General features: G+C 62.7%; 58 protein-coding genes, 1 tRNA gene and 2 pseudogenes (1 of these 61 cut by a window edge). 32 read left to right on the forward strand and 29 right to left on the reverse strand.

Annotated features, from left to right (window positions below):
- Positions 1 to 369 precede the first annotated feature (369 nt).
- Positions 370 to 1257, forward strand: a complete 888-nt coding sequence (gene htpX / locus ACIPZC_RS24685; protein ID WP_012313391.1) for a protease HtpX — start codon at positions 370 to 372, stop codon at positions 1255 to 1257.
- 144 nt (positions 1258 to 1401) lie between these two features.
- Here htpX and ACIPZC_RS24690 read toward each other — a convergent pair whose 3' ends face one another.
- Positions 1402 to 2049, reverse strand: a complete 648-nt coding sequence (locus tag ACIPZC_RS24690) for a thiopurine S-methyltransferase (protein WP_400630109.1) — start codon at positions 2047 to 2049, stop codon at positions 1402 to 1404.
- 101 nt (positions 2050 to 2150) lie between these two features.
- On the opposite strand from ACIPZC_RS24690, the gene ACIPZC_RS24695 reads away from it, so the two are divergent.
- Positions 2151 to 2918, forward strand: coding sequence for a DODA-type extradiol aromatic ring-opening family dioxygenase (locus tag ACIPZC_RS24695; protein WP_400630111.1), 768 nt, complete (start codon positions 2151 to 2153; stop codon positions 2916 to 2918).
- Positions 2919 to 3026: 108 nt separating this feature from the next.
- Here the strand turns inward: ACIPZC_RS24695 and ACIPZC_RS24700 are convergent.
- A pseudogene (locus ACIPZC_RS24700) lies at positions 3027 to 4740 on the reverse strand (DEAD/DEAH box helicase).
- A 297-nt stretch (positions 4741 to 5037) separates the two neighbouring features.
- A complete protein-coding gene (locus tag ACIPZC_RS24705; RefSeq protein ID WP_267821989.1) occupies positions 5038 to 5793 on the reverse strand; it encodes a spermidine synthase in 756 nt (251 codons plus the stop codon).
- A 118-nt stretch (positions 5794 to 5911) separates the two neighbouring features.
- On the opposite strand from ACIPZC_RS24705, the gene ACIPZC_RS24710 reads away from it, so the two are divergent.
- On the forward strand, positions 5912 to 7258 hold the full coding sequence (locus ACIPZC_RS24710) for a class II 3-deoxy-7-phosphoheptulonate synthase (RefSeq protein ID WP_267821987.1): 1347 nt from the start codon (positions 5912 to 5914) through the stop codon (positions 7256 to 7258).
- Positions 7259 to 7327: 69 nt separating this feature from the next.
- Here ACIPZC_RS24710 and ACIPZC_RS24715 read toward each other — a convergent pair whose 3' ends face one another.
- Positions 7328 to 7546: a DUF1127 domain-containing protein gene (locus ACIPZC_RS24715; RefSeq protein ID WP_241802986.1), complete on the reverse strand. Its 219-nt coding sequence runs from the start codon at positions 7544 to 7546 to the stop codon at positions 7328 to 7330.
- Between the two features lie 96 nt (positions 7547 to 7642).
- Between ACIPZC_RS24715 and ACIPZC_RS24720 the strand changes: the two genes are divergently transcribed.
- Complete coding sequence (locus ACIPZC_RS24720) at positions 7643 to 8494, forward strand: LysR substrate-binding domain-containing protein (protein ID WP_400630114.1); 852 nt, start codon at positions 7643 to 7645, stop codon at positions 8492 to 8494.
- Positions 8495 to 8516: 22 nt separating this feature from the next.
- On the opposite strand, the gene ACIPZC_RS24725 is transcribed toward ACIPZC_RS24720, so the two are convergent.
- Positions 8517 to 9266, reverse strand: a complete 750-nt coding sequence (locus ACIPZC_RS24725) for a sulfite exporter TauE/SafE family protein (RefSeq protein ID WP_241802984.1) — start codon at positions 9264 to 9266, stop codon at positions 8517 to 8519.
- Positions 9267 to 9379: 113 nt separating this feature from the next.
- On the opposite strand from ACIPZC_RS24725, the gene ACIPZC_RS24730 reads away from it, so the two are divergent.
- The 3 genes from ACIPZC_RS24730 to ACIPZC_RS24740 all read left to right on the forward strand — a co-directional run bounded on the left by ACIPZC_RS24730 (position 9380) and on the right by ACIPZC_RS24740 (position 11416).
- Positions 9380 to 10336, forward strand: a complete 957-nt coding sequence (locus ACIPZC_RS24730; protein WP_267821981.1) for a LysR family transcriptional regulator — start codon at positions 9380 to 9382, stop codon at positions 10334 to 10336.
- 55 nt (positions 10337 to 10391) lie between these two features.
- Positions 10392 to 10847: a MarR family winged helix-turn-helix transcriptional regulator gene (locus tag ACIPZC_RS24735; protein ID WP_012313381.1), complete on the forward strand. Its 456-nt coding sequence runs from the start codon at positions 10392 to 10394 to the stop codon at positions 10845 to 10847.
- Between the two features lie 140 nt (positions 10848 to 10987).
- Positions 10988 to 11416: an organic hydroperoxide resistance protein gene (locus tag ACIPZC_RS24740; protein WP_349976104.1), complete on the forward strand. Its 429-nt coding sequence runs from the start codon at positions 10988 to 10990 to the stop codon at positions 11414 to 11416.
- 58 nt (positions 11417 to 11474) lie between these two features.
- Here ACIPZC_RS24740 and efp read toward each other — a convergent pair whose 3' ends face one another.
- Both efp and earP read right to left on the reverse strand, forming a co-directional pair.
- The gene (gene efp, locus ACIPZC_RS24745; RefSeq protein ID WP_012271109.1) at positions 11475 to 12044 is read right to left on the reverse strand and encodes an elongation factor P; all 570 of its coding nucleotides are present in this window, start codon (positions 12042 to 12044) and stop codon (positions 11475 to 11477) included.
- 48 nt (positions 12045 to 12092) lie between these two features.
- On the reverse strand, positions 12093 to 13226 hold the full coding sequence (earP, locus tag ACIPZC_RS24750) for an elongation factor P maturation arginine rhamnosyltransferase EarP (protein ID WP_400630117.1): 1134 nt from the start codon (positions 13224 to 13226) through the stop codon (positions 12093 to 12095).
- Between the two features lie 130 nt (positions 13227 to 13356).
- Here earP and ACIPZC_RS24755 point away from each other — a divergent pair, with 130 nt between their 5' ends.
- Positions 13357 to 13749, forward strand: coding sequence for a hypothetical protein (locus ACIPZC_RS24755; protein WP_241802979.1), 393 nt, complete (start codon positions 13357 to 13359; stop codon positions 13747 to 13749).
- Positions 13750 to 13751: 2 nt separating this feature from the next.
- Entirely contained in the window at positions 13752 to 14222 is a 471-nt protein-coding gene (locus ACIPZC_RS24760) for a GreA/GreB family elongation factor (RefSeq protein WP_400630120.1), read from the forward strand.
- 163 nt (positions 14223 to 14385) lie between these two features.
- Here ACIPZC_RS24760 and ACIPZC_RS24765 read toward each other — a convergent pair whose 3' ends face one another.
- Positions 14386 to 15321 (reverse strand): LysR family transcriptional regulator, encoded by a 936-nt coding sequence (locus ACIPZC_RS24765; RefSeq protein WP_400630122.1) that lies wholly within the window; start codon positions 15319 to 15321, stop codon positions 14386 to 14388.
- Between the two features lie 117 nt (positions 15322 to 15438).
- Here ACIPZC_RS24765 and ACIPZC_RS24770 point away from each other — a divergent pair, with 117 nt between their 5' ends.
- From ACIPZC_RS24770 to ACIPZC_RS24785, 4 genes are all read left to right on the forward strand, one after another.
- A complete protein-coding gene (locus tag ACIPZC_RS24770) occupies positions 15439 to 16188 on the forward strand; it encodes a 3-oxoacyl-ACP reductase family protein (protein ID WP_241802976.1) in 750 nt (249 codons plus the stop codon).
- Positions 16189 to 16269: 81 nt separating this feature from the next.
- Positions 16270 to 17463, forward strand: coding sequence for an MFS transporter (locus tag ACIPZC_RS24775; RefSeq protein ID WP_400630124.1), 1194 nt, complete (start codon positions 16270 to 16272; stop codon positions 17461 to 17463).
- Between the two features lie 96 nt (positions 17464 to 17559).
- A complete protein-coding gene (locus tag ACIPZC_RS24780; RefSeq protein WP_241802974.1) occupies positions 17560 to 17940 on the forward strand; it encodes a hypothetical protein in 381 nt (126 codons plus the stop codon).
- Positions 17941 to 18062: 122 nt separating this feature from the next.
- Complete coding sequence (locus tag ACIPZC_RS24785; RefSeq protein ID WP_400630126.1) at positions 18063 to 20201, forward strand: TonB-dependent siderophore receptor; 2139 nt, start codon at positions 18063 to 18065, stop codon at positions 20199 to 20201.
- A 122-nt stretch (positions 20202 to 20323) separates the two neighbouring features.
- Here ACIPZC_RS24785 and ACIPZC_RS24790 read toward each other — a convergent pair.
- A tRNA-Ser gene (locus ACIPZC_RS24790) sits at positions 20324 to 20413 on the reverse strand.
- A 290-nt stretch (positions 20414 to 20703) separates the two neighbouring features.
- On the opposite strand from ACIPZC_RS24790, the gene ACIPZC_RS24795 reads away from it, so the two are divergent.
- The 3 genes from ACIPZC_RS24795 to ACIPZC_RS24805 all read left to right on the forward strand — a co-directional run bounded on the left by ACIPZC_RS24795 (position 20704) and on the right by ACIPZC_RS24805 (position 23264).
- Positions 20704 to 21393, forward strand: coding sequence for a crotonase/enoyl-CoA hydratase family protein (locus ACIPZC_RS24795; RefSeq protein ID WP_349976097.1), 690 nt, complete (start codon positions 20704 to 20706; stop codon positions 21391 to 21393).
- Positions 21394 to 21509: 116 nt separating this feature from the next.
- Positions 21510 to 22229 carry a 1-acyl-sn-glycerol-3-phosphate acyltransferase gene (locus tag ACIPZC_RS24800; protein ID WP_267821961.1) on the forward strand — a complete coding sequence of 240 codons (720 nt, stop codon included), beginning with the start codon at positions 21510 to 21512 and terminating at the stop codon, positions 22227 to 22229.
- A gap of 63 nt (positions 22230 to 22292) precedes the next feature.
- Positions 22293 to 23264 (forward strand): magnesium and cobalt transport protein CorA, encoded by a 972-nt coding sequence (locus tag ACIPZC_RS24805; RefSeq protein WP_241802970.1) that lies wholly within the window; start codon positions 22293 to 22295, stop codon positions 23262 to 23264.
- 32 nt (positions 23265 to 23296) lie between these two features.
- Here ACIPZC_RS24805 and ACIPZC_RS24810 read toward each other — a convergent pair whose 3' ends face one another.
- The gene (locus tag ACIPZC_RS24810) at positions 23297 to 24031 is read right to left on the reverse strand and encodes an amidotransferase (RefSeq protein ID WP_400630129.1); all 735 of its coding nucleotides are present in this window, start codon (positions 24029 to 24031) and stop codon (positions 23297 to 23299) included.
- Positions 24032 to 24557: 526 nt separating this feature from the next.
- Between ACIPZC_RS24810 and ACIPZC_RS24815 the strand changes: the two genes are divergently transcribed.
- Positions 24558 to 25358 carry a c-type cytochrome gene (locus tag ACIPZC_RS24815; protein WP_400630131.1) on the forward strand — a complete coding sequence of 267 codons (801 nt, stop codon included), beginning with the start codon at positions 24558 to 24560 and terminating at the stop codon, positions 25356 to 25358.
- A 58-nt stretch (positions 25359 to 25416) separates the two neighbouring features.
- Here the strand turns inward: ACIPZC_RS24815 and ACIPZC_RS24820 are convergent, their stop codons facing one another.
- The 4 genes from ACIPZC_RS24820 to ACIPZC_RS24835 all read right to left on the reverse strand — a co-directional run bounded on the left by ACIPZC_RS24820 (position 25417) and on the right by ACIPZC_RS24835 (position 28761).
- Complete coding sequence (locus ACIPZC_RS24820; protein WP_241802967.1) at positions 25417 to 25749, reverse strand: ribonuclease E inhibitor RraB; 333 nt, start codon at positions 25747 to 25749, stop codon at positions 25417 to 25419.
- A 175-nt stretch (positions 25750 to 25924) separates the two neighbouring features.
- Positions 25925 to 26161 (reverse strand): hypothetical protein, encoded by a 237-nt coding sequence (locus tag ACIPZC_RS24825; protein ID WP_241802966.1) that lies wholly within the window; start codon positions 26159 to 26161, stop codon positions 25925 to 25927.
- Positions 26162 to 26345: 184 nt separating this feature from the next.
- Positions 26346 to 28418 carry an LTA synthase family protein gene (locus ACIPZC_RS24830; protein ID WP_400630134.1) on the reverse strand — a complete coding sequence of 691 codons (2073 nt, stop codon included), beginning with the start codon at positions 28416 to 28418 and terminating at the stop codon, positions 26346 to 26348.
- Between the two features lie 148 nt (positions 28419 to 28566).
- Entirely contained in the window at positions 28567 to 28761 is a 195-nt protein-coding gene (locus tag ACIPZC_RS24835) for a PLDc N-terminal domain-containing protein (protein ID WP_400630136.1), read from the reverse strand.
- A gap of 127 nt (positions 28762 to 28888) precedes the next feature.
- Between ACIPZC_RS24835 and ACIPZC_RS24840 the strand changes: the two genes are divergently transcribed.
- Positions 28889 to 29827 carry a ZIP family metal transporter gene (locus tag ACIPZC_RS24840; protein ID WP_400630138.1) on the forward strand — a complete coding sequence of 313 codons (939 nt, stop codon included), beginning with the start codon at positions 28889 to 28891 and terminating at the stop codon, positions 29825 to 29827.
- A 58-nt stretch (positions 29828 to 29885) separates the two neighbouring features.
- Here the strand turns inward: ACIPZC_RS24840 and ACIPZC_RS24845 are convergent, their stop codons facing one another.
- Positions 29886 to 30416, reverse strand: a complete 531-nt coding sequence (locus ACIPZC_RS24845; protein WP_349976094.1) for a hypothetical protein — start codon at positions 30414 to 30416, stop codon at positions 29886 to 29888.
- Positions 30417 to 30475: 59 nt separating this feature from the next.
- Entirely contained in the window at positions 30476 to 31000 is a 525-nt protein-coding gene (locus ACIPZC_RS24850; RefSeq protein WP_400630140.1) for an ankyrin repeat domain-containing protein, read from the reverse strand.
- 268 nt (positions 31001 to 31268) lie between these two features.
- Between ACIPZC_RS24850 and ACIPZC_RS24855 the strand changes: the two genes are divergently transcribed.
- Positions 31269 to 31541: a DUF3509 domain-containing protein gene (locus ACIPZC_RS24855; RefSeq protein ID WP_012313353.1), complete on the forward strand. Its 273-nt coding sequence runs from the start codon at positions 31269 to 31271 to the stop codon at positions 31539 to 31541.
- 116 nt (positions 31542 to 31657) lie between these two features.
- On the opposite strand, the gene ACIPZC_RS24860 is transcribed toward ACIPZC_RS24855, so the two are convergent.
- The 3 genes from ACIPZC_RS24860 to aroC form a co-directional block, all read right to left on the reverse strand.
- Positions 31658 to 32194 (reverse strand): oxidase, encoded by a 537-nt coding sequence (locus ACIPZC_RS24860; RefSeq protein ID WP_400630142.1) that lies wholly within the window; start codon positions 32192 to 32194, stop codon positions 31658 to 31660.
- A 5-nt stretch (positions 32195 to 32199) separates the two neighbouring features.
- Positions 32200 to 33351, reverse strand: a complete 1152-nt coding sequence (locus ACIPZC_RS24865; protein ID WP_241803395.1) for an MFS transporter — start codon at positions 33349 to 33351, stop codon at positions 32200 to 32202.
- Positions 33352 to 33642: 291 nt separating this feature from the next.
- Positions 33643 to 34734 (reverse strand): chorismate synthase, encoded by a 1092-nt coding sequence (aroC, locus tag ACIPZC_RS24870; protein WP_400630144.1) that lies wholly within the window; start codon positions 34732 to 34734, stop codon positions 33643 to 33645.
- 173 nt (positions 34735 to 34907) lie between these two features.
- Between aroC and ACIPZC_RS24875 the strand changes: the two genes are divergently transcribed.
- Both ACIPZC_RS24875 and ACIPZC_RS24880 read left to right on the forward strand, forming a co-directional pair.
- Positions 34908 to 35870, forward strand: coding sequence for an alpha/beta hydrolase (locus tag ACIPZC_RS24875; protein WP_241802958.1), 963 nt, complete (start codon positions 34908 to 34910; stop codon positions 35868 to 35870).
- An 81-nt stretch (positions 35871 to 35951) separates the two neighbouring features.
- The gene (locus ACIPZC_RS24880; protein ID WP_400630146.1) at positions 35952 to 36740 is read left to right on the forward strand and encodes a hypothetical protein; all 789 of its coding nucleotides are present in this window, start codon (positions 35952 to 35954) and stop codon (positions 36738 to 36740) included.
- 80 nt (positions 36741 to 36820) lie between these two features.
- Here ACIPZC_RS24880 and prmB read toward each other — a convergent pair whose 3' ends face one another.
- Entirely contained in the window at positions 36821 to 37729 is a 909-nt protein-coding gene (gene prmB / locus ACIPZC_RS24885; protein ID WP_241802956.1) for a 50S ribosomal protein L3 N(5)-glutamine methyltransferase, read from the reverse strand.
- Between the two features lie 179 nt (positions 37730 to 37908).
- Between prmB and ACIPZC_RS24890 the strand changes: the two genes are divergently transcribed.
- The 5 genes from ACIPZC_RS24890 to ACIPZC_RS24910 all read left to right on the forward strand — a co-directional run bounded on the left by ACIPZC_RS24890 (position 37909) and on the right by ACIPZC_RS24910 (position 40611).
- On the forward strand, positions 37909 to 38499 hold the full coding sequence (locus ACIPZC_RS24890; protein ID WP_012313346.1) for a cysteine hydrolase family protein: 591 nt from the start codon (positions 37909 to 37911) through the stop codon (positions 38497 to 38499).
- Positions 38500 to 38588: 89 nt separating this feature from the next.
- A complete protein-coding gene (locus ACIPZC_RS24895) occupies positions 38589 to 38909 on the forward strand; it encodes a hypothetical protein (protein ID WP_400630148.1) in 321 nt (106 codons plus the stop codon).
- A 96-nt stretch (positions 38910 to 39005) separates the two neighbouring features.
- Positions 39006 to 39566 (forward strand): Smr/MutS family protein, encoded by a 561-nt coding sequence (locus ACIPZC_RS24900; protein WP_241802954.1) that lies wholly within the window; start codon positions 39006 to 39008, stop codon positions 39564 to 39566.
- Positions 39567 to 39636: 70 nt separating this feature from the next.
- The gene (gene folE, locus ACIPZC_RS24905; RefSeq protein WP_241802953.1) at positions 39637 to 40182 is read left to right on the forward strand and encodes a GTP cyclohydrolase I FolE; all 546 of its coding nucleotides are present in this window, start codon (positions 39637 to 39639) and stop codon (positions 40180 to 40182) included.
- Positions 40183 to 40239: 57 nt separating this feature from the next.
- Positions 40240 to 40611 carry a glutaredoxin gene (locus tag ACIPZC_RS24910; protein WP_241802952.1) on the forward strand — a complete coding sequence of 124 codons (372 nt, stop codon included), beginning with the start codon at positions 40240 to 40242 and terminating at the stop codon, positions 40609 to 40611.
- A gap of 209 nt (positions 40612 to 40820) precedes the next feature.
- Here ACIPZC_RS24910 and ACIPZC_RS24915 read toward each other — a convergent pair whose 3' ends face one another.
- On the reverse strand, positions 40821 to 41423 hold the full coding sequence (locus ACIPZC_RS24915; RefSeq protein ID WP_267821935.1) for a glutathione S-transferase family protein: 603 nt from the start codon (positions 41421 to 41423) through the stop codon (positions 40821 to 40823).
- 145 nt (positions 41424 to 41568) lie between these two features.
- On the opposite strand from ACIPZC_RS24915, the gene ACIPZC_RS24920 reads away from it, so the two are divergent.
- Positions 41569 to 42759, forward strand: a complete 1191-nt coding sequence (locus ACIPZC_RS24920) for a benzoate/H(+) symporter BenE family transporter (protein ID WP_400630150.1) — start codon at positions 41569 to 41571, stop codon at positions 42757 to 42759.
- 60 nt (positions 42760 to 42819) lie between these two features.
- Here the strand turns inward: ACIPZC_RS24920 and ACIPZC_RS24925 are convergent, their stop codons facing one another.
- The 3 genes and pseudogenes from ACIPZC_RS24925 to ACIPZC_RS24935 all read right to left on the reverse strand — a co-directional run bounded on the left by ACIPZC_RS24925 (position 42820) and on the right by ACIPZC_RS24935 (position 45723).
- Positions 42820 to 43701, reverse strand: coding sequence for a methyl-accepting chemotaxis protein (locus ACIPZC_RS24925; protein ID WP_400630164.1), 882 nt, complete (start codon positions 43699 to 43701; stop codon positions 42820 to 42822).
- Positions 43681 to 44760, reverse strand: a pseudogene (locus ACIPZC_RS24930) (HAMP domain-containing protein); the annotation flags it as partial. The pseudogene ACIPZC_RS24930 and the gene ACIPZC_RS24925, both read right to left, overlap by 21 nt.
- A gap of 201 nt (positions 44761 to 44961) precedes the next feature.
- Positions 44962 to 45723 carry an SDR family oxidoreductase gene (locus ACIPZC_RS24935; protein WP_349976085.1) on the reverse strand — a complete coding sequence of 254 codons (762 nt, stop codon included), beginning with the start codon at positions 45721 to 45723 and terminating at the stop codon, positions 44962 to 44964.
- A 281-nt stretch (positions 45724 to 46004) separates the two neighbouring features.
- On the opposite strand from ACIPZC_RS24935, the gene ACIPZC_RS24940 reads away from it, so the two are divergent.
- The 3 genes from ACIPZC_RS24940 (at position 46005) to kdsA (ending at position 48865) form a co-directional block, all read left to right on the forward strand.
- Positions 46005 to 47006 (forward strand): NADP-dependent oxidoreductase, encoded by a 1002-nt coding sequence (locus ACIPZC_RS24940; protein WP_241802946.1) that lies wholly within the window; start codon positions 46005 to 46007, stop codon positions 47004 to 47006.
- Positions 47007 to 47143: 137 nt separating this feature from the next.
- The gene (locus ACIPZC_RS24945; protein WP_400630151.1) at positions 47144 to 47986 is read left to right on the forward strand and encodes a lipopolysaccharide kinase InaA family protein; all 843 of its coding nucleotides are present in this window, start codon (positions 47144 to 47146) and stop codon (positions 47984 to 47986) included.
- A gap of 36 nt (positions 47987 to 48022) precedes the next feature.
- Positions 48023 to 48865: a 3-deoxy-8-phosphooctulonate synthase gene (gene kdsA, locus ACIPZC_RS24950; RefSeq protein WP_349976083.1), complete on the forward strand. Its 843-nt coding sequence runs from the start codon at positions 48023 to 48025 to the stop codon at positions 48863 to 48865.
- A 123-nt stretch (positions 48866 to 48988) separates the two neighbouring features.
- Here the strand turns inward: kdsA and ACIPZC_RS24955 are convergent, their stop codons facing one another.
- Both ACIPZC_RS24955 and ACIPZC_RS24960 read right to left on the reverse strand, forming a co-directional pair.
- Positions 48989 to 49252 carry a DUF3077 domain-containing protein gene (locus ACIPZC_RS24955; RefSeq protein WP_241802943.1) on the reverse strand — a complete coding sequence of 88 codons (264 nt, stop codon included), beginning with the start codon at positions 49250 to 49252 and terminating at the stop codon, positions 48989 to 48991.
- Between the two features lie 14 nt (positions 49253 to 49266).
- Positions 49267 to 49548 (reverse strand): hypothetical protein, encoded by a 282-nt coding sequence (locus ACIPZC_RS24960; RefSeq protein WP_267821922.1) that lies wholly within the window; start codon positions 49546 to 49548, stop codon positions 49267 to 49269.
- A gap of 486 nt (positions 49549 to 50034) precedes the next feature.
- Between ACIPZC_RS24960 and ACIPZC_RS24965 the strand changes: the two genes are divergently transcribed.
- The gene (locus ACIPZC_RS24965; protein ID WP_400630154.1) at positions 50035 to 50925 is read left to right on the forward strand and encodes a glycosyltransferase; all 891 of its coding nucleotides are present in this window, start codon (positions 50035 to 50037) and stop codon (positions 50923 to 50925) included.
- Here the strand turns inward: ACIPZC_RS24965 and ACIPZC_RS24970 are convergent.
- Both ACIPZC_RS24970 and pyrF read right to left on the reverse strand, forming a co-directional pair.
- Complete coding sequence (locus ACIPZC_RS24970; protein ID WP_400630156.1) at positions 50922 to 52118, reverse strand: O-antigen ligase family protein; 1197 nt, start codon at positions 52116 to 52118, stop codon at positions 50922 to 50924. The two genes, ACIPZC_RS24965 and ACIPZC_RS24970, sit on opposite strands and share 4 nt — an antisense overlap.
- Positions 52119 to 52241: 123 nt before the next feature.
- Complete coding sequence (pyrF, locus tag ACIPZC_RS24975) at positions 52242 to 52943, reverse strand: orotidine-5'-phosphate decarboxylase (RefSeq protein WP_400630157.1); 702 nt, start codon at positions 52941 to 52943, stop codon at positions 52242 to 52244.
- A gap of 179 nt (positions 52944 to 53122) precedes the next feature.
- On the opposite strand from pyrF, the gene ACIPZC_RS24980 reads away from it, so the two are divergent.
- Positions 53123 to 53290 (forward strand): DUF2897 family protein, encoded by a 168-nt coding sequence (locus ACIPZC_RS24980; protein WP_400630159.1) that lies wholly within the window; start codon positions 53123 to 53125, stop codon positions 53288 to 53290.
- Positions 53291 to 53341: 51 nt separating this feature from the next.
- On the opposite strand, the gene ACIPZC_RS24985 is transcribed toward ACIPZC_RS24980, so the two are convergent.
- Positions 53342 to 53431, reverse strand: partial view of a ComEA family DNA-binding protein gene (locus ACIPZC_RS24985; RefSeq protein ID WP_400630161.1) — the 3' portion only. Its footprint extends 243 nt past the window's final position; only the last 90 of its 333 coding nucleotides appear in the window; its start codon lies off the right edge, out of view; its stop codon occupies positions 53342 to 53344.

Raw genomic sequence — 53431 nt, forward strand, 5'->3', positions numbered from 1 at the left:
GCGCTGGCTTGCTTCTATCGTCGCTTGCAAACGATGCATTCTTTATCGGCGCTTTGGTGGAAGGGGTGGGGCGATGTCTCCCACAGTCTGTACTGCGTCAACAGTCAGAATCCGGCATTTAGTCCCACCACCCCTTCAAGTCTAACCATACAAGCCGGCTTGCCGGCGATTGGGCTGCAAAGCAGCCCCCTACAACCCCCACATACCTTTCTTACATCCTGCAACGCTCTAGCTCACAGCCCCAACCGGATCCTCTGCCATACTCCGCCGTACACAGTTTGAAATAGTCCCCCGATTGAATCGGCGCGCCCGGCCCCTTATATACCCCGCATACGCAACACACTCATCCGTCAGGAGAACGTAACAACCATGATGCGCATTCTGTTGTTTGTAGCCACCAACCTTGCGGTGGTGCTGGTTGCAAGCATTACCCTGAGCCTGTTCGGCTTCAACGGGTTCATGGCCGCCAACGGGGTTGACCTCAACCTCAGCAGCCTGCTGGTCTTCTGCGCCGTGTTCGGCTTCGCCGGCTCCCTCGTTTCGTTGTTCATCTCCAAGTGGATGGCGAAGATGAGCACCGGCACCCAGATCATCTCCCAGCCGCGTACCCGCCACGAGCAGTGGCTGCTGCAGACGGTCGAAGAGCTGTCCCGCGAAGCCGGCATCAAGATGCCCGAGGTGGGTATCTTCCCCGCCTACGAGGCCAACGCCTTCGCCACCGGCTGGAACCGCAACGACGCTTTGGTAGCCGTATCCCAAGGCCTGCTGGAACGCTTCTCGCCTGATGAAGTTCGCGCCGTGCTGGCCCACGAGATTGGCCACGTGGCCAACGGGGACATGGTCACCCTGGCGCTGGTACAAGGCGTGGTGAACACCTTCGTGATGTTCTTCGCCCGCATCATCGGCAACTTCGTCGACAAGGTGATCTTCAAGAACGAAGAGGGCCAAGGCATTGCCTACTACGTGGCGACCATCGTCGCCGAGTTGGTCCTGGGCATCCTCGCCAGCATGATCGTCATGTGGTTCTCGCGCCGCCGTGAATACCGCGCCGACGAAGCCGGCGCACAACTGGCCGGCACCGCCGCGATGATCGGCGCCCTGCAGCGCCTGCGCGTAGAGCAGGGCCTGCCAGTGCACATGCCCGACACCATGAAGGCATTCGGCATCAATGGCGGCCTCAAGCATGGCCTGGCCGGCCTGCTGATGAGCCACCCGCCGCTGGAAGAGCGCATCGAGGCGCTGCGCCGCCGGGGTTGATTGTTCAGGCACCAATCAAGGGCGACTACGGTCGCCCTTTTTTATGCAGCCGGCCTGCATATTTGAGACGGTAATCTTCAGCGCTGTAGGGGTGGTGGGAGCAACTGGCTTGCCGGCGATAGGGCCAGCACAGGCAAACCCACATCAAAACCGTACGCGATAGGCCCGCTCAACAAGGCACTTCACCCCCGCCTGCAAGAACTTAGGGCTTTCCCCGATCACGTCTTGCGCCTCCAGCTCCTCCACCTGCCACCCGGCAAACCCACGCCGCACTTCCTCGTCGGCGACCGAAAACGGTGGCCCCGCCAGCAGACGCTGCTCGTAGTCCAAGGTCACCACAAGCCCACTGCCCGCAGGCAGCAGCCGCGAAAGCAAACCCATGTACCGCTCACGCATTGCCGGAGGCAGGGCAATCAACGCAGCTCGGTCATACAGCCCCACGCAATCGGCCACATCCTCGGCGCGCAAGGCGAAGAAATCACCACACCACAGCTCCACCTCACCACTGCTCCACACTTCGAACGCACCCTGTTGCCGAACCTGCGCCTGCAGCCCCTGCTCCTGGAAGAAGTCCTCCACGGCCCGGCGCGACAGCTCCACACCCCGCACGCGATAGCCCTGCCCCGCCAGCCAGGCCAGGTCCAGGCTCTTGCCGCACAACGGCACCAGTACCCGGCTGCCGGCAGCCAGGCCAAGCCCCGGCCAGTAGCGTTGCAGGTAGGGGTTTGCCTGGGCCTGGTGAAAACCGATCTGGTTATCGGCCCACTTTTGGTGCCAGAACGCCTGCTCCATAGTTCCTCCAGGTTTTTAGATCATTTGGGCAAAAATCTTATATTGGAAATCGATCGGTGACTGATCGAAGATGACTGCATCTTACCCCTCAGGACCCTACCATGCTGCCCAGCCTGTTCATTTCCCACGGCTCTCCGATGCTCGCCCTGCAACCCGGCGCCAGCGGGCCAGCGCTGGCCCAGCTGGCCAATGCCCTGCCACGCCCAAAGGCGATCGTGGTGGTGTCGGCGCACTGGGAAAGCCACGAACTGCTGGTGACCGCCAACCCACAGCCGCAGACCTGGCATGACTTCTACGGCTTTCCTGCAGCGCTTTATGCCGTTCAGTACCCTGCGCCTGGCCAGCCGCAACTGGCGGCGAACGTCAGCGCGCGGCTCAACGCCGCTGGCCTGCCGGCTCGCCTGGATGCCCAGCGGCCCTTCGACCATGGGGCCTGGGTACCGCTGTCGTTGATGTATCCCGATGCAAGCATTGCGCTGATTCAGGTGTCGCTCCCGAGCCACATGGGGCCGGCGCAACAAATCAAGGTCGGCCGAGCGTTGGCCGGGCTGCGCAGCGAGGGTGTGTTGTTGGTCGGCTCTGGGAGCATCACCCATAACCTGGGCGAGCTGGACTGGCATGCAGGGCCGGACGTGATCGAGCCTTGGGCACTGGCATTTCGGGACTGGGTGGTGGAGAGGCTGGCCGAAGATGACCAGGCCGCGCTGCTGGACTTCAAGCAACAAGCGCCGTTTGCGTCGCGTAACCATCCCAGTGATGAGCATTTCTTGCCGTTGTTCTTCGCCCTTGGGGCCGGTGGCAGGTTTGGCATCGTGCACCAAGGGTTTACCCTCGGCGCGCTGGGGATGGACATTTACCGCTTCGACTGAAAAGCGGCAGCGTTGTGCCGCGACAGGCCTGCATACGTGGCAGCCCCAAAGAAGCACAAGCAAAAAAAATCCCCGACCTAAGCCGGGGATTTTTTCATTACGCCAGGATCAATCTTCGCGGTAGCGACGCAGCTTCAACTGCTTGCCAGCCACGCGGGTGTCCTTGAGCTTGGTCAGCAGGCGCTCGAGACCGTCTTCCGGCAGCTCGATCAGGCTGAAGCTGTCACGCACCTGGATGCGACCGATCGCATCACGGGCCAGGCCACCTTCGTTGAGGATCGCACCCAGCAGGTTCTTGGCAGCGATACCATCACGGGCACCCAGCGCGGTACGGCAACGCACGCGACCTTCGGCCAGCGGCAGTGGCGCACGACGCTCGCGCTCACCACGGTCGCTACGCTCGGCACGGTCACCACGCTCCGGGCGCTCACCGCGCGGTGCGAAGCTTGGTACCAGCGGCTGTTCGCGCTCTACCGCTGCCAGGTCCAGCGCCTGGCCATTGGTGGCCTTGCGCAGCAGGGCTGCGGACAGGGCACGCGGGCTGCAACCCAGGGCTTCGGTCAGGCGGTCGAACAGCTCACCGTGGGTGGCTTCTGCTTCGGCCACCAGCGGCGCCAGGCTCGAGGTCAGCTTCTTGATACGCGCATCCAGCACGGCCTGAGCGTTCGGCAGGCGCGCCTCGGCAACCTTCTGCCCGGTAACGCGCTCGATGACCTGCAGCATGCGGCGCTCACGCGGGGTGACCAGCAGCAGTGCACGGCCTTCGCGACCGGCACGGCCGGTACGGCCGATACGGTGCACGTAGGACTCTGGGTCGTACGGCATGTCCACGTTGAACACGTGGGTGATGCGCGGTACGTCCAGACCACGGGCAGCGACGTCAGTGGCGACGACGATGTCCAGGCGGCCGTCCTTGAGCGAGTCGATGACGCGCTCACGCTGGTTCTGGGCGATGTCGCCGTTCAGCGCAGCAGCCTTGTAGCCTTTGGCTTCCAGCGCGGCGGCCAGGTCCAGGGTGGCTTGCTTGGTACGCACGAAGGCGATCAGTGCGTCGAACTCTTCCACTTCCAGCAAACGCAGAACAGCCGGGATCTTCTGGTCGGCGTGGACCATCAGGTGAGCCTGGTCGATCGCGGTGACGGTCTGGGTCTTGCTCTGGATCTTGACGTGCTTGGGCTCACGCAGGTGACGTTCGGCGATCGAGCGGATCGACGACGGCAGGGTCGCGGAGAACAAAACGGTCTGACGGCTGGCAGGGATGGCATCGAAGATCACTTCGAGGTCATCCATGAAGCCCAGCTTGAGCATTTCGTCGGCTTCGTCCAGTACCAGGTACTGCACGGTGGACAGGACTTTCTCGTCGCGACGCAGGTGGTCGCACAGACGGCCCGGGGTGGCCACGACGATTTGCGCGCCGTTGCGAATGGCACGCAGTTGTGGGCCCATCGGGGCACCACCGTATACAGCCACCACGTTAACGCCCGGCATCTGCTTGGCGTAGGTTTCGAAAGCGGTAGCTACTTGCAGCGCCAACTCACGGGTTGGCGCCAGGATCAGGGCTTGCGGTTCGCGCTTGCTCACGTCGATCTTGTTGAGGATCGGCAGGGCGAAGGCAGCGGTCTTGCCGGTGCCAGTCTGCGCCTGGCCGATCATGTCGTGACCGGCGAGGATGATCGGGATCGATTGATGCTGAATAGCCGAAGGCTCTTCGTAGCCAGTGGCTACAACAGCAGCGACGATATTCGGATTGAGATCGAGAGCGGCGAATCCGCCGGTTTCCTGGGTCATGGGTCTGCCTCTATGTGCATCCGCAAAGACCCATGCTCCAAAGCTGCACATGCCTTGAAAGACCAAATGGTCACCCAGGCAGCTCTGGCGGCGGGGATTTGCGAAAACGATTGAAAAAGAAATACTTGGGAAGGTCCGCCTAGCGGACGTGCAGCCGAAGCTGGACTCGGAGGATTTGCACCACCTGATTTTGAGGTCCGCTAAAAGACCGGCGCGTACTATACCCGAATTAATGGAGGGAAGTGTGGAAAATTTTCACGGGCAAGGGGCCAGTACCCGGCCATCAGCGACCAGCGGCTGAAACGTTTATCTCAACCCCCTGGCACGCCCTTCACGTGGCGGGGCGAATCTCCTTGATCAACCCCTCCAGGCTGTACCCCAGCTGTGGCGCCAAGGCCGCAGCCCGGCCCCTCAGGCCATCCAGGTCCAACGTTTGCTCCAGGTCTGCCGGCACCAGCAGGATCACATTGCCCTCCTTCACCGGCAGCTCCCAGTAATGCCGGTGGTACAAGCCGCGCAACAGCGCCGCGCCGAGCGGCCTGCCGTCATCACCGGCCCACTGGTTGATCACCAGCCAACCACCGGGGTTGAGCTGCTTCTGGCAATTTTCCAGAAAGGTCCAGGCCAGATGGCCGACACCCGGGCCGTGGTCGGTGTACAGGTCGACGAACAACAGGTCGGTTTTCTCTGCCGTGGGCAGCAGCTCCAGGGCATCGCCCACCCGCACATACAGGCGCGGGTCGTCGTCCAGGCCCAGATACTCCATGGCCAGGCGCGGCACATCCGGGCGCAGCTCAATGGCCTCGATGTCTTCCAGCGGCAAGAATTTCATGCAGGCCTGGGTCAGGGTGCCGGCGCCCAGGCCAAGGAACAGCGCGCTTTCAGGCTGCTCGTGGCACAGCGCCCCCACCAGCATGGCGCGGGTGTAGTCGTACTCGAGCCAACTGGGGTCAGCTGTGAACACGCAGCTTTGCTCGATGGCATCGCCAAATTCGAGGAAGCGGTAATCCTCCACCTCATACACACTGATGACCCCGAAGGCATCCTCGACCCGAGCCAACAGCCGCTCTTCCCGCTCCGTCGCCATGAACCTGCCACCCGCCCGCGCAAAAACGCGCATTGTCCGCCAACGTCCCGGATGCAACAAGCTCAGCGCCAACTGTTACCATGGCAGGCAGCCTATAACCGACAAGACCGAGCCTGTGATGAACCGACCGTGGAGCCCTGACAGCTGGCGTGCCCTGCCGATCCAGCAGCAACCGACCTACCCCGATGCCGCGCATCTGCTCAAGGTCGAGCAGACCTTGGCCAGCTACCCGCCGCTGGTGTTCGCCGGGGAGGCGCGCGAGCTGCGCCGGCAGTTCGCCGAGGTCACCGAAGGCCGTGCCTTCCTGCTGCAGGGCGGCGACTGTGCCGAGAGCTTCGCCGAGTTCTCTGCCGCGAAGATCCGTGACACCTTCAAGGTGTTGCTGCAGATGGCCATCGTCATGACCTTCGCCGCCGGCTGCCCGGTGGTCAAAGTCGGGCGCATGGCCGGGCAGTTCGCCAAGCCACGTTCATCGGGCGACGAAACCATCGGCAACCTGACCTTGCCGGCCTACCGCGGCGACATCGTCAACGGCATCGGCTTCGACGAAAAAAGCCGTGTACCCGACCCAGACCGCCTGCTGCAGGCCTACCACCAGGCCACCGCCAGCCTCAACCTGCTGCGTGCCTTCGCCCAAGGCGGTTTCGCCGACTTGCACCAGGTGCACAAGTGGAACCTGGACTTCATCGCCAACTCGGCGCTGGCCGACAAATACCACCAGTTGGCCAACCGTATCGACGAGACCCTGGCCTTCATGCGCGCCTGCGGCCTGGACAGCGCCCCGCAATTGCGCGAAACCAGCTTTTTCACCGCCCACGAGGCACTGCTGCTGAACTACGAAGAAGCCTTCGTGCGCCAGGACAGCCTGACCGGCGACTACTACGATTGCTCGGCGCACATGCTGTGGATAGGCGACCGCACCCGCCAGCTCGACGGCGCGCATGTAGAATTCCTGCGTGGGGTGCACAACCCTATCGGGGTCAAGGTTGGCCCCAGCATGAACCCTGAAGAGCTGATCCGCCTGATCGACACGCTCAACCCGGCCAACGACCCGGGCCGCCTCAACCTCATCGTGCGCATGGGCGCCGGCAAGGTCGGTGAGCACCTGCCCGGGCTGATCCGCACCGTCGAGCGCGAGGGGCGCAAGGTGCTGTGGAGTTCGGACCCGATGCACGGCAATACCATCAAGGCCAGCAGCGGCTACAAGACCCGTGACTTCGCGCAGATTCTCGATGAGGTGAAGCAGTTCTTCCAGGTGCACCAGGCCGAAGGCAGCCATGCCGGTGGCATCCACATCGAGATGACCGGGCAGAACGTCACCGAGTGCATCGGTGGCGCACGCCCGATCACCGAAGATGGGCTGTCGGATCGTTACCATACGCATTGCGACCCACGCATGAACGCCGACCAGTCGCTGGAGCTGGCGTTTCTGATTGCCGAAACCCTCAAGCAGGTGCGCCGTTGAGGCAGGTGCCGGCCAAAGCCACTTCAGCACCCGCAAGACCGAGCGCCGCATGCGCGGCGCATCGCCCCCTCACCTGCGCAGCGGATCATCCCAGAATGGCCGCTCTGCCTCCTGCTGGATATCGGCCCGGCTCAACCCCAGATCCTGCAACGTCGCATCGCTGAGGCTGGCCAGTTCCCGGCGCTGGCGGTACAGCTCCAGCCAGCGAGCCGGACGCTGCAAGGCAGCATGCCACAGGTGCTTGAAGGAGAAGGCAGGGTGTTGAATGCTGCTGACATGACCTTTCATCGTGAAGCCCTCCGTGTTGATGGCTTCAGTCTCACGCCAGGCTTAAGATCAATCCAACGAATGTTTCTTATGCAATGCATCTAGGAGATTGATGCAATGTGCCACTACCAGAGCCTCGATGCTGACGTGCTACGCACCTTCGTCGCCATTGCCGAGCAAGGGGGGTTCACCCGTGCCGGCGAAGTGGTCAACCGCACCCAGTCGGCCGTCAGCATGCAGATGAAACGCCTGGAGGAAGACGTCCTGCAGCGCCAGTTGTTCGAGCGCGACGGCCGCCAGGTGCGCCTGACCGCCGAGGGCCAGGTACTGCTGGGCTACGCACGGCGCATCCTCAAGCTGCATGGCGAAGTGTTCAACACCCTACGCATGCCGCACATGGTCGGGCTGGTGCGCATCGGTACACCCGACGACTACGCCATGCGGTTCTTGCCAACCATCCTGTCGAGTTTCGCCCAGGCCTACCCGCTGGTGCAGGTGGAGGTGCATTGTGATTCGTCGAAACACCTGATGCTGCGCCAGGACCTGGACCTGACCATCGTCACCCGGGAGCCCGGCAACGAGGTTGGCCAGTTGCTGCGCCAGGAACGCCTGGTGTGGGCCGCCGCCGACAGCTTCTGCCCACAGGAGCAACGGCCCATGCCGCTGGCGCTGTTCAACACCGACTGCTTCTGCCGCGCCTGGACCTGCAATGCCCTGGAGGCCCAGGGCATCGACTACCGCATTGCCTACACCAGCCCCAGCCTGGCGGCAATCTTCGCCATCGTCACGGCAGGGCTGGCAGTGACCGCGCAGTTGCAGAGCCTGATCGGCGGCAATATCCGCATCCTGGGCGAGCAGGACGGCTTGCCTGAGCTGCCCATGGCCAACGTGATGCTGCTGCGCAATCCACAAAACCAATCACCGATCACCGATTGCATGGCTGACTACATCATCGAGGGCTTTCAGTGATGGCCAGTGCACACGCCAACCGCTAAAGCTCGAAGCCCAGCATCACCGCACACACCACCAAAAACACACAAAACATCGCCCGCAGCACCTTCTCCGGCAACGCATGGGCCAGCCGCACTCCCCAGCTGATACTGAGCAGGCCGCCTACCGCCAACGGTAACCCCACGCCCCAGTCGACACTGTGATGCACGCCATAGGTAAGCAAGGTGACCATGGTGCTCGGCGCTGCCAGTGCCAGGGACAGCCCTTGCGCCACCACCTGTGTGGCGCCGAACACACTGGTCAGAATCGGCGTGGCCACCACCGCCCCGCCCACCCCGAACAAGCCGCCCATGGTGCCGCTGAAGCAGCCCAGCACACCCAGCCAGGGCCAGGGATGGCGCAGCTCGGCGCTTGCCGGAGCGGATTTGATGAACATGCGCACCACGTTCCACAGGGCCAGCGCCACCAGAAAGCCGACAAAGCCCAGGCGCATGGCCTGCGCATCGATACCCACGGCCCAGATCGAGCCCAACCAGGCGAACACCAAGCTGCACACCGACAACGGCACGGCATGGCGCAACTCGATGCGGTTACGCTGGTGATAGCGCCACAGCGCCAGCAGCACGTTCGGCACCACCATCACCAAGGCCGTGCCCTGGGCCAGTTGCTGATCGAGCCCGAACAGCACACCCAACGCCGGGATGGCGATCAACCCGCCGCCAATACCGAACAACCCACCCATGGTGCCCAAGGCTGCGCCCAGCACGCTATACAACAACCACTCGATCATCAGGGCCTCATCCGCCTGCGTTGACAATACGGGCATGCTAACGATTGCGCTCTGGCGGGGAAACGCACAGCAACGCACAATGGCTGTGCGATTTATGCAAAAGCAAGGCAGCCATGAGCCCAGATACCCTTACCGACCAACTGAGCCTGTTTCTCGATGTGCTGGAGACCGGCAGCTTTTCCGCGGCCGCCCGGCGCCATCCACTCACCCCCTCCGCCGTCGCCCGGCGCATCGACAGCCTCGAGAGCGCGGTGGGCAGCCGCCTGTTCACCCGCAGCACCCATGCGGTGCGCGCCACGCCTGCTGGCAACGCTTTCGCCGAACGCGCCCGGCGCATCATCGAGGAGCTGCGCCTGGCGCGGGCCGAGGCCGTGTCACTGAGCAGCGCTCCGGAGGGGTTGATCCGTATCGACGCCCCTGCAGCTTTCGGCCGCCGCCACCTGGCGCCGGCCATTGCCGACTTCCTGGTGGCCTACCCCGGCCTGGATGTTCACCTGCGCCTGATCGACAGCTTCGTCGACCTGCACGGCAGCCACCTGGGCGAAGTCGACCTGGTGCTGCGTGCAGGCCCACTGGCCGATACCCGCCTGGTCGCCACACCGCTGGCCTACATGGTCCGCGTCGCCTGCGCCAGCCCCGCCTACCTGGCCAGCCGCGGCATACCCGCCTGCCCCAGCGCACTGCCCGATCACGACGGGCTGGACTGGGACGGCCTGGCCCCACCCTTCGCCTGGCGCTTCGAGGTCGATGGGCAATCACGGCTGTACCGGCCCTCACGGATGCGCATGGCCGCAAACAATGCCGAAACGCTGCTGTTCGGCGCGCTTGCCGGGCTGGGCATTGCGCACCTGCCTACCTGGCTCATCAGCGACTACCTGCTACGTGGCGAACTGGTGCCCCTTTTTTGCGACAACGGCCTGCCTGCGGCAGAGACCAGCGGTATTTATGCGCTGCGCCTGGCACATGAAACGAACTCTCGCAGCCGCTTGCTGCTCGAATTCCTCAAGAGCCGCTTCAGCCCGATCCCCCCATGGGACCTTGCATTAAGAAGTGAGCTGCGATGGCAATGAGCGCGCAAACCTTCAGCGTGCTAGATTTCTCCATTGATCACATTCAAGGACCTGCATGAACGCCGACACCCAAGCTTCTTGCGACGAGCTGCTGCTGGACAACCAGGTCTGCTTCGCCCTGCACTCCACCTCGTTGCTGATGACCAAAGTCTACAAGCCACTGCTGCAGGCCTTGGGCCTGACTTACCCGCAGTACCTGGCCATGCTCGTGCTGTGGGAACAGGACGGCCTGACCGTGGGCGAGATCAGCCAGCACCTGCTCACCGACCCCGGCTCGCTCACGCCATTGCTCAAGCGCCTGGAAAGCGAAGGCCTGCTCAAGCGGACCCGGAGCCGCGAGGATGAACGGGTGGTGCTGGTGCAACTGACCGACAAGGGGCGCGCGCTGCAGCAGCAGGCCAAAGAGGTGCCGCAATGCATTCTCAAGGCCAGCGGCCGCAGCCTGGAGCGCCTGCAACAACTGCAGGCCGACCTGCTGGAGTTGCGCGACAGCCTGCAAAAGAACCTCTGACGGCTATGCTGTGCAATGCCCGTTCGGACGAGCGGTGTAGATTTATCTTGCGCGCAAACTAATTGCGCGCTAATTTAAATCCCGTACCCACCCGATGCCCCCGCCGATGCGGGGCGCACAGCACACTAGCGAGGCTCAAAATGCACAAGGTCACTCCGCTGTACATCGCAGAAGCTACCTCCACTGGCGGTCGCGACGGTAAATCCCGCTCCAGCGACGGCAAGCTGGAAGTCAAGCTGAGCACCCCCAAGGAACTGGGCGGCGCGGGCGGTGACGGCACCAACCCCGAGCAGATGTTCGCTGCCGGCTATTCGGCCTGCTTCATCGGCGCACTGAAGTTCGTCGCCGGCCAGGAGAAAAAGCAACTGCCTGGCGACGCTTCGATCACCGCCAAGGTGGGTATTGGCCAGATTCCTGGTGGCTTCGGCCTGGATATCGACCTGCACATCAACCTGCCAGGCCTGTCCCAGGCTGACGCAGAAGGCCTGGTGGAGAAGGCGCATCAGGTGTGCCCTTACTCCAATGCCACCCGCGGCAATGTGGATGTCAGGCTGCATGTAACGGTCTGAATACAGGTATAAAAAAACCCGGCCGAGGCCGGGTTTTTTGTGCACATCACAAGAAGGATTACTTCTTGGAACGGCCCTTGAAGCTGTTGTCGCGAGTGTCGATGTCGATCCACTCGTCGATCTGGATGAAGTCGGCAACCTGGATCTCGGTACCGTTCTTCAGCTTGGCAGGCTTCATCACCTTGCCCGAGGTGTCGCCACGCGCAGCGTTCTCGGTGTAGACAACCTGACGGCTGATGGTGGTCGGCAGCTCTACCGACACCAGACGGCCTTCGAAGAACACGGCTTCGCAAATGTCTTCCATGCCTTCTTCGATGTACGGCAGAACGGCGTCGATGTCTTCGGCGTTCAGTTCGTACATGGTGTAGTCGGTGGTGTCCATGAAGGTGTACGAGTCACCGCTGATGAACGACAGGGTCGCTTCTTTGCGATCCAGGATCACGTCGTCCAGCTTGTCGTCCGCACCGTAAACGGTTTCGGTCTTGTAGCCGGTCAGCAGGTTTTTCAGTTTGGTCTTCATGATCGCGCTGTTGCGACCCGATTTGGTGAACTCGGCTTTCTGAACCAGCCACGGGTCGTTGTCGATCCGCAGTACGGTACCGGGTTTCAGTTCTTTACCAGTTTTCATTACGAAGTATCCGAATCTGGATGGATTTATAAAAATCGAGGCCGCATATCATAGCCAATTTCGGTAAAACTGTACCAGCGCCTTGGCGAGGTCCGGCCGAGCGGCTTGGCGCGCCGCCCATTCACGGGCATGCCGCTGCAGTTCCGCCCAGTGTTTACGGGCCCCTTGCCAGGCCTGGTGCATGTCGTGGTTCATGTTCCAGGCGCGCCACAAGGCCACCATCGCCTCGCCGGCAGCATCCGACAGGCCCTGTCGATAAAGCCCGAGGAACGCGTCGAGCTTTTCCCAGTGGGCGTTTTCCTCTTGCACGTAGATGTGCCACAGCATCGGCCGGCCGGCCCATTGCGCGCGCACGAACGAGTCCTCGCCACGCACGGCATTGAAGTCGCAGCTCCACAGCAGGCGGTCATAGTCGTCCTGGCTGACGAACGGCAGGATCTGCACCGTCAGCGCCCCCCGCTGGAACACATCACCCACCTTGATCCCCGACTCGCCCAGCCAATTGGCCAGGTCCGGAAGAATCCGGCCTTGCGGCACCAACAGATGGGTGGCACAGGTGTCCGTGGCCAATGCATCGAGCCAGCTGCCCAACTGTGGGTTTTCATAGGCGAACAACGAGGCCAGTTGCGCGCCGGCCTGCACGTCTACACCCAAGCCCTGCAGGAAGGCGGCTCGCGCCTGTGGCGATTGCTCGAAGGCCTGGCGCTGCGCCAGCAACCCAGCCTCGCGTAGCAGCCCGCCAGTTTTCTCGGTAAAGCCTGGGAAGAAAAACACCTTGCGCAGGCCATTGGGCTGCGGCGACGGCAAGCCGTGGCAGCCCTCCACCCAGTCCTCGGCACTGAGGTAATCGAGGTTAAGCCATAGGATCGGCTTGGCACGTGCGCGCATCGCTTCGACGTACTGTGCGGGCAGCTGGCAGGCAAAGGCACCGATCACCACATCGGCGGGCGCTACCGGCTGCCACTCGCCAGGCCAGGCGCGCACCTCCACACCCTGCTGCCATTGCTGTGCGGCGCTGGCGTCGGCGCCTGGGCACAGGGGCACGAAAGCGCCCAGGTCGTCTACCCACAGCCGCACCGCCAGCCCATGCTCGGCCACCAGCTGCCGGGCCAGGCGCCAGGTCACGCCGATATCACCGTAGTTGTCCACGACACTGCAGAAAATGTCCCAGGTGACCTTCATGTGCCCTGCCCTCGCCCTGCGCAAAATCACGAATTCTGCGGTTAAATTGTCGCTGACAAAAGCACCAACGCTGAAAAAGCGCCCGACGCCATGCCACAATGCCCCTCATAACGCCTGCCAGGAGGCCGCCATGCCCCGCCATCGTGAACTGCAAATAACCCTCAAGCCTGTGCAACTGACCCTGTGCGTGGCGCTGGGCCTATGGCTTGGGGCCGTGGCCATCGCGCTGAGCCTGTGGCTGGCCGTGCACCTGTGGCCCGAGCAGGTGCAGCCGGTGGCACAGGCCGTCGCCCCGGCCCTGGCCCGGCCAGCGGCCCCACCTGCGCAACCGGCGGATGCGCAAAGCGAGATGTTCGAGCGTTACAAGGCCATCCTGCACAAGCAGGAACTGCAACAGGCGGCCGAGGCCGCGCAAGGCAACCCGCGCAACCTCAACAGCCCCAAGTGCCAGTTCTGGCTGTCGCAAAACCGCACTGCGCCGACCGACAAGAGCCAGGCCAACGTGCTGGAGTTCTGTTACTGATCATGAACAAGGCCACCCTGCTCACGCGTATCGTTGCAGCCCTGGAAAGCGACATGGACGTATTGCGCCGCGCAGCGCAAACCGCCTACGAAACCGCCACTGCCGAAGAAAACATCGCCGAAAACAAATACGACACCCTTGGCCTGGAGGCCTCCTACCTGGCCACTGGCCAGGCGCGGCGCACGGCCGAGATTCGCCAGGCGCTGCTGATTTACCAGCAGTTGGTGCTGCGCGACTATGACCCGGCGCGGGGGGTACAGATCGGCAGCCTGGTGACCTTGGAAGATGAAGCGGGGGCTCAGCGGCAAGTGTTCCTGGGGCCCGAGGCGGCCGGGTTGAAGATTGGCGAGGGGGACGCCCTGGTGACGGTCATTACCCCCCGCTCACCGCTAGGCCAACAGTTAATCGGTAAAAAGGTCGATGACGAGGTTGGCCTTGGAGCGCAACTGTTCTTCATCGTCGAGGTTGCCTGAACCGGCCCCATCGCCGGCAAGCCGGCTCCCCCAATGACAGCGCAGCCCGCGAGTTCCGGCGCTGTACCTGTGAGAGCAACTGTCCTGCTCAACGTCCAAATGCTGGCACGCTCCAGGTGGGAGCCGGCTTGCCGGCGATGGGGCCGGCCCTGCCAACGGCCGCCTAACCGGCAAGGGCATCGAATGTGCGGGCCAACCCAGCATCAGCGAACTGCTCTTGCACAAATTCGATGAACGCCCGGGTCTTGCCGGGCAGTAGCTTGTGCTCGGCGTAATACAGGCTGATGTACCCATCATCCACATACCAATCCGGCAACACCCTCTGCAGCTGGCCCGCCTGCAGGTAAGGCACGGCGAACGGCAGGCTGACCAATGCAATGCCCAAGCCCTGCTGGGCTACGGCGCACGCTGCATCAGAGTCACTCATGGTCATCGCCTGGCGCAACAGCAGCGGCTGCTGCGCTTGCCAACGGCTGGTCAGTGGCCATGATCGCACGCGGCCGGTCTGCGGTGAACGAATCAAGATGCCGGCATGGCGCTCCAGCACCTGCGGGTCGTCAATGACCGGATGCTGGCTCAAGTACCCAGGGGCTGCCACCAACACACGATGGGCAGGGGTCAGCCGACGCGCCACGACCCCCAGCGGCAACTCGAAACCGCCACCAATCGCAGCGTCGAAACCTTGGCCGATCAGGTCTACCTGACGGTTGTCGAAATGCCAGTCCGGGGTGATCGCCGGGTAGCGCCGCAAGAATTCACCCAGCAGCGGCAATACATACAGCCTGCCGAATACCGTCCCCATGCTCACCCGCAACAGCCCCGCCGGCTGGCCTTCAGCGCTGGCCAGGTTGGCCACGGCGTACTGGATGGTACGAAAACTGTCACTGACTTCCCCTAAAAACCGCTGCCCGGCTTCGGTCAAGGTCAGCTTGCGGGTACTACGCTGGAACAGCCGCACACCGAGGCGTGCTTCCAGTTGGGCGACCTGCTTGCCCACCGCCGCGGGGGTGATGCTCAAACGGCGCGCCGCCTCGGCGAAGCTGCCCACCTCGGCGCTGCGGATGAAACACTCAAGGGCGTTGAACGACTCCAGTGCCATGATTACCAACCAAAGGTTTACTCTGATAATAGTGATTGCCATCTTATCAGCAGGTAATCATCGGTCGATACTGCACCCATCCAAGGCAATCGGCCTTGCTTCCAGCAGGAGATCAGCATGTCCAAGCAACTCACTCTCGAAGGCAAAGCAGCCCTGGTGCAGGGCGGTTCACGCGGTATCGGCGCTGCCATCGTCCGCCGCCTGGCCCGTGAAGGCGCGCAGGTCGCCTTCACGTACGCAAGCTCCGAAGGCCCGGCCAACGACCTGGTAGCAGAAGTCATAGCAGCAGGCGGCCAGGCACTGGCACTGCGCGCAGACAGCGCAGACGCCGCCGCAGTGCAGCTGGCAGTGGACGACACGGTAAAAGCCTTCGGTCGCCTCGATATCCTGGTCAACAATGCAGGCGTACTGGCCGTGGCGCCGCTGACCGAATTCGACCTGGCAGACTTCGACCGCACGCTGGCCATCAACGTGCGCAGTGTGTTCGTCGCCAGCCAGGCCGCCGCCCGCTACATGGGCCAGGGCGGGCGCATCATCAACATCGGCAGCACCAATGCCGAACGGATGCCGTTCGCCGGCGGGGCACCCTATGCCATGAGCAAGTCGGCATTGGTCGGGCTTACCAAAGGCATGGCACGCGACCTGGGGCCACAGGGCATCACCGTGAACAACGTACAACCCGGGCCGGTGGATACCGACATGAACCCGGCCAGCGGCGAGTTTGCCGAAAGCCTGATCCCTCTGATGGCGATCGGCCGTTACGGGCAGGTGGATGAAATTGCCAGCTTCGTGGCCTACCTGGCGGGGCCTGAGGCGGGTTACATCACCGGAGCGAGCCTTACAGCCGACGGCGGCTTTGCGGCCTGATCGAATGCCTCGCCCGCTGGCGTCCAGCCTGAACCGCCCAGATACTGGACGCCACATACCCTTGCCCGTTCCGAGATCTTCATGCCCTCCCCAACCTTGAGCCGCGCCCTGATCCTGCTGATGGCCACCGCCACCGGCCTGGCCGTGGCCAGCAACTATTACGCGCAGCCGCTGCTGCACAGCATCGCCGAACAGTTCGGCCTGAGCACCGCCAGCGCCGGCAGCATCGTCATCGCCGCCCAACTCAGCTACGGTGCGGGCCTTCTGCTGCTGGCGCCTTTGGGCGACCTGTTCGAGCAGCGCCGCCTGATCGTGATCATGTCGGTGATTTCCACCCTGGGCCTAGTGATCAGCGCCTGCGCCCCCAGCTTGCCCTGGCTGCTGCTGGGGACCGCGCTCACCGGGCTGTTCTCAGTGGTGGCGCAGATCCTCGTGCCCATGGCCGCAACCCTGAGCGAGCCGCATCAACGTGGGCGCGCGGTGGGCACGCTGATGAGCGGCCTGTTGCTGGGCATCCTGCTCGCGCGCACCGCTGCCGGCTTCATGGCCGAACTGGGTGGCTGGCGCAGCATCTATGTGCTGGCCGCAGTGCTGATGGCCGTCACTGCCTTTGCCCTGTACCGCAGCCTGCCGCAACACCACAGCCATGCAGGGCTTAAGTACCCGGCACTGATCGGCTCGGTATTCCGCCTGTTCATCGAGGAGCCGTTACTGCGCCTGCGCTCGCTGCTGGGTTTGCTGGCCTTCAGCCTGTTCGGGCTGTTCTGGACGCCGCTGGCGTTTCTGCTGGCGCGTGAGCCTTATCATTATTCCGATGCGATGATCGGCCTGTTTGGCCTTGCCGGCGCGGCGGGTGCGCTTTCGGCCAACTGGGCCGGCCGCCTGGCTGACCGTGGCAAAGGCTCGCTGGGCACCACCGTGGGCCTGGTAGCGCTGTTGTTGGCGTGGATACCGCTGGGCTTCGCGCAAAGCTCGCTACTGGCCTTGCTGCTCGGCGTACTGCTGCTGGACCTGGCCGTGCAGCTGGTGCATGTGAGCAACCAGAATGCCGTCATCGCCTTGCGCCCCGAAGCACGTACCCGGCTCAATGCCGGTTACATCACCTGTTATTTCATCGGTGGCGCGCTAGGCTCCTTGCTGGGCACACAGCTGTTCCAGTACCAGGGCTGGATGGGCATCGTGACGGCGGGGCTTGCGATCGGGGCACTGGCACTGCTGGTGTGGGGGTGGGCCGAACGCACGCGCAAGCGCGCCGCGAAGGCCGGTGCGGCATGACACCGCAACCCTCCGTCGCCTGCCCGTTGACTTGCCCGCCGCCCCGGCGCTTCAGTAGGTGTTGATCAAAACCCCTTTCACTGACAGGACGACTCAATGACAAGACTCACGGTGCAATCCGGCGATTTCTTGCAAGGTGAAGGCGAGTATCGCAATGGATCGCTCACACTCAAGACCCCGCGCAGCCCCTCGCCTGGCGAGCGGATTTCCCTTACCCGCATCAGCGACCTGCGCCTGGCCAGCCTGGAATCCAATCGCAACCTGGGTACCGCCCTCGGCTGGGGCATGGCCGGCGCCCTGGTGGCTGGCCCAGTGGGCCTGCTGGCTGGGCTATGGCTGGGCGGCAAGGAGGAAGAAGCCACCTTCCTGGCGACCTTCAAGGACGGCCGCAAGCTGATGGCCAGTACCGATGGCAAGACCTGGTCCAAGATCGACGACAGCTGGCGCCAGCATCGGCGCCCGCCCGCAGGGGATTGAACAACTTCAGGCGTACGGGGTGATACGCGCCTGATAACATGAGCGTTTTTTGACTGCACGGGCCCATTCGCGGGCTTACCCGCGAGTGGGCCCGTGCGTGCTCACCGCTCAAGGACCCCAGCATGCCCCTGCCCCACCCCCGCCTGCCCCTGAGCCTGCTCAGCCTGGGCCTGGCCCTGCACAGCCCCCAAGGCCTGGCCCAGGACAGTGTCACACTCGCCCCGGTGCAGGTATCCGACACCTACGGCAACGACGGCTATCAAGTAACCGACGCTGCGGTAGGCGGGTTTCAGGCAGCCCCCCTGCTCGACACCCCGGCATCGGTCAGTGTTTTCAGCCAGCAACTGATCGAAGACCGCCAGGTACGCACACTCAGCGAAGTGCTGCACAGCGATGCCTCGGTCGGCGAAAGCTACGCCCCGATCGGCTATTACGAAAACTTCAACGTGCGCGGCTTCGAGCTCAATGCCGCCAGCAGCTACCGCATCAATGGCCAGACCATCGCCGGCGAACAGAACGTGGCGCTGGAGAACAAGCAGCAAGTCGAACTGCTCAAGGGCCTGTCGGGCCTGCACAGTGGCGTGTCGGCGCCCGGCGGGCTGATCAATTACGTGACCAAGCGCGCCGAGGATGTGCGCAGCGTAACGGTATCGACCAACGAACAGGGCGAGCGCTACCTGGCCACCGACCTGGGCGGCTGGTTTGGCAGCGAGCGGCAGTTCGGACTGCGCGCCAACCTCGCCCACGAAGACATCCGCTCCTACGTCGACCATGCCGACGGCAAGCGCGACTTTGCTTCGCTGGCGTTCGATTGGCAGATCAACCCCAATGCCACCTTGCAGCTCGATGCCGAGTACCAGCACCGCGAACAGCGCTCGGTACCGGGTTATCAACTGCTTGGCGGCAGCGAAGTCCCCCATGGGATCGACCCGGACGACCGCCTGGCCTACCAGCACTGGGCCAAGCCGGTACAGAACGATTCACTGAACCTGGGCGGGCGTTTCCAGTACCGTTTCAACGATACCTGGAGCGGCACACTGAGCGCCTCGCGCAGCAAAGTGGTCATCGATGACTACAGCGCGTTCGCCTGGGGCAGCGAAGACGGCTGGCAGTCGCACTTCAGCCCAGAGGGCGACTACGACATCTACGACTTCCGCAGCCCTGACGACACCCGCCGCACCGACGAAGCGCAAGCGATGCTCGACGGCCACTTCGACGCGCTCGGCGTGAGCCATGAATTGACGGTGGGCGCCAGCGCTCAACGCCGCACGCTGGATCAACGGCCCTACTACAACCAGCTGGTCGGCAGCGGCAACATCTACACCGGCGCGCCCGCCGTAGCGCCCTCGGACCTGCCGGTCGGTGCCAGCGAGCGGCGCCTGGACAGCCGCCAGTACGGCCTGTTCATCAACGACCGCATCACCTTCAGCGAACAGTGGCAGGCCGTGCTCGGCGCCCGTGAAGTGCGCCTGGACGAAAAGACCTGGGACGAAACGGGCCTGGCCGGGCGCCATACCCGGCAATACCAGTTGCTGCCCAATGCCGCGCTGATCTACAAGCCGCGCCAGGACACCACTGTGTATGCCAGCTACTCCAAGGGCCTGTCCGCAGGGGGTACCGCGCCCTGGTATGCCAGCAATGCGGCAGAAATCCTTGCCCCTACCCTCTCGCATCAGCTTGAGTTAGGCATCAAGCGCGACTGGCAGGGCATGAGTTTCAACGCCGCGCTGTTCCAGATCCGCCAGGCCTATCAATACGCCCGCCCTGAAGGCGACGGCAGCTTCACCTACGTACAGCAGGGCCAGCAGAAGAACGTCGGCCTGGAACTGGGCGCCAGCGGCTGGGTGACCTCGAACCTGCAGGTCCAGGCCAGCGCCGCAGCGATTCGCGCCCGGGTGAAAAACAGCGGTACCGATGCCTACGAAGACCATCAGGCGATCAACGTGCCGCGCCTGCGTGCCGCCCTGCAAGCCGACTACAGCCTGCCGGTCCCGGGCCTGGCGCTGCTGGGCGGGGCGCGATACAGCGCCAGCAAGTATGCGAGCCAGGCGGGGAATGTACAGGTCGGGGGCTATACCGTGTTCGATGTGGGAAGCCGCTATCGCACGCGTATCGGCGGCTATGACACCGTGCTGCGCCTGACCGTGGACAACGTGTTCGACAAGCGCTACTGGCGGGATGTGGGGGACTACCTGGGGGACAACTACCTTTTCCAGGGCGCGCCCAGGACCGCACGCGTGTCGGCCGTGGTGAGCTTCTAGGGCAGCTGGTCGCAATGGGGTGCTGGCAGGGGCGCACATGCCCCTGCGCGCCCCGCTGGGGTAAAAACCCCAGCAAACAAAAAGCCCCCAGGCTTTTCAGCATGGGGGCTCTTCGTAGAATGTGGCGGTGAAGAAGGGATTTGAACCCTTGATACGATTTCTCGTATACACACTTTCCAGGCGTGCTCCTTCGACCACTCGGACACTTCACCGTTTCTCTTCAAGCCATTCAGCCTGTCGAGGCGCGCTAATTTAGTAGAAGACCTTTTCTTTGGCAAGCATTTTTTTCAGTTTTTTCATGCATTTAAGCCAAACCACGGAAAACCCCACGCTGCCAGGGCAAAGCTGCCAATCTCGCCAGCGCTTTTACCGCAACCGCACGCCCTGCCCTGATTGCGCAAGGCATCAAGGCCGGTCGCTGACTGGCTGGTCAGCCTTGCTGCTTTACCTGGCCCGCAGCGCTGGGTAACGTCGTCGCCACGCCCCCTAAAGGACTCTAGCCATGAGCGAGCTGATTACCTACCACGCCGAAGACGGCATCGCCACCCTGACCCTCAACAACGGCAAGGTCAACGCTATCTCGCCGGATGTCATCACGGCCTTCAACGCGGCCCTGGACCGGGCCAAGGAAGATCGCGCCGTGGTCATCATCACCGGCCAGCCGGGCATTCTGTCCGGCGGCTACGACCTTAAAGTGATGACCGCAGGCCCCAAGGAAGCCATCAGCCTGGTCACCGCCGGCTCCACCCTGGCCCGGCGCCTGCTCTCTCACCCGTTCCCGGTGATCGTCGCCTGCCCCGGCAACGCCGTGGCCAAGGGCGCCTTCCTGTTGTTGTCCGCCGACTACCGCATCGGTGTCGAGGGGCCCTACAAGATCTGCCTGAACGAAGTGCAGATCGGCATGACCATGCACCACGCCGGCATCGAACTGGCCCGCGACCGCCTGAGCCGCGCAGCCTTCCAGCGCTCGGTGAACAATGCCGAAATCTTCGACCCGCATGGCGCGATGCAAGCAGGCTTTCTCGACAAGGTGGTGCCGGCCGAGCAGCTGCATGACACCGCGCTGGCCGCTGCGCGTGAATTGAAGAAGCTGAACATGCTGGCGCACAAGAACACCAAGCTGAAGGTGCGCAAGGGCCTGCTGGACGCCCTGGATGAGGCCATCCAGCTGGACCAGCACCCTGTGGGTTGAGCCTCAGGCCCTCTGGCCGATACGCCGCCCAGAGGGCCATTGGCGCGAACCCAAGGTTTGCCCAACCCAGTGCACAGCCGTACACTGCACCGCGACTGTCTGGTGTGAGCCAAACCATGCTTTATTGCCTTCGCATGCTCCTGCTGGCGCTGCACTTCCTGCTGGTCGGGGCCATTGGCCTGCTGATCGGCGTGCTGCGCCCCTTCAACCGCGACAACAGCCGCATTTTCGCCCGCCTTTACAGCCTGCCGGCCACCCGGCTGCTGGGCATCGAGGTCAAGGCCGAAGTCGGCCCGCTGGCTGACCAGCCACCCGGCTGTGTGATCATCGCCAACCACCAGTCCAACTTCGACCTGTTCATCCTCGGCCATGTGGTGCCCCGGCGCACGGTCGCCATCGGCAAGAAAAGCCTCGGCTGGATCCCACTGTTCGGGCAGTTGTTCTGGTTGGGCGGCAATGTGCTGGTGGACCGCAAGAATGCTTACCAGGCGCGCAAGGCCATGCAGGTGACCACGCGTATCCTGCGCGACGACACGTCGATCTGGATCTTCCCTGAGGGCACGCGCAACCCGTCAGATCAGTTGCTGGCGTTCAAGAAAGGCGCTTTCCACATGGCGCTCGAGGCGGGCGTACCGATCGTGCCGGTGTGCGTCAGCCGCTATGCGCGCCGTTTGGGGCTCAACAGCTGGCGACGCCGCACGGTGATCGTGCGCTCACTGCCGCCGATCGCTACTGAAGGGCTAACCCAGCAAGACCTCCCGGCCTTGATCGAGCAGTGCCGTGGGCAGATGCAGCAGTGCATCGACCACATGGAAGGCGAGTTGGCCAAGCGCTAGGTTGCCCTCAGCGCCCCTACGGCCCAAGCTGTACATCGTGTGCAACCAAACAAGTGGATAACCATGGGTCGCGTCGTGGCATCGGCGGTGTACAGCGCCGGCAGAAAAGTCACCAACATCAGCATCGACGAGGGCAGCGAGTGGGCACGCAAGCCCGGGCATTTCGTCTGGATCGGCCTGGAAGAGCCCAATGCCGAGGAACTGGCCAACCTGCAGTGCCAGTTCAACCTGCACGAACTGGCCATCGAGGACGCGCTGGAGAAACACAGCCGGCCCAAGCTCGAAACCTTCGGCGACGCGCTGTTCATCGTCACCTATTCGCCCGTGCGCCATGAGGGCAAGCTGGAGTTCATCGAAACCCACATCTTCGCCGGCAACGGCTACGTCATCACCTGCCGCAATGGCCACTCCAAATCCTATGCCCTGGTGCGCCAACGCTGCGAGGCGCGCCCCTTGCTGTTGGAGCACGGCGAAGATTTCGTGCTTTACGCACTGCTGGACTTCGTCACCGAAAACTACCAACCGGTCAGCGAAGCCATCCATGACGAGATCGAAGAGCTGGAGCAGAGTGTGCTCACCGGCTCATTGCTCGAAGACGACATCCGCCGCCTGCACAGCCTGCGCCGCGACATCCTGCGCCTGCGCCGCTATGTGGCGCCCATGGTGGAGGTGAGCGAGGAACTGCAGCGGCTGAGCTTCCCGTTCATCGACAAGAACATGCGCCCCTACTTTCGCGACGTGCAGATCCACGTGACGCGGCAGATGGAAGATTTGGTCGGGATCCGCGACATCGCCAGCCAGACCATCGAGATTGGCATGCTGCTTGAGTCACGGCGGCAAAGCATCGTGCAGCGCAAGTTCGCAGCGTGGGCGGCGATTCTGGCATTCCCCACGGCGATTGCCGGGATCTACGGGATGAACTTCCAGAACATGCCGGAGCTTGGCTGGCATTACGGGTATTTTGCGGTGCTGGGGGTGATCGGGCTGGGATGCGCCGGGCTGTTCGCCAGCTTCAAGCGCTCCGGCTGGCTGTAGCGTGTCGGGGCTGCGTTTGCAGCCCCTGTGCATCAGGCAGCGCTGTCGCTGGCCTTGGTTGGCTGCTGGATGAAGCGCATCATCCATTCACCGACCAGGTCGCCCTGGTGTTCAGTGGCCAGGCTAGCCACCGCCTTGTGGTAAACCTCATCCCCCAGGTATTCCTGACGCGCATCGAGCAAGGCCCGCGAATAGTCGTGGACGAACTCCGGATGCCCCTGGAAGCACAGCACCTGATCGCGGATGTGATACGCCGCGTTCGGGCAGAAATCGCTGGAGGCGATTACCGTAGCGCCTTCAGGCAGTTCGGTGACCTGGTCCTGGTGGCTGATCAGCAGGGTCAGCTCGGACACCTCAGGGTCCATCCACGGCGCATGTGCCGCCAGCGAATAGCGGTGGATGCCCACGCCCCAGCCCTTGTCAGCCCGCTCGGCCTTGCCACCCAGGGTCAACGCCAGCAGCTGATGGCCGAAGCACACACCCAGCAGCTTTTCGCCGCGCTGGTACAGCTTGAGCAGATACGCCTTGAGGGTCTGGATCCATGGATCTGAACCGAACGAGTCCGCCTTGCTGCCTGTCACAAGGTAGGCATCGAAACGTTCGTCGTCGGCGGGGTAGTCGCCGTTCATCACGTTGTACACACAAAACTCGGCTGCAATCGGCTGCCGCGAGAAGAGCTGCTCGAACATCCTGCCGTAGCCCTGGTACTGCGCGGTCAACTCCGGTCGCAGGACATCGGTCTCAAGGATGCAGATGCGTAACGACATAGGGATAGTCCTGAACGACATGGGTGGGAATCAGCTGTAGAGACTGCCGTGAAAGGCACGTACAAGCAAGTAGGCTGCACTGACGAACGGTCACATTTTGTCGGATAGGCGCCGGGTATTGCGCCCCTGTCTAGCCAGAGCGTGTCAGAGGGCTGGCTTTTTGCCTCATGCCATCGGGCAATCAGTATGCAAGGTCAATAGAACAAAGGGTTCTTAAACATGGATGACGTTCACCCTACTGTTGGTTGTATATCGATTCAAAGAGGTCAGTGGTAAAGCGTGCAGGCACGCTGCGGTGATCGACCCGAAACGCGACAGGGAAGCCAACGGGTATTCAGGAATAACAACAAGAAGGCGGTCCGCCATGTTCAGACAATCGAAAATTCGCCAAGCTGGGCTCATCTTATTCGCCACGACGTTGCTGTTGATCTTGCCGAACCTGACACGTTTGTTCGGATGACGATGGCTGTGGCCTCAAGGGGCAACGCACAGGTAACCTGCCGGCCATGACGGTCGGAGCCTCCCTATGCGCCTGTTTTTTGCCCTGCTAGCCCTTTTTCTCAGCTTGCCGCTGCAGGCGGCACAACTGCACCTGGAACTCGATGGCACATCGCGCACCCTGGACAGCGCCGATTTGCTGCGCATGCCGCAAGCACGCGACATAAACATCGAACAGGACGTGTCCTACAAACGGCCCATGCGTTACCGCGCTGTGCCGCTGGCCACGCTGTTGCAAGGCGTCCAGGCAGATGATCACCTGCAGGCCGTGGCATTGGACGGTTTCGCGGCCGAAATGCCGGCCGCGCCGTTGCTGCAGAAGGGCCCGGCACGCGCCTGGCTGGCCATCGAGGACCCCGCCGCGCCGTGGCCGGCACTGGGCAAGGGCAAACCCAGCGCCGGGCCGTTCTACCTGGTGTGGACCGCACCGCAGGCAAGCGGCATCCGCCCTGAGCAATGGCCATTCCAGATTGCCACGATCCGCCGCCTGGCGACGGTGGAGCAACGCTTCCCGGCACTGCTGCCTGACCCGAAGCTGCCGGCCGAAGACCCAGTGCGCCAGGGCTTTGCCCTGTTCCAGCAAAACTGCCTGGCCTGCCATCGGCTCAATGGTGCGGGGGATGCCCAGTTCGGCCCGGACCTGAACGTGCCGCATAACCCGACCGAGTACTTCCAGCCCGGGTTCTTGCGCCAGTACATTCGCGACCCGCAAAGCCTGAGGCAGTGGCCCCAGGCGCGGATGCCGGGGTTTGCCGAAAGTGTGTTGAGTGAAAAGGAACTGGATGCCCTGCTGGCTTACCTGGGGCATATGGCCAAGCGCAGGCCTTGAAGGCCAATCGCCGGCAGGCCGGCGACTGGGTCGGGCTGCAAACGCAGCCCGGTGGGTTTCAGGCTATCGGCCGTTCTTGCTTGACGCCCCACCCCTCGACCTCGCCGCCGTAGGGTGACACGACCTGCTCGAAGGCCTCTTCGAAGTCGCCGATACCGCCATAGGTGGCATACATGATCTTGCTCAATTCCAGGTGCCACACACCATCATCCCGTTCTCGCACCTGAGCATTGAGCGACTCACCACGAAACTGCCCGGCCGCGCGTCGCGCGCCGGCTTCATCTGGAAATACCGCGTAGAACTCGATGGGGTGGATACGGCTGAAGTCGAAACCGCCAGCTTTCATCTGACGCAGGACATTGCTGCTGATATCGTCGTTCTGGCTGCTCATGAATCGTCCTCCTGAATAAAGCAAGGGATAGACTTTCCGTGCACTACGCACCTGCCGGCATTGCCGTGCAGTTCGAGCTGATGCAAGACGCGAATTGACAGGTGCAGCCCCGCAGAACAGGCCAACACCTCCCACTAGCGTAGTGCCTGGTGCGGCGCCACGCCAACCGTGCGGGTCAGGAAGACTCCTGGATACGGGTAATGACCACGCCGTTCTGCTCCTTGAGCCAACGTGCGGTGGGGGATGGGGCACGGTCCTGGAAGTCGTTGAGGTCCAGCTCATCCATGACCGGGAAAAGATGCGAACGTATGGCACGGGCTGCCTCTTCCTCGCTGGGGCACTGTTCGCCGTGCATCAGCAATGTGGTTGGCTCGCCTTTCTGGTCGGCAAAGATGACTTCCCACTCTTTCATTGAATAGCCCTCTCAAGCAGAGAACATCGGGGGTGACGCCTGTTAATGCTTGACCATGGGCCCGGGGAATTGTTCAGTCATTTGCAGCCAGTGGTGGCCGCAGCCTGGCGAACCGGCAATGCAGATGCAGCGGTGCATGGCACCGGCTTGCCGGCGATGGGCCGCAGAGCGGCCCCTTGGCAGGTTACTTCGGTGTGCCGTGCACCACACCAGCCGTGTTGTCGAGCAAGCTCTTGGTCGCGGTCTGGATAAACGCTTCGAGCTGCTTGAGCATCTGCGGCTGGTCCGGGCTTTCGATCAGCTCGGCCTTGAACTCGCTGCCCAGCTGGTAGCGGTACAGGCGCGGTGTCATGTCCTTGGACTCGATCAGGATGCGGTCACCCTGCACCAGGCCAACGATCTGCTCACTGCCCGACGGCTTGATCATGCCAATGCCCTGGTCGCCCTCAGGCAGGTTGAGCAGGTCGCGGCCCCAGCACTGGTGCCGTGCCTTGCCACCCAAACGGCCCATGATGGTCGGCACGATGTCGACCTGGGTGCCCACGGTGTGGTTGACCGCACCGAACTTCTCCTGGATACCCGGCGCGATCAGCAGCAGCGGCACGTTGAAGCGGCCCAGGTCCAGCTCGGTGACCTGCTGGTGGTTGCCGAAACCATGGTCGCCAACGATGACGAACAAGGTGTCCTTGAAGTACGGCTCCTTGCGCGCCTTCTCGAAGAACTGGCCCAGCGCCCAGTCGGAGTAGCGCATGGCTGTCAGGTGCTCGTCCAGGCGGCCCTGGCCTGTGACCCTCTCCACCGGCAGGTCCTTGGGCAAGGCATACGGCGTGTGATTGGACAGCGTCTGCAGCAGCGCGTAGATCGGCTTGCTGCCATCACGCTTGGCCAGTTCTTCGTGGCCCCGGTCGAACATGTCCTGGTCGGATACGCCCCAGGTCGGGTCGGAGAACACCGGGTCGACGAAGTCGTTGCGGCCGATGAAGGTGGTCATGCCCTGGTTGCCGAAGAAACCGGACTGGTTGTCCCAGGCGAAATCACCGTTGTAGACGTACACATCGTCGTAGTCACGAGCGCTCAGCAGCGCCGGCAGGCCCGACAGCTTGTGCCCGCCTTCCGGGGTCTGCATCAGGTATTCGAAGCCCGGCAGGTTGGGGAAGCAGGCCATGGTCGCGAACATGCCCTGGTGGGTATGGGTACCGTTGGAGAAGAAGCGGTCGAACAACACCCCCTCCTTGGCCAGCTTGTCGAAGTACGGAGTGATGTTGTTCGGGCTGCCCAGAGCGCCTACCGAATGGCCGGCGAAGCTCTCCATGAGGATCACCACCACGTTCTTGATCGGCAAGGTGCCTTCGGCCGGCGGCACGAAGTCCCGGCGCACGGGAGCCTCGTCGGTATCGACCAGCGTGTCGTAGGGGGTCAGCAGCTGTTCACGTACCGTCTGCGTAGCCAGGTCCTGCTCCAGCACCGGCTTCCAGATGTTGGCACGATCCTCACCGAAACGGCTCTTGGCAGCGTCGATCAGGGTCAGGGTACCGTTGAGGCCCAGCTGGTTGACGAAGTTGGAGTCGGTAGTGAAGGCATCGCCCCAGCGCATCGGCGGGCCCTGGCGCAGGGTGCCACGGGCGGCAGCCACTGCCACCAGCAGGATGACCATGAACACGGCCAGGCGGTGATACCACGGTGCAACACTGCGCTGCACCGCAACACCATCACCACCGACACCACGGGTCAGGCGGTCGATACCCTTGAACACCAGGCTCAGCAGCCAGGTGCCGAACAGCCAGGCCAGCAGGTAGCGGACCACCGGGAAACCGTACCAGAGCATGCTCATGACGGTTTTCGGGTCTTCCTGGATGTACTGGAAGACCAGGCCGTTGAGGCGCTGGTGGAACTCGCGGTAGAAGTCCAGCTCCATCAGGCCGAGGAACATCACCACGCTCGCGGTGATGGTCAGCCAGAGGCGGAACAGGCCACGCCGGGCCATGGCCCATGGGCTCAGGGTTGCCAGCAACAACGGGATGCTCAGGTACACCACCACGCGCAGGTCGAAGCGCAAACCGTTGAAGAAGCCTTCGGCAACGGTGGAGTAAGGGGTGTCGCCGATCATGTCGCTGTTGTAGACCAGCAGCGCCAGGCGCACCAGGCTGAGCATCAGCATGATCACCAGGGCACACAACAGCGTATAGGCCAAGTGCGATTTCAAGGTCGGCGAAAAGGCTCGCGCGCCCTGTTGGTTCAAGGCATCCGTGTTAGCCATGAATGGGGAGATCCTAGGATTGCGTGTTTGCGGGATGGCGCCGGCGTTAGACCAACGCAGCATTGTGCGGGTGCGGATTCTCTTTAAACCAATGTGAAAATTTTGTCACGAGGCTGTTGCTGGTTTTGTCTGCGCCAGCAAAATGCCCCTATCCAAGGCGGACACTGCCCCTGGGGCCGGCAATGGCCCAGATCACCAGGCCGATCACCGGCAGCAAGGCGATCAGCAGGATCCACAGCAGTTTGACCCCCAGCTTGGTGCCGCTCTTGATCACATTGAGGATTGCCCAGATATCCAGCGCCAGAATGATCAGGCCAACCAGCCCGTTGAACGTCGAACCCATGGCAAAAACTCCGTTGTAACGTCACTGTGGCCGGGCATAGTCAGCTATCACGTCGATAGAAGGGAATCCTTGGCCTGCCGTGCCTGTCACTGGATAGACTGCAAGCATTCACAGATTCGAGGTTCGCATGCCCCCAGCACAGACCCAAACCCCCGCCTCGCACTCCTTGTTGAGTGCCTGGCGCCAGCAGGCAGCCAACACGCCGTGGCTCAGCGCGGGCCTGGGCGTGAGCTTGCTGGCGATCATCGTGCTGCTGGCGGCGAGTTTCTGGAACGCCGTCAACGGCGAACATGCCGACAACCTGCACCTGGCGCTGCTCGGCGGGCTGTCCGGCTTCGGTGCCACGGCGCTGGGCGCTGTACTGGCCGTGGTGCTGCGCGATGTCAGCGCACGCAGCCAGGACGTGATGCTCGGCTTTGCGGCGGGCATGATGCTGGCCGCCAGTTCGTTTTCACTGATTTTGCCGGGGCTCGAGGCTGCCGGCGAAATTACCGGCAACGGCCCGGCCGCCGCCTTTACCGTGGTGCTGGGCATGGGCCTGGGTGTGCTGCTGATGCTCGGGCTCGACCGCTTCACCCCACACGAACACGAAAGCACAGGCCCCTGCGGCCCCCAGGCTGAGCGCGTCAGCCGGGTGTGGTTATTCGTGCTGGCGATCACCTTGCACAACCTGCCCGAGGGCATGGCCATTGGCGTGAGCTTTACCAATGGCGACATGACGGTCGGCCTGCCACTGACCAGCGCCATCGCCATTCAGGACATCCCCGAGGGGTTGGCGGTGGCGCTTGCCTTGCGTGCGACCGGGTTGTCCAACTTCAAGGCCGCGCTGGTGGCGATTGGCTCGGGCCTGATGGAGCCCTTGGGCGCGGTGATCGGGCTGGGGATCTCCACTGGTTTCGCCCTCGCCTACCCCATCAGCATGGGGCTGGCGGCAGGGGCGATGCTGTTCGTGGTGTCTCACGAGGTGATACCCGAGACTCACCGCAATGGGCATCAGACGGCGGCCACGCTGGGGCTGATGGGCGGGTTTGCGGTGATGATGTTTCTGGATACTGCGCTGGGTTGAACAGCGCAGGATGGCGCCGGCTTGCCGGCGATAGGGCCGGTGGCCACAGCCCTGAACGTCAGACGTGAACAGCGACCTTCAACGCCTCCAAGGCAGGCTCTACCTTGATCCCCAGCTCAGCCCCCAGTTCCTGCACCCGCGCCAGGTCATTCTGGCCAACCATCACCACCTGCAGCTCATCATCGAGCAACTGGCTGAAGTTGAGCAGCACATAACCACCAGCCTCTTTGTTCAACGCGGCCATCTGCACCTGGATGCGATTGAGCGCCGTCAACGGCTCGGTACGCGCAAGCTGCTTGGGCTTGAGGGTGAACGGTACGCTCTTGTCGAACGAACCGCAGATGTGCTGGAACAGCTCCTGATAGCTGTCGGCCTGGAACACCACGGTATCCGGCAGGCTGCCGAGCACTACCCACTCCCCCAGCGGGATCGGGAAGCTGTCGTCGTAATTGATGTCCGGGTTGGCGGCGAGGAAGGCAGCGGGGTCGGCGTAGGCCTGCGCGGCCTCGTCGGCGATGCGCTCGATGTCTTCATCGCGCATGCAGCCGGCGCCGATCAGGCTGATGAATTCGAGCAACTGGTTTTTCATGAAGGGGGCCTGCGACGGGTGAAAAGTCGCCAAGGATAGCCGCAAACGCCCCCAGGCAGTTAGCCGGCTAGCGCCTGCAAGCGCGCAGCGGTGTCGGCTGCGCCCATGGTATTCGCCGCCATCAGCGCAGTGGCACCGCGCGCATCCTGGCGTGCCGGGTCGGCCCCCTGGGCCAGCAGGTGGTCAAGAATCTCTACACGGTTGAACATCGCCGCCAGCATCAGCGCGGTACGCCCATCCTGCGCAGCGGCGTCGACCGGCACGCCGTGGTCCAGCAAAAGCTGAATCATGGCGAGGTCACCCTTGAACGCAGCACCCGCGATCGGAAGCTGGCCGTTGTCGTTGGCAACCAGCGGGTCGGCGCCATGGCTCAGCAATACACGAACCGCATCATGGTGGCCATGGTAGCTGGCCAACATCAGCAGCGTGTCGCCTTTATGGTTGCGCAGATTGGCCGGCAAGCCACTGGCCAGAAGACGCTCGAGCATTTCGGCATCCCCCTGGCGGGCACGCTCGAAGACCTGCTCGGCGAACGCTGCGGTCTCGTCATCGGTCATGGCGGCGGGTGCTTGTTGTTCAGACATCTGGAACCTCCTGGCAGAAAAGATTGCCCAAGTGTTTGTCAGGCAAGCCAAGCAGGTCAAAGGTTCAGAATCTATAGCGTCGATAGGCATCGACCACCTCGTGCAAAATGCACTGTGCAAAATGCACGACCATGCAGCCTGCACGGAACCACCTTTCGGTAGATTCACCTAAAGCGCTGAAAATAAAGGATTTTTTCTAAGATCGAGGTTTGGCACGGTCACTGCAATTATCAACTCACGTCTGCCCACACATCAGTCAGGAGTTGATATGGACCTCATTCAGGAAAAGTTCGTCTCGGTGTTCTCGGCCTACCAGGTCACCACCCAGCCTCGCCCCGATGGCGGCATCCTGCTGACGCTGCGCGCCACTGATGGCCGGGTTACCCGTCGCGTGCTGACCTACGGGCAACTGCACAGCGCCGAACAGCTGTCCTGGGCGATCAGCGCCATCCGCCGCGACCTGGCCGAGCAAGCCAGTGAATTGCCGGTAATTTCGATGCTGCAAAGCCAGCAGCGGTTCGCGCTGCCGACCTATCGTTGAGTTTTGTCTGCACCGGCCGCTCGCGGGTAAACCTGCGCCCTCAGAAACTGCATTGCCCATAGGGATGGCGGGGTTTCTGTAGGCACAGGCTTGCCCACGAGGGGCCGGAGCGGACACTAGAACTCGTCGATACCTGCGTACGCCCGCGCTGTTTCATCCCCGGTAAAGCGTGGCTCTACGCCCTGCTCACTGGTGTACACACGCAGTGCCAGGCAAAACGGATTATCCCCCAGCTCCACCCAGCGCCGGCTCCCTGCCGGGATCACCAGCTGGTCACCTTTCTCACACACCAGCGCATACACATAGTCACCCAGGCGCAGCCCGATCTGGGCGCGGCCTGTAATCACGGCAAACACTTCGTCAACGTCATGCACATGCTCATCGCGCAAGTCGACCTGCGCCGGGTCGGCACCGTCGCGGTTGAGCACACTGAAGGCTGTGCAGCCTTGGGCAGTCATCAGCCGGTCGAGGTGTTCGCGGCAGGTGCTCATCACCTCTTCCTCGCTGCTGCCTGGCCGAATGCGCAGCGCCAGCGCAGCGTGGTCAAAACGCACGCCCTGCTCTGCCAACGTTGCGGCAATGTCGTCGTGGTGGGTCAATACCTTGTTCGGCAAGGCCGGGCTGGACGGGTGGAATACACAGAGGATGCTCATCAGCGTCAGGTCCTGGTCGATTTCGAACGAGTGGCAATGATAACGGCTGCCGCAAGCGCTGCGGCGCTGGCCATACCAAAGGTGAACGTGGGGCCCAGCAGCTTCCAGCTGTAGCCCGAATACAATGCCCCCAGCGCACCGCCGGTGCCCGACAGCGCCGCATACAATGCCTGGCCCTGGCCTTGCTGACGGGCACCGAAGCTGGCCTGGACGAACGCGATGGAGGCGGCATGGAAGCAGCCGAACGTGGCCGCGTGCAGCACCTGGGCGAAAACCAACACACCCGGCTCGCCCGCCAGGTTACCCAGCAGCAGCCAGCGCAGGGCGGCCAACAGGAAGCTGGCCAGCAGCACTTGCTGCACACTGAAGCGCGTGAAGATGCGGCTCATGGCCATGAAGACAAGAACTTCGGCCACCACTCCCAGCGCCCAGAGCAGGCCGATGGCACTGCGGCTGTAGCCCAGGTGTTCCAGGTGCAGCGTGAGGAAGGTGTAGTAAGGCCCATGGCTGAGCTGCATCAATGCCACGCAGAGGTAGAAGGCAACCACCCCAGGCGCCCGCAACTGGCGCAGAAAGCCGCCCGCGCCGCGCCGCTCGCCCTGCTCCACCGGCTGGGCATTGGGCACCCACAGGCTGGCCGCGACGATGCCCGCCATGATGGTCACCAGGGCGACCGGGTAGATATCGAGGCTCAGCCATTCGAACAATCGCCCAAGCCCGACCACGGTGAGGATGAAACCGATCGAACCCCACAGGCGCACCTGGCTGTAGCGCGCCGTCTGCCCGTGCAGATGGGCCAGGGTGATCACCTCGAACTGCGGCAGCACCGCATGCCAGAAGAACGCGTGCAGGGCCATGACCATCGCCAGCCAGGCATAGCTTTTGCCGAAGAAGATCAGTGCAAAGGTGGCCAGGGTACACAGCGCGCCGAGGCGCACGATCAGCAGCCGCTGGCCGCTGCGATCACCCAACCAGCCCCACAGGTTGGGGGCGACGCAGCGCATCAGCATGGGGATGGCCACCAGCTCGCCGATACGCGCCGGGGGGAAGCCGAGGTGGTCGAAGTACAGGGCCAGGAATGGGGCTGTCGAACCCAGGAGAGCGAAGTAGAAGAGGTAGAAGCTGGACAGGCGCCAGTAGGGGATTGCAGTCATCAGGGCTCAGCCAGAAAGGGATAGTGCCTGTACCGGCCCTATCGCCGGCAAGCCGGCTCCCACTGGGGCAGCACGTGAAATCAGAGCTGGGCCACACAGGGACAGCACTGTGAAATCAGAGCTGGGCCCACTGGGACAGCACTGTGAAACCTGAGCTGGGCCCACTGGACCAGCACTGTGAAATCAGAGCTGGCCCCGCTGGACATTGCGGGGCAGCTGTCTTGCTCAGCTTCTAAAAGCTGGCGCGATCCCTGTGGGAGCCGGCTTGCCGGCGATGAGGCCGGTACTGTCGAATCAGAGCTGGCGCAGAACCGGAGTAGCGACCTTCACTTCGGCATTCTGCGCCCGGTGACGCAGCAGGTGATCCATCAGCACGATGGCCATCATCGCCTCGGCGATCGGCGTTGCGCGAATGCCAACGCACGGGTCATGACGGCCTTTGGTGACGACATCGACCGGGTTGCCGTCCACGTCGATCGAGCGGCCCGGCACGGTGATGCTGGAGGTCGGCTTGAGCGCCAGGTGGGCGACGATCGGCTGGCCCGAGCTGATACCGCCCAGAATCCCCCCCGCATTATTGCTGAGGAAGCCTTCAGGGGTCAGCTCGTCGCGGTGCTCGGTGCCGCGCTGGGCGATGCTGGCGAAGCCGGCACCGATTTCAACGCCCTTCACCGCGTTGATGCTCATCAGCGCATGGGCCAGCTCCGCGTCCAGGCGATCGAAAATCGGCTCACCCAGGCCCGGCATCACGCCCTCGGCCACCACGGTGATTTTCGCCCCAACCGAGTCCTGGTCGCGGCGCAGCTGGTCCATGTAAGCCTCCAGCTCTGGCACCTTGTCCGGGTCGGGGCTGAAGAAGGCGTTGTTTTGCACCGAATCCCAGGTCTTGAAGGGGATTTCGATCGGCCCCAACTGGCTCATGTAGCCGCGCACCTGAATGCCCTGGGTGGCCAGGTACTTCTTGGCAATGGCACCGGCCGCCACGCGCATGGCAGTTTCACGGGCCGAGCTGCGGCCACCGCCGCGGTAGTCGCGGATGCCATATTTGTGGTGGTAGGTGTAGTCGGCGTGGGCCGGGCGGAACAGGTCCTTGATCGTCGAGTAGTCCTTGGACTTCTGGTCGGTGTTCCGGATCAGCAGGCCGATCGAGCAACCAGTGGTCCGGCCCTCGAACACGCCGGAGAGGATCTCCACTTCGTCCGGTTCCTGGCGCTGGGTGGTGTGCCGGCTGGTACCGGGCTTGCGCCGGTCGAGGTCGTGCTGCAGGTCGGCGAGGGAGAGTTCCAGGCCCGGAGGGCAGCCATCGACAATGGCGACCAACGCCGGGCCATGGCTTTCGCCAGCGGTGGTGACAGTGAACAGCTTGCCGTAGGTATTGCCGGACATGGACGCTCCGCGAGTCTGCCTGAAATTGACGAGAGCAGCAGTATACAGATGGAACGCCGCTCTGTGAGCGCCCTGTCACCGGCTGCCGCCGAGAAGCGATCATCGCCATGCCATCTGCCGAACCTTCCCACGAACATTGGGTCAAACGCCACATCTCCCCATTGTAGTACCGCATGATGCCGCGCTTCGTCGCCCTGTTCCTCCTGCTGTGCACCGGCCTTGCCCAGGCAGCCTCACCCACCGTCCTGCAGCGCCCTATCGACCTGGACACAGGCCAGGGCGTGCTGCATGGCAGCCTGCTGTTGCCGCAGCAGGCCACCCCACCCCCTGTGGTATTGATCATCGCCGGCTCCGGCCCCACCGACCGCGACGGCAACAACCCGGCCTCGGGGCGTATCGACAACCTCAAGCGCCTGGCGCTGCTGCTGGCCAATGAGCACATTGCCAGCGTGCGTTACGACAAGCGCGGCGTCGCCGCCAGCCTGCCGGCCACCCCCGATGAGCGCAACCTCAGTGTCGAGCGCTACGTTGCCGATGTGGTGGCCTGGAGCCGCAAGCTCAAGGCCGACCCGCGCTTTGGCCCGCTGATACTGGTCGGCCACAGCGAAGGCGCACTGATCGCCAGCCTGGCCGCCGAGCAGGCCGGCGCCAGCGCGGTAATCACCCTGGCCGGCAGCGGCCGGCCCATCGCCGATGTGCTGCGCGAGCAACTGGCGCAGCGCATGCCACCCGCGCAACTGGCCCGCACCAGCGCCCTGCTCGACCGCCTGCAGGCCGGGCAGACCAGCCTGGATGTCCCCGCGCCCCTGCGTCAGGTTTTCCGCCCCAGCGTGCAGCCCTACCTGATCTCACTGTTCCGCCAGGACCCGGCCAAGGCCTTCGCCCGCCTGCCGATGCCGGCGCTGATCATCCAGGGCCGCAACGACGTGCAGGTCGATGTGGCCGATGCCGAACGCCTGAAGGCGGCCAAACCCGATGCCCAGCTGGTACTGATCGACGGCATGAACCACATGCTGCGCATCAGCCCCAAAGCCATGAGCGAACAGCGCGACAGCTACCTGAACCCTGAACTGCCGCTGGCCCGTGAGCTGGGTCAGCGGGTGGTGACGTTCATTCATCAGTTGCCCTCAGCCTGAGGAGATCGCTGCACAATGGCCTCAGGTCCTGGGCGATACGGCCGATAAGCTAGGTATTGGCTTGCATGTGAGAACGCCCTGATGACCGACGCCCCCGCCGCCGTAGAGCCGGCCGAAGAGCCGCAAGCCCCGGACAGCCCCGTGCTGCCCTGGGCTGACCTGGCAGTAGAACACTTTCAGCTGCTGCGCCTGGCGCCGCTGCCTACCGACCGCAACAGCGGCGCACGGCCGCTGCGTTTCGTCGAGTTCGGCCACGCCGAGCGCCACGACAAGGCGCACAGCCTGCTGCGCATGGAAATCCGCCTGCCCGGGCAGAAGGTGCGCAAGGAGCAGAACCAACTGGATGTGCGGGTGGACCACCTCGAGCGGCGGGTGAGCCTCGGCAGCGACAGCGGTCTGCAGCTGGAGCCACTGAACCGCGGCCTGGGGCGCTTCATGCTGGCCCAGGCGGTGCAGTGGTTGCAGCGCAAGTGGCCGCATTACCACATTGAAGGCGTGGCGCTGCCGAACAAGGACGCGCTGAACGAGGACACGCGCCTGCGCCGCGACCGCTTCCTGACCGCGACCGGCCTTGAGGTCGAGTACACCGACGGGCAGCACCTCAAAGGCCGCACGGTGGAGGCCACCGTCGGGCAGCTCAAGGGCGGCTGGAACAGTGAGAAAGTGCAACGGGTGACCATGCTCGAAGCGGCCGGGATGCTGCAGCAGGCCGAGCAGAACCTTTTGGAAAAGGAAGCGCAACTGCGCGAGCGCGATGAGCGGGTGGCCAAGTACCGCCGCGAGGATAGCGGGCTGCGCTTTACCATTACCTGCCTGGTGGCGTTCGCGGTGTTCCAGGCAGGGTTGCTGATCTGGATTGCCACCCGCTAGCGCGGGCGGGTGCATGCCACGGGTGTTGCAGCGGTTGAGACCGTGCAACCTGGGCATGCCCCTATCCCGTCAAGCCCCGATCAGAGGCGGGCCTTGAACAGTTCCTGATGCTGCCGGCACTGCTCTGCCGTCAGCATGAACACCCCATGCCCACCGCGCTCGAAGTCCAGCCAGGCGAAGTCGACCTCCGGGTACAGTTGCTCGACATGCACCTGGCTATTGCCCACCTCGACAATCAGCAGGCCCTTCTCAGTCAAGTGCTCGGCCGCCTCGGCCAACATGCGCCGCACCAGGTCCAGGCCATCGTTGCCGCAGGCCAGGCCCATCTTCGGCTCGTGGTGATACTCGGCCGGCATGTCGCCGAAGTCCTCGGCATCGACATACGGCGGGTTGGACAGGATCAGGTCGAAGCGCTGCCCCGGCAGGCCCGCAAAGCCGTCGCCCTGCACCGTGTACACACGCTCGTCCAGGCCATGGCGTTCGATGTTCTGGTTGGCCACTTCAAGCGCTTCGAAGGACAGGTCGGCCAACACCACCTCGGCCTCGGGGAACACCTCGGCCGCCACGATACCGATGCAACCCGAGCCGGTGCACAGGTCGAGAATGCGCGCAGGCTCGCTGGCCAGCCACGGCTCGAAGCGATTTTCGATCAGCTCGCCGATCGGCGAACGCGGTACCAGCACACGCTCGTCCACGATGAATGACATACCGCAGAACCACGCCTCACCCAACAGGTATGCCGTGGGTACACGGTCTTCGATACGGCGCTTGAGCAGGTGCTGCAGGCGTACACGCTCGTCGTCCTCAAGCTGGCAATCCAGGTAGCTGTCGGCGATTTCCCACGGCAGGTGCACGGCGCCCAGCACCAGCAGGCGGGCTTCATCCCAGGCGTTGTCGGCACCATGGCCGAAAAACAGCTCGTGCTCGTGGAAGCGGCTGACTGCCCAGCGGATATGGTCGCGCAGGGTGCGCAGACGAGATGTGATCACGGGGTACTCCTATTGATATCTGGACAAAAGTCTAACAGCCCGCACCGCACAAATGTTCCTGCGGATCGCCCGGCGGGTAGCCACAGGCCAGTAACTGCGCAGGTTTGGTTGTCAACCATTCCCATTGGCGCCAAGGCAAGGGAGAATAGCGATACAAAAGCCCTTCCAAGGAGCCCTTGATGTCCGTTCCAACCACGATGTTCCGCCTCACTGGTCGCGATTACCCGCCGGCCAAGCTGAGCCAAGCCAGCCTGATCGTCATCGATGCGCAAAAAGAGTACCTCAGTGGTCCGCTCGCGCTGTCGGGCATGGACGAGGCCGTGGCCAACATCGCCAGGTTGCTCGACGCCGCCCGCAAGGCTGGCCGTCCGATCATCCACGTCCGCCACCTCGGTACCGTCGGCGGTCGCTTCGACCCACAAGGCCCTGCCGGTGAATTCATCCCGGGGCTGGAGCCACGCGACGGTGAAATAATCATCGAAAAGCGCATGCCAAATGCCTTCAAGAACACCAAGCTGCACGAAACCCTGCAGGAGCTGGGGCACCTGGACCTGATCGTCTGCGGCTTCATGAGCCATTCCAGCGTCAGCACCACCGTACGCCGGGCCAAGGACTATGGTTATCGTTGCACCCTGGTGCAAGACGCTTCGGCGACCCGCGACCTGGCCTTGAAAGACCGCGTGATTCCCGCTGCGCAGATTCACGAGTGCGAAATGGCCGTCATGGCCGACAACTTCGCCTGCGTCGCCCCCACCGCCAGCCTGATCTGAGCCTGGCGAGCTGACCACCGCCCGGCAGCCGGGCGGAACCAGGGGGCCGGTTGCGGGTCGAATTCCGGATATCCACAGAGGAAATCGGAATGAAACTCAAAGGCAGTTTCGACGCCAAACGCCTGCGCCAGCGCCAACCAAGCAACTGGGGCGCCCGCCTGGCCGCCGGCCTGTCGGCGCTGCTAGCCACCTTCGGTGTGCTGCTGGCCATGGCCGGCATCGCTGGGCTGCTGGGTAATTACCCAGCCTTTGCCGAGTTCAATGCCAACCGCCCGCTTTCGATTACCCTGAGCGTGGCCGGGCTGTTGCTGCTGTACCTGGGCGTGCGCTTCTGGCGGCGCAGCCGCATTCGCCTGCGCCGCGGGCGGGAGCTGAACATGTCGCCGCACCTGATGAAGAAGCACGACTGAACGCTTTGCCCAAGCGCCCCTGCCCGGCCGAGGGCAGGGGCATTGCTGACGCCACAGGGTTGATCGCGTAAACTACGCCGCCCACGTGGAGGCACCATGCAAGACGACGATTTTTCCCTGTTCAGCGCCGAGGTGCGCGGCGTCAAGCCGATCAAGCACGACCGTGCCGAGGTCGGCAAACCCAAGGCTGACCGCAAGCAGCTGGCTGGCCTGCGCCAGGCGGCGACCGTGCGCAGTGACCAGACGTTGGTGATCGACGGGCTGTCCGACCAGTTCGTGATCGACGTGGGTGCCGAAGACGAGTTGATGTGGCGCCGCGACGGCGTGCAGGAAACCCAGCTGCGCAAGCTCAAACTCGGCCAAATCGCCTTCGAGGGTAGCCTCGACCTGCACGGCATGACGGTCGAGAAGGCCCGCGAAACCCTGTGGGCGTTCATTGCCGAGGCTACCAAGCTGGAAGTACGCTGCGTGCGCGTGACCCACGGCAAGGCCGCACGCCTGGATGGCAAGCGCCCAATGATCAAGAGCCACGTCAACACCTGGCTGCGCCAGCACCCGCAGGTGCTCGGTTTCACCTCCTGCCAGGCTCGCCATGGCGGCACCGGTGCCGTGTACGTAATGCTCAAACGAACCATGATGGAAGGCCGCGACGAGTAACGCCGCGCTTGCAGCGCAGGCTTTGCCGCCGTAACCTTCGTTTTTGCGATTTTTTCCCACAGGTAGATACATGTCCCTGGAACAGAACTACACCGAGATCCTCAGCCAGATCGGCGAGGACGTCTCCCGTGAGGGCCTGCTCGACACGCCCAAGCGGGCTGCAAAGGCCATGAAGTACCTTTGCCGCGGTTATGAGCAGACGCTGGAAGAAGTGACCAACGGCGCACTGTTCACCTCCGACAACAGCGAAATGGTGCTGGTCCGGGACATCGAGCTGTATTCGATGTGCGAACACCACATGCTGCCGTTCATTGGCAAGGCGCACGTGGCCTACCTGCCCAAGGGCAAGGTACTGGGCCTGTCCAAGGTCGCGCGGATCGTCGACATGTACGCCCGCCGCCTGCAGATCCAGGAAAACCTCAGCCGCCAGATCGCCGATGCCGTGCAGCAGGTGACCGGCGCTGCCGGCGTAGCGGTCGTTATCGAAGCCAAGCACATGTGCATGATGATGCGCGGTGTGGAGAAGCAGAACTCGACCATGCTCACTTCGGTGATGCTTGGCGAATTCCGCGACAACCCGGCCACGCGCATGGAGTTCCTCGGCCTGATCAAATGATCGGCGCGTGACCCGAGCCGGCCCTGTGGGTCGGCTTTTTCTTTTCAGGAGTTGCAGATGATCGTCAAAGCCTTGCGGGTCGGCCTCGGCCAGCTCATCGTGTTCGGCGACCTGATCAGCCGCCCGGCCAAGCGCAAGCGTGATGCCGCGGCCCAGGCGCAGGTCGAGCAGCAGGCCAAGGGCCTTGCGCTGTACCAGTTCCATGCGTGCCCGTTCTGCGTGAAAACCCGCCGCACCCTGCACCGCCTGAATGTGCCAGTGGCGTTGCGCGATGCCAAGAACGACCCGGAGCACCGCCAGGCGCTGCTCGAAGGTGGCGGCCGGGTGAAAGTGCCGTGCTTGCGCATTGAAGAGCAAGGCAATGTGACCTGGATGTATGAGTCCAAGGCAATCATTGCCTACCTGGACAAGCGCTTCGCGTCGGCCTGATACACCGTATTGGCCCGATCGCCGGCAAGCCGGCTCCCACACGGATGGTGTTGGCTTCCAGGGATAAGGTAAGGCAGTTGCTCGCACCGCTACCGCGCAGTGCTCAAGGCCTGCGCTTTACCTGTGCAAGCAACCGTCTTGCCCACTCTCTAAAAGCCGGCGCAAAACCATGTGGGAGCCGGCTTGCCGGCGATAGGGCCGGTAATGCCTCAGCCCACCATCGGCACATGCCGAGGATGCGCTGCCACCCGGTCCAACCAAGCCCGCACCCCCGGGTACTCTGCCAGGTCAAACCCACCCTGATGCGCCACATGGGTGTAGGCATACAACGCCACATCGGCAATCGAATACTGCTCGCCCACCAGATACGGCGTCATCTGCAACTGCCGCTCCATCACCTTCAATGCCTTGTAGCCGCCCTTGTGCAGCTTGCGGTATTCGTCCACACGCTCATCAGGCAACCCCAGGTAGAACTGGATGAACCGCGCCACGGCTATGTACGGCTCATGGCTGTACTGCTCGAAAAACTGCCACTGCAGTACCTGGGTACGCAAGCGCGGCTCGCTGGGCAGGTACTCGCTGCCATCTGCCAGGAAATTGAGAATGGCGTTGGACTCCCACAGGCAGGTGCCGTCCTCCAGCTGCAGCACCGGCACCTTGCCATTGGGGTTCATCGCCAGAAATTCAGGCGTTTGGGTCTCGCCCTTGAGGATATCCACCGGATGCCATTCATAAGGGCTGTCCAGCAGGCTGAGCATCAGCTTGACCTTGTAACAGTTGCCCGACTGGTAGTCGCCATAGACCTTGTACATCGCCCCTTCCCTCCCATGCAGTTGCGCAATCGTGCCCAATAGTTGGCGACTGTACGGCTAAAAGCAATGCCCGCTGTATCGCAAGGATCAATCCAGCGCGCGTTAGTCTGCAAAAACTGCTTACACATGGACAAGGACTCACCCCATGACCGATGCCACCTCCGCACGCCTGCGGCCCCTGGCAGACAGCTCACCGTCGGCCGTCGTCGCCGGCTTCATCGCCATGCTCACCGGCTACACCAGCTCGCTGGTGCTGATGTTCCAGGCTGGCCAGGCCGCGGGCCTTTCGACGGCGCAGATCTCGTCGTGGATCTGGGCCCTGTCCATCGGCATGGCGGTCTGCAGCATCGGCCTGTCACTGCGCTACCGCACCCCGATCACCGTAGCCTGGTCGACGCCCGGCGCTGCGCTGTTGATCACCAGTCTGGGCGGGGTCAGCTACGGTGAAGCCATCGGTGCCTACATCACCTGTGCCGTGCTGGTGCTCGTCTGCGGCCTGACCGGCAGCTTCGAACGCCTGGTCAAACGTATCCCGGCATCACTGGCCTCGGCCTTACTGGCCGGCATCCTGTTCAAGATCGGCAGTGAAATCTTCGTCGCCGCGCAGCACCGCACGCTGCTGGTGCTGGGCATGTTCTTCAGTTACCTGCTGGTCAAACGCCTGTCGCCACGCTACTGCGTGCTGGCAGCGTTACTGGTGGGCACGGCGCTGTCCGGCGCACTGGGCTTGCTGGACTTCAGCGGCTTCCAGCTGGAAGTGGCCACCCCGGTGTGGACCACACCCAGCTTCTCGCTGGCCGCGACCATCAGCATCGGCATCCCACTGTTCGTGGTGGCCATGACCTCGCAAAACATGCCGGGCGTGGCCGTGTTGCGTGCCGATGGTTATCAGGTGCCGGCCTCGCCATTGATCTCAGCCACGGGCTTTGCCTCACTGCTGCTGGCGCCGTTCGGCTCGCACGGGGTCAACCTGGCGGCCATCAGCGCGGCGATCTGCACTGGGCCGCATGCTCATGAAGACCCTGCCAAGCGCTATACAGCAGCAGTGTGGTGCGGGATTTTCTACGGCATTGCCGGGGTGTTCGGCGCCACCCTGGCGGCGTTGTTCGCTGCATTGCCGAAGGAGCTGGTGCTGTCGATTGCGGCATTGGCGCTGTTCGGCTCGATCATGAACGGCCTGACGGTGGCGATGGGTGAGGCGCGCGAGCGAGAGGCCGCGCTGATCACCTTCATGGTCACGGCTTCGGGGTTGACCCTGTTTTCGATTGGCTCGGCATTCTGGGGGATTGTGGCGGGGGTGCTGACCCTGCTGATTCTCAGCCCGCGCAGGGGGTGATCGAAGGGGGCTGTGCCAGCCCCATCGCCGGCTTGCTGGCGATAGGGCCGGTACAGACGATCACAAACGGAAATGCCCCACCATCCCCTTCAGGTCACTGCCCAACTGCGCCAACTCGATACTTGACCGGGCGTTGCCCTGCATGGCCAACGCCGCCTGATCGGCACTCCCACGGATCTGGGTAACGCTGCGACTGATCTCCTCAGCCACCGAGCTCTGCTGCTCTGCCGCCGCAGCAATCTGCTGGTTCATCTGCTGAATCAAAGACACCGCCGCCGCAATACTGCCCAAGGCGCTTTCGGTTTGCAGCGCATCGGCCACCGCCAGGCGTACCAGGTCGGTACTGCCACGGATCTGCGCCACCGACTGCTGGGCATTGCCGCGCAGGCTGGCAACCAACCGCTCGATCTCCTCGGTGGACTGGCGGGTACGCCGCGCCAGCGCCCGCACCTCATCGGCCACCACAGCAAAACCACGCCCCTGCTCGCCCGCCCGCGCCGCTTCGATGGCGGCATTGAGCGCCAGCAGGTTGGTCTGCTCGGCGACACTCTTGATCACTTCCAGCACATCGCCAATGGTGTGGATCTCGGCGCTCAGGCTGTCGATACCAGCGCTGGCCGCCTCCGCCGCCGCCGCCAGTTGCTCGATCCGCTGCATGCTCTGGCGCACCACCACCTGGCCCGAATCAACCTTCTCGTCAGCAGCCTGCGCCGCCAGTGCTGCCTCTTCAGCATTGCGCGCCACATCGTGCACGGTGGCGGTCATCTGCTGCATGGCGGTAGCCACTTGCTCGGTCTCTTCCTTCTGGCTGCCCACTTCGCGGTTGGTCTGCTCCGTCACCGCAGACAGCGCCTGGGCACTGCCAGCCAGTTGCTCGATGCCTTGCTGCAAGCCGCTGACGATGCCCGACAGCCCGGCAGCCATCTGCTGCATCGCCTGCATCAACTGGCCCACTTCATCGTTGCGCGCAGCTTCCGCGTCCAGGCTCAACTCCCCGGCAGCGATGCGCTGGGCCCGGCCAATCACCCGTTTGAGCGGGCCGACCACCGCCCGCGTGATCAACCACCCCGCCAGTACACCCACCAGCAGCGCCAGCCCGGTAGCCAAGGCAATGGCCAAGGCATTGCGCGTCAGCTCACCCTGCATCGCTTGCTCGTCCGCCGCATAAGCCCGGTCGACCCGCTGCGTGGCCTGCTCGGCACTCGCCTGCAGCTGCGCCTTGATACCCTGCTCTTTAGCGAGCAGGTCGGTGTATTCATTGAGTTTGTCCGAGAAGCCGGCGATATGCCCCTGCACCTCGCCCAGCACGCTCTGGTAGCCCGCATCGCCAACTGCCGCCTTGAGCTGCTCGACCAGCCCTGCCGCTTCAACGGTCTGGGCGATGCGCCCTGCGCCTGCACCTTCCTCGCCCTTGCGGCTCTGGTCCAGGCGCACACGCGCCTCGTCCATGGCCTGCAGCATCAAGCGAGATACCTGGGCCACCTGCGCGGCCTGCTCCAGGAACTCCCCGCCTTGCTGGCCTTGTGATTGTTTGAGCGTGTAGGTGCCATCATCGGCCAGGCCGGCCTGCAATACATCAAGGTTGTTGGCCACGCTCGAGACCGACCAACTGGCCGTGTCCAGCGCCAGCTCCTTGGCCTGCACCGCTTCGACAAAGGCTTCGAAAGCCTGGCCATACGCCGCCAGGTCCGCTTCGGCCGCCGCCAGAGCCGGCAGGCTGCGGGCACGTTCGCTGAGGTTGTGCAGGCCGCTGCGCAAAGCCTCTGCCTCCTTGATATCGGAGCGCAGGGCAAAGGCCTGTTCATGCTGGCGCAACTTGAGCAGGTCGGTATTGAACTGGCCCAGCTGGCGCAGGCCGCCGAAATGCTGGCCGACGCTGTACAGCGCAGCAATGCCGATAGCCGCCACCGCCAACGTCAGCAGCAGTACCAAGGCAAAGCCCAGGCCCAGCTTGCGGGCCATACCCAGGTTGGCCAGAAAACCCCGCCTGCTCGTCTCCATATGCCGCCCCCTGCTCTGAGGATTAGCCAAAGGCCAAGCGTGGCAATGATTGCGCGGGACTCACAAGGGCTGAAGTGGCCAATAGTGTCAAATAGCTATGAGCGTGTCGCAATCAGCGTGCTGAAGGTCGCCACACATGCGAAAACAAGGCCCCAGCGCGGGACCCTTGCCCATGAACGACATCGATGTGCTGGTTGCAGGTCAGATAGCCGTGGCCCCGCCATCCACCGTCAGGCTGTGCCCGGTCGTGAACGCCGCCGCATCACTGCACAGGTACAACACGGCACTGGCGATTTCCTCGACCTTGCCGATGCGCCCCACCGGGTGCATTGCGGCCGCGAACTCGGCCTTGCGCGGGTCCGCCTCGTAGGCGCGGCGGAACATGTCGGTATCGATCACCGCCGGGCACACCGCATTCACCCGGATGCCCTTCTTGGCATATTCGATGGCGGCCGATTTGGTCAGGCCGATCACCGCATGCTTGGACGCGCTATAGATGCTCATCTTAGGCGCCGCACCCAAGCCTGCCACCGAGGCGGTGTTGACGATCGCCCCGCCACCCTGGGCCAGCAACAGCGGCAGCTGGTACTTCATGCACAGCCACACCCCTTTGACGTTGACGCCCATGATGGCATCGAACTCTGCCTCGCTGCCCTCGGCCAGGCGCCCCTGCTCGATCTCGATACCGGCATTGTTGTAGGCGTAGTCCAGCCGACCGTAGGCCTGGATGACCTGCTCATGCAGCCGGCGCACATCAGCGTCACGGGTCACGTCACAGGCCACGAACATGGCCTGCCCACCAGCCTCGTTGATCAACGCCACGGTGCCCTCACCACCGACCGGGTCGAGGTCGGCCACCACCACCTTGAGGCCCTCCCCTGCAAATGCCAGCGCCGTCGCCCGGCCGATACCCGCCGCACCGCCAGTGACCAGTGCTACCTGGCCGGAAAAGGTCATGCTCATCGAGTGCTCCAATAATGAGTGCGATTTTCAATGTGATGTGAGGTAGATGTGGGAGCCGCGCTTGCCGGCGATCGAGCGCGCAGCGCTCGCCAGCGCAGCCCCCATAAGGCCCTGCAACAGCCCCACACTTCTGCAGTCGAAGTCTAGTCAGCCTTCTCCCTCACTGGGCAGCATCATCAAGCCAGCGGTTGAGCTACCATGCTTACCAGTGATTTTGCAGACCTGTTGGCATCACCACGTTAAATTTACCCCTCTGCTTCCTGCCCACAAGGACCCCCGCCATGACCCAGACCAACCGCCGTTTCCTGCTGGCCAAACGCCCCACTGGCGCCGTGCGCCGTGACGATTTCACCTTCGAGACGGTCCCTGCCGATGCACCCGGCGAAGGTCAAATCCAGGTACGCAACCTGTACCTGTCGCTGGACCCGGCCATGCGCGGCTGGATGAATGAAGGCAAGTCGTACATCCCACCCGTGGCACTCGGCCAGGTCATGCGCGCCCTGGGCGTAGGCGAAGTGGTGGCCTCCAACCACCCCGACTTCAAACCCGGCGACCATGTCAGCGGCGCCCTCGGCGTGCAGGACTACTTCACCGGCGAGCCCCAGGGCCTGCACAAGATCGACCCCAACCTTGCCCCCCTGCCCCGCTACCTCTCGGCCCTGGGCATGACCGGCATGACCGCCTACTTCGCCCTGCTCGACGTCGGCCAGCCAAAGGCCGGTGACACCGTGGTCATCTCCGGTGCCGCCGGCGCCGTAGGCAGCATCGTCGGCCAGATAGCCAAGATCAAAGGCTGCCGCGTGGTGGGCATTGCCGGCGGCGCGCAGAAATGCCAGTACCTCAAGGATGAACTGGGGTTCGACGGCGTCATCGACTACAAGGCCGAAGACGTGCTGGCCGGCCTGAAGCGCGAATGCCCCAAGGGCGTTGACGTGTACTTCGACAACGTCGGCGGCGAGATCCTCGACGCTGTGCTTACCCGCATCAACTTCAAGGCGCGCATCGTGATCTGCGGCGCGATCAGCCAATACAACAACAAAGAAGCCGTCAAAGGCCCGGCCAACTACCTGGCGCTGCTGGTGAACCGTGCACGCATGGAAGGTTTCGTGGTGATGGACCACGCCAAAGAGTACGGCAAGGCTGCCCAGGAAATCGCCGGCTGGCTGGCCACTGGCAAGGTCAAGAGCAAGGAGGATGTGGTCGAGGGGCTGGAGACCTTCCCAGAAACCCTGCTCAAGCTGTTCAGCGGCGAAAACTTCGGCAAGCTGGTGTTGAAGGTTTGAACTACAAGGGGCCGCTCACGCGGCCCCTTAGCACAGTTTCAGGTTAAGTATCGTTAAGAACCTGTACGAAAAATGTGAAAAAACTGTAGTATTGGATCCACTATCCATGGCTATTTGATACTACGAGGAATGAAGGTGTGGTTGGCGATTCACAGATCTGGCAAAACGAATACCCTCACACTCTGCGCCATCGCGACACCACCCTGCACCTCCAAGCCCCCATTGCCCCGCATACCCGGCAAGCCTTCGAACGCCTGATCGAGCAAAGCGCCAGTGCCAAGCGGGTCAGCGCTCCTCTTGAATGCCCAAAAAGCATGCTGTTCACCAAACGTGAAAAGCTCGATTCGCTGAAAAAAAAGCTGCGCATGCAGCGTGGCCGGCCCAAGCGCAACGGCATGTATGACTGGTCCCTCGAAGAGCTGATCAACACCCGCGAAGCGGCCCGCCGCGGTGCGCGGGTGCCAAAGCTGGTCGGGTATGGCTACAGCCGCTCCCGCTTCGGCGTGATGCAGGATTTTTTCCTCATCACAGAATTACTGAGCGGGCACCAGGATGGCCTGGCAAAAGTGCGCCAAAGGCCCGAGGCAGTCCAGCAGGTGATCGAGGCAGCCTTCGAACTGCTGCATGCCCTGCACGGCCAGGGTGTCACGCACATGGACCTGTGGGCGGCCAATGTCATGCTTCCTCCGGATGAAGGCAAAGCGCAGGCCATCGACCTGGAGAACAGCTTCTCCGGGCCCACGGCTTACATGAGCGAAACCTTGGGCTTTCAGTTCGGCTTTTTCTACTACCGAGAAATTTACCGCTATATAACCGAAGCGGACTATGATGCTGCGGTAGAATGCGCACTGGCCGAGTACTTCCCTGATGTGCAACGCGCAGCCTTCAACCGGGTGTACGCGCTTGCCAAGCATGAGGAAATCGGGCGCCTGAAGCGCCGCGAAATCTTCACCAGCGGTGTACTCGAAAGTCGTTGGTAGAGCGCCATGGCTACCCCAGACTTCATAGAGTAGAAAATGATCAAGATCACCCAGAACATCGAATGTTCCAATACCGCCCCGTTCGTGCTGTTCGGCGGTATCAACGTCCTTGAGTCCGAGGACCTGGCCCTTACCGCCTGCGCCGAATACGTGCGGGTTACCGAGAAGCTGGGCATTCCTTACGTGTTCAAGGCCAGCTTCGACAAGGCCAACCGTTCCTCGATCCACTCCTACCGTGGCCCGGGCATGGAAGAAGGCCTGCGCATCTTCGAGAAGGTGAAGGCCGAGTTCGGCGTACCGATCATCACCGACGTGCATGAAATCTACCAGTGCGCGCCAGTGGCCGAAGTGGTCGACGTGCTGCAGCTGCCAGCGTTCCTGGCCCGCCAGACCGACCTGGTCGTGGCGCTGGCCAAGACCGGCAAGCCGGTGAACATCAAGAAGCCTCAGTTCCTGAGCCCTTCGCAGATGCAGAACATCGTGCAGAAGTTCAAGGAAGCGGGTAACGACCAATTGATCCTGTGCGACCGCGGTACCTGCATGGGCTACGACAACCTGGTTGTGGACATGCTGGGCTTTGGTGTGATGAAGCGCACCTGCGATGACCTGCCGATCATTTTCGACGTAACCCACGCCCTGCAGAACCGCGACCCTTCGGGTGCTGCTTCGGGTGGCCGCCGCGAACAGGTGGTCGACCTGGCCCGTGCCGGCATGGGCGTTGGCCTGGCTGGCCTGTTCCTGGAAGCCCACCCGAACCCGGACCAGGCCAAGTGCGACGGCCCGAGCGCGTTGCCGCTGGATAAGCTGGAGCCGTTCCTGGCGCAGATCAAGGCGCTGGATGATCTGGTGAAGTCGTTCCCGCCGCTGGTTATTGGTTGAGTCGCTTTGGCGTGATGTGAAAGGGCCGGTACGCGCGCGTACCGGCCCTTTTTGTTTTTGGGCTTGGTGTGGGTATTGCGGCGTGACGGCAATCGAGTGCCCGAAGATCTATGCCAGGCAGCCTCAGCCTTTCATCCCCAACTCGGCATCATCCATCAGCGCCTTGGCCATGGCGCTCAGGTAATGCGAAGCCCAGATCATCATCGGCTTCTCATCCATCAGCCCGATGATGGTCAGCTCCCGCACATACCCCATCAGCTCCGAAGCCTGCTCACGGGCATCCTGGCAAGGTATTCCCGGCTCGATCCGGAACAAGGGATGAGTCTGGTGTTCACCCTGGAAGAACGTGGTCACACCTGCTGTGACATGGCTCAAGTCCTTAGTCATTGCTCTACTCCCTCTTAATGCAGGCTGCTGGTACGTTCCAAGGCCAGCGACAGCGCATCCGACTGACCCCAGGCAATCTGCATGGCCCGCAGGCCGTTTACCATCAACTCCCGGGTGGCTTCGTCTTCTACCGCGTAAAGGGCCATGTGGCAGTGGTTGTAGGCAAGCATCAAATAGTGGGTGACGTTCATGACTACGTGATCGATCGGCACGATGCGCTCGCTGATGGCGCTGGAGAGGGTCTTGTCGGAGGGAAGGTCGAAATGATGGGGTGGATCGGGGACGATTTTTTTCATAGCAATTCCTTGAAGATTAAAGGAGTTGCCACCGCCGTTTCCACACGAAGGGCGACAACTGTACACGGGGTGGAAAACCGAGTCTTCAAGGAACCCCGGCAGGCCTGACGGCCTCCCGTATACAGCTGTCATTACGACAGGCACTTGAAGATTGTCCGGGTTTCCACGCCCGCATCGCTGAAAATCGGCGACCCAAGAAGCCTAAAGGGCAGTGTTTCCAGGAACAATCAGACGCGTGTCGACAGAACATGTAGGGTATTTCGTCAGGCTAGGCATCACCAGCTCTGATTCGTAGGAAATTTCTGAACAAATTGCCGGATCCGCACTACGTATCAGCCCGCAACATGCCTACCATATCCCTAGGGACCCCCTTCCTTTAGAATGGCCTATACCTGCATAAGATGCTGAATTGCCATCACTTTAGAAAAAACAGCGGGTAGCCTGCATAAAGGCTTCAAAGAAACGGTTCAAAGCTAGGGATTTCACATGTGTTCTAAGAATCACGGCGTTGCTGACACACCGTTGGTGACAGTGATCATCGCGTCCTACAACCACGCGCGCTACATCGAGGCAAGCATCAACAGCGTCATCAACCAGACCTACAAGAACATCGAGCTTCTGGTGGTGGATGACGGCTCCAAGGACGAAAGCCCAGCAGTGCTCAAGCGGCTTCAGGAACAGCATGGCTTCGATCTGCGCTTCCAGGCCAACCAGGGCCTGGCACGCACCCTCAACGACGCGATTGCACGCGCCAAGGGCGACCTGATCGTGCCTTTCGGTTCAGACGACATAATGCTGCCCCATCGTATTGCCACCCAGGTGGAGTACATGAACGGCAAGCCCGAGGTAGGCATCTGCTCGGCCAACATCGAAACCATCGACCAGAACGGCAACGTGATGGGCGCCCGCGAGCAGCGCAATCGCAACCTGCCCTTCCGCCGCCTGGACTTCGACGACCTTTTCCTCGACCGCAAGCCAGGGCCAATGGCAGCCACACTGATGCTGCGCCGTGAGGCGCTGGAAAAAGTGGGGGGGTTCAATGCCGATATCCGCCTGGAAGACGTGTATATCGAACTGTCGATCGCACGTGCCGGTTATTTCATCGACGTACTGGGCGAGGTGCTGGCGCAGTACCGCGACCACCCGACCAACACCTTCAAGAACGGCCGCTTCATGGTGGACAACGTGCTGCGCACCTTTGCAGTGTTCAGCGACCACCCGCAATATGAGCAGGTGTGCATGAGGTTCCGCAACTCCATGGTGCTCAAGTATGCCAACCGCGATAAGGCATTGAGCCGGGAAATCCTATCGGAGATCCCGCTCAAATACTGGAACCGCAAGACCTTGCGCGGTATATGGCGGATGGTCAGCTCTTAAGCAGAGCGGCTGCGCTTCCAGTGGATCAGTGATTGGCCATAGACCAGGGCCATTGGAATCCAGATCAGAAACCAATGCTCCTTCGGGCGCGACATGAAGGCACTGCCTTCGGTCAGGCCCGAAGCGAAGCCGAAGATCAGCCAGGTTGCCGCAATCATCACACCTGGGTGTTTGCGGTAAACCCAGCAGAAGTACATGGCCAAGGCGTAAAGCGCCATCCACAGCACCAAGCCAACGACCCCACCCGCGTAAAGCACTCCAAGCTCGATGTTATGCGGGTCGGCAAGCGTCTTGCCCAAGCCCGGAATGATGATTGTCATCGGCGAATCGAAGCCGTGGCCCAGCCATGGGTGTTCGCTGATCTGGCGCAGTGAGTCCAGCCAGATGGCCGGGCGGTGCGAGACACCACGCTGGGTAATCGCTTCAGGGTAGAGCAGTACCACACTGACCGCTACGAGACCGACCACAGTCAATGCCAGCCCGGTGCGTCGACGATCACCGACGATCAACAACCAACCCAAGGCTGCTGCCAGGCCTATCAACGGCGTGCGGGACCCGGTCGCCAGGATTGCCATTCCCAGCACGGCGAGGCAAACCAAAGGCAATGGGCTGAGCGCACTACGCGCCTGGAACCAAGATGCGAGCCAGAATGCAGCGAAGGCGCCGAATACATGCGCCGTCAGCAACGGGTTATACAACGCACCGTAGCCATTCAGGCGCCTGCCTGCCAATACGGGGGTTTGGTAGAGAAAAACTACCAATGACACACCCGCCGCCACCGCAACCACTATAGCGGCCAAGCGCGTCCATCGATCCAATTGCTCCGGGCTGCGCAGGCTGATGATACCTGCGGCCAATAGCAACATCGCGATATAAAGCGGGCGCTTGAGCAAGCTGCTGGTGGAGTTTTCAGTGTCGGACCACGCGATGCTCAGAAGGGTGTAGCCACTGAAAACCAGGAACGCCAAGAACAGCGGATTGCAAACCAGCGGTTTGAGCAGGTGCCGCTGCCTGATCAGTATCACAAGCGTTGGTGCCGCCAGAAAAATATAAAAAAGCTTGTGATAAGCAGTGCGGTCCCAAGCCCAGAACATTCCCGTAAGAATGATGAACCAGCCTACGGGCAGCAGGTAAGTACCAATCAGGCTTCCAAAGCGCTGAACCGGGCTCTGATCCGAAACATCAACTGACATCTAACATACTCATGCGGAGGGCTCATTCCCTATGTCCTACGCGATTTCAGTTGCGTGATGCCTGCAACCGTGACAAATCGCCATTCTTTGAGCGAGAGCGGCATTGCCGCCCTCGTTCCTATCTCAGCCGCGAATCTCTGCGACCACCGCCGCCAATGCCGCTGCCGGGTCTGCCGCCTGGCTGATCGGCCGCCCGATCACGAGGTAGTCCGAGCCTGCATCCAGTGCCTGGCGCGGGGTCAGGATGCGACGCTGGTCATCCTGGGCACTGCCGGCTGGGCGAATGCCAGGCGTCACCAGTTGCAACGAGGGGTGTGCAGCTTTCAACGCCGGTGCTTCCAATGCCGAGCACACCAACCCGTCCATGCCAGCCTTCTCGGCCAGCGCAGCCAGGCGCAACACCTGCTCTTGCGGGTCTACATCCAGGCCGATGCCGGCCAGGTCTTCACGCTCCATGCTGGTCAGCACGGTCACGCCAATCAGCAAGGGCTGGGGGCCGCTACGCTTGGCCAGGACTTCGCGGCAGGCCGACATCATGCGCAGGCCACCGGAGCAGTGCACGTTGACCATCCACACGCCCATTTCGGCCGCGGCTTTAACGGCCATGGCAGTGGTGTTGGGGATGTCATGGAATTTAAGGTCGAGGAACACCTCGAAGCCTTTCGCGCAGAGGGTTTCGACAATGCCCGAAGCGCTGCTGGTGAACAGCTCCTTGCCAACCTTTACCCGGCACAGTGCGGGGTCGAGTTGGTCAGCCAGCTTCAGGGCGGCGTCACGGGTGGGGAAATCCAGGGCGACGATCAGGGGCGTCTGGCAGGCGGACATGGTGGGGTCTCTTGGTAATTCGTAAACGGCGCGCATTGTAAACGAAGTCGCCTCGCCTTGGGGGCCACAGGCCATCAGAATTGGCCCGGCGGAGCACCCCTCCTATAATTGAACCAACGGGCAACGCGGTCGCTCAAAATGGGTACTGGCGAAGCCTCAAAGCGCATAGGAGAACGACAATGCCCTGGTATGCCTGGCTGATACTCATCTTAGCCCTTGGCTCGATCGTGGGCGGGTTGATGATGTTGCGCGATACGGCAAAGAAACTGCCATTGACCGAGGAACAATTGAAGAAGGTACACGAGCGCAACGCCGAGGCCGATGCCAAGGATGCGCAAGACCGCTAGGTTGCAAGCGATGAGGCCGGGGCAGGCGACACGCCGCCCCGGCCCACTCCCCTACTCGACTGCCAATTTGTCCCGATTGCGCTCCATCAGCGCATTGCCAATCCCTTTGATCTCCAACAATTCATCCACTGAAGTGAACGC

The organism is Pseudomonas sp. NPDC089743 (assembly GCF_044748785.1).
Taxonomy (GTDB): Bacteria; Pseudomonadota; Gammaproteobacteria; order Pseudomonadales; family Pseudomonadaceae; genus Aquipseudomonas; species Aquipseudomonas putida_X.

Bases quoted from the DNA above. Each gene is read 5' to 3' on its own strand.
- earP (WP_400630117.1), bottom strand. From the start codon at position 13,226: ATGAAGGTCACCTGGGACATTTTCTGCAGTGTCGTGGACAACTACGGT.
- ACIPZC_RS24895 (WP_400630148.1), top strand. From the start codon at position 38,589: ATGAAACTCAAAGGCAGTTTCGACGCCAAACGCCTGCGCCAGCGCCAA.
- ACIPZC_RS24900 (WP_241802954.1), top strand. From the start codon at position 39,006: ATGCAAGACGACGATTTTTCCCTGTTCAGCGCCGAGGTGCGCGGCGTC.
- ACIPZC_RS24920 (WP_400630150.1), top strand. From the start codon at position 41,569: ATGACCGATGCCACCTCCGCACGCCTGCGGCCCCTGGCAGACAGCTCA.
- ACIPZC_RS24965 (WP_400630154.1), top strand. From the start codon at position 50,035: ATGTGTTCTAAGAATCACGGCGTTGCTGACACACCGTTGGTGACAGTG.
- ACIPZC_RS24760 (WP_400630120.1), top strand. From the start codon at position 13,752: ATGAACAAGGCCACCCTGCTCACGCGTATCGTTGCAGCCCTGGAAAGC.
- ACIPZC_RS24785 (WP_400630126.1), top strand. From the start codon at position 18,063: ATGCCCCTGCCCCACCCCCGCCTGCCCCTGAGCCTGCTCAGCCTGGGC.
- ACIPZC_RS24915 (WP_267821935.1), bottom strand. From the start codon at position 41,423: ATGTACAAGGTCTATGGCGACTACCAGTCGGGCAACTGTTACAAGGTC.
- ACIPZC_RS24980 (WP_400630159.1), top strand. From the start codon at position 53,123: ATGCCCTGGTATGCCTGGCTGATACTCATCTTAGCCCTTGGCTCGATC.
- ACIPZC_RS24805 (WP_241802970.1), top strand. From the start codon at position 22,293: ATGGGTCGCGTCGTGGCATCGGCGGTGTACAGCGCCGGCAGAAAAGTC.
- kdsA (WP_349976083.1), top strand. From the start codon at position 48,023: ATGATCAAGATCACCCAGAACATCGAATGTTCCAATACCGCCCCGTTC.
- ACIPZC_RS24695 (WP_400630111.1), top strand. From the start codon at position 2,151: ATGCTGCCCAGCCTGTTCATTTCCCACGGCTCTCCGATGCTCGCCCTG.
- ACIPZC_RS24840 (WP_400630138.1), top strand. From the start codon at position 28,889: ATGCCCCCAGCACAGACCCAAACCCCCGCCTCGCACTCCTTGTTGAGT.
- ACIPZC_RS24780 (WP_241802974.1), top strand. From the start codon at position 17,560: ATGACAAGACTCACGGTGCAATCCGGCGATTTCTTGCAAGGTGAAGGC.
- ACIPZC_RS24955 (WP_241802943.1), bottom strand. From the start codon at position 49,252: ATGACTAAGGACTTGAGCCATGTCACAGCAGGTGTGACCACGTTCTTC.
- ACIPZC_RS24740 (WP_349976104.1), top strand. From the start codon at position 10,988: ATGCACAAGGTCACTCCGCTGTACATCGCAGAAGCTACCTCCACTGGC.
- efp (WP_012271109.1), bottom strand. From the start codon at position 12,044: ATGAAAACTGGTAAAGAACTGAAACCCGGTACCGTACTGCGGATCGAC.
- ACIPZC_RS24800 (WP_267821961.1), top strand. From the start codon at position 21,510: ATGCTTTATTGCCTTCGCATGCTCCTGCTGGCGCTGCACTTCCTGCTG.
- ACIPZC_RS24795 (WP_349976097.1), top strand. From the start codon at position 20,704: ATGAGCGAGCTGATTACCTACCACGCCGAAGACGGCATCGCCACCCTG.
- ACIPZC_RS24925 (WP_400630164.1), bottom strand. From the start codon at position 43,701: ATGCAGGCGATGCAGCAGATGGCTGCCGGGCTGTCGGGCATCGTCAGC.
- ACIPZC_RS24715 (WP_241802986.1), bottom strand. From the start codon at position 7,546: ATGAAAGGTCATGTCAGCAGCATTCAACACCCTGCCTTCTCCTTCAAG.
- ACIPZC_RS24935 (WP_349976085.1), bottom strand. From the start codon at position 45,723: ATGAGCATGACCTTTTCCGGCCAGGTAGCACTGGTCACTGGCGGTGCG.
- ACIPZC_RS24830 (WP_400630134.1), bottom strand. From the start codon at position 28,418: ATGGCTAACACGGATGCCTTGAACCAACAGGGCGCGCGAGCCTTTTCG.
- ACIPZC_RS24705 (WP_267821989.1), bottom strand. From the start codon at position 5,793: ATGGCGACGGAGCGGGAAGAGCGGCTGTTGGCTCGGGTCGAGGATGCC.
- ACIPZC_RS24845 (WP_349976094.1), bottom strand. From the start codon at position 30,416: ATGAAAAACCAGTTGCTCGAATTCATCAGCCTGATCGGCGCCGGCTGC.
- ACIPZC_RS24910 (WP_241802952.1), top strand. From the start codon at position 40,240: ATGATCGTCAAAGCCTTGCGGGTCGGCCTCGGCCAGCTCATCGTGTTC.
- ACIPZC_RS24850 (WP_400630140.1), bottom strand. From the start codon at position 31,000: ATGTCTGAACAACAAGCACCCGCCGCCATGACCGATGACGAGACCGCA.
- ACIPZC_RS24770 (WP_241802976.1), top strand. From the start codon at position 15,439: ATGTCCAAGCAACTCACTCTCGAAGGCAAAGCAGCCCTGGTGCAGGGC.
- ACIPZC_RS24960 (WP_267821922.1), bottom strand. From the start codon at position 49,548: ATGAAAAAAATCGTCCCCGATCCACCCCATCATTTCGACCTTCCCTCC.
- ACIPZC_RS24860 (WP_400630142.1), bottom strand. From the start codon at position 32,194: ATGAGCATCCTCTGTGTATTCCACCCGTCCAGCCCGGCCTTGCCGAAC.
- ACIPZC_RS24880 (WP_400630146.1), top strand. From the start codon at position 35,952: ATGACCGACGCCCCCGCCGCCGTAGAGCCGGCCGAAGAGCCGCAAGCC.
- ACIPZC_RS24725 (WP_241802984.1), bottom strand. From the start codon at position 9,266: ATGATCGAGTGGTTGTTGTATAGCGTGCTGGGCGCAGCCTTGGGCACC.
- ACIPZC_RS24940 (WP_241802946.1), top strand. From the start codon at position 46,005: ATGACCCAGACCAACCGCCGTTTCCTGCTGGCCAAACGCCCCACTGGC.
- ACIPZC_RS24765 (WP_400630122.1), bottom strand. From the start codon at position 15,321: ATGGCACTGGAGTCGTTCAACGCCCTTGAGTGTTTCATCCGCAGCGCC.
- ACIPZC_RS24855 (WP_012313353.1), top strand. From the start codon at position 31,269: ATGGACCTCATTCAGGAAAAGTTCGTCTCGGTGTTCTCGGCCTACCAG.
- ACIPZC_RS24825 (WP_241802966.1), bottom strand. From the start codon at position 26,161: ATGAAAGAGTGGGAAGTCATCTTTGCCGACCAGAAAGGCGAGCCAACC.
- ACIPZC_RS24970 (WP_400630156.1), bottom strand. From the start codon at position 52,118: ATGTCAGTTGATGTTTCGGATCAGAGCCCGGTTCAGCGCTTTGGAAGC.
- htpX (WP_012313391.1), top strand. From the start codon at position 370: ATGATGCGCATTCTGTTGTTTGTAGCCACCAACCTTGCGGTGGTGCTG.
- ACIPZC_RS24820 (WP_241802967.1), bottom strand. From the start codon at position 25,749: ATGAGCAGCCAGAACGACGATATCAGCAGCAATGTCCTGCGTCAGATG.
- ACIPZC_RS24755 (WP_241802979.1), top strand. From the start codon at position 13,357: ATGCCCCGCCATCGTGAACTGCAAATAACCCTCAAGCCTGTGCAACTG.
- pyrF (WP_400630157.1), bottom strand. From the start codon at position 52,943: ATGTCCGCCTGCCAGACGCCCCTGATCGTCGCCCTGGATTTCCCCACC.
- ACIPZC_RS24730 (WP_267821981.1), top strand. From the start codon at position 9,380: ATGAGCCCAGATACCCTTACCGACCAACTGAGCCTGTTTCTCGATGTG.
- ACIPZC_RS24875 (WP_241802958.1), top strand. From the start codon at position 34,908: ATGATGCCGCGCTTCGTCGCCCTGTTCCTCCTGCTGTGCACCGGCCTT.
- ACIPZC_RS24690 (WP_400630109.1), bottom strand. From the start codon at position 2,049: ATGGAGCAGGCGTTCTGGCACCAAAAGTGGGCCGATAACCAGATCGGT.
- folE (WP_241802953.1), top strand. From the start codon at position 39,637: ATGTCCCTGGAACAGAACTACACCGAGATCCTCAGCCAGATCGGCGAG.
- aroC (WP_400630144.1), bottom strand. From the start codon at position 34,734: ATGTCCGGCAATACCTACGGCAAGCTGTTCACTGTCACCACCGCTGGC.
- ACIPZC_RS24720 (WP_400630114.1), top strand. From the start codon at position 7,643: ATGTGCCACTACCAGAGCCTCGATGCTGACGTGCTACGCACCTTCGTC.
- ACIPZC_RS24710 (WP_267821987.1), top strand. From the start codon at position 5,912: ATGAACCGACCGTGGAGCCCTGACAGCTGGCGTGCCCTGCCGATCCAG.
- ACIPZC_RS24810 (WP_400630129.1), bottom strand. From the start codon at position 24,031: ATGTCGTTACGCATCTGCATCCTTGAGACCGATGTCCTGCGACCGGAG.
- ACIPZC_RS24890 (WP_012313346.1), top strand. From the start codon at position 37,909: ATGTCCGTTCCAACCACGATGTTCCGCCTCACTGGTCGCGATTACCCG.
- ACIPZC_RS24835 (WP_400630136.1), bottom strand. From the start codon at position 28,761: ATGGGTTCGACGTTCAACGGGCTGGTTGGCCTGATCATTCTGGCGCTG.
- ACIPZC_RS24735 (WP_012313381.1), top strand. From the start codon at position 10,392: ATGAACGCCGACACCCAAGCTTCTTGCGACGAGCTGCTGCTGGACAAC.
- ACIPZC_RS24815 (WP_400630131.1), top strand. From the start codon at position 24,558: ATGCGCCTGTTTTTTGCCCTGCTAGCCCTTTTTCTCAGCTTGCCGCTG.
- ACIPZC_RS24775 (WP_400630124.1), top strand. From the start codon at position 16,270: ATGCCCTCCCCAACCTTGAGCCGCGCCCTGATCCTGCTGATGGCCACC.